This is a genomic window from Mycobacterium sp. GA-1199 (assembly GCF_001500045.1).
GTDB lineage: Bacteria > Actinomycetota > Actinomycetes > Mycobacteriales > Mycobacteriaceae > Mycobacterium.
Map to the genome: position 1 here is coordinate 169963 of NZ_LQIX01000012.1, position 55667 is coordinate 225629.

Annotated in this window: 59 protein-coding genes (2 of these 59 only partly in view); 25 read left to right on the forward strand and 34 right to left on the reverse strand. The window is 66.3% G+C overall.

Annotated elements, in window-relative coordinates; translation table 11 throughout:
* The 8 genes in view from AU198_RS09825 to fadD3 are tightly spaced (at most 45 nt apart) and all read right to left on the reverse strand, a layout consistent with a single transcriptional unit that may run on beyond the window.
* On the reverse strand, positions 1-429 hold the start of the coding sequence (locus AU198_RS09825) for an HNH endonuclease (protein ID WP_064347916.1). It extends 852 nt beyond the left edge of the window; the window shows 429 of its 1281 coding nt (coding positions 1-429); the start codon lies at positions 427-429; the stop codon falls past the left edge of the window.
* Between the two features lie 45 nt (positions 430-474).
* Positions 475-1641, reverse strand: a complete 1167-nt coding sequence (locus tag AU198_RS09830; RefSeq protein ID WP_064347917.1) for an MFS transporter — start codon at positions 1639-1641, stop codon at positions 475-477.
* A gap of 13 nt (positions 1642-1654) precedes the next feature.
* On the reverse strand, positions 1655-2809 hold the full coding sequence (locus AU198_RS09835) for a pyridoxal phosphate-dependent aminotransferase (protein ID WP_064347918.1): 1155 nt from the start codon (positions 2807-2809) through the stop codon (positions 1655-1657).
* Positions 2806-3471 carry a PhnD/SsuA/transferrin family substrate-binding protein gene (locus tag AU198_RS09840; RefSeq protein WP_231744623.1) on the reverse strand — a complete coding sequence of 222 codons (666 nt, stop codon included), beginning with the start codon at positions 3469-3471 and terminating at the stop codon, positions 2806-2808. Before AU198_RS09840 ends, AU198_RS09835 begins: the two co-directional genes overlap by 4 nt.
* A 9-nt stretch (positions 3472-3480) precedes the next feature.
* A complete protein-coding gene (ipdE2, locus tag AU198_RS09845; RefSeq protein WP_064347920.1) occupies positions 3481-4422 on the reverse strand; it encodes an acyl-CoA dehydrogenase IpdE2 in 942 nt (313 codons plus the stop codon).
* Positions 4419-5375: an acyl-CoA dehydrogenase family protein gene (locus AU198_RS09850; RefSeq protein WP_064347921.1), complete on the reverse strand. Its 957-nt coding sequence runs from the start codon at positions 5373-5375 to the stop codon at positions 4419-4421. The genes ipdE2 and AU198_RS09850 overlap by 4 nt, the downstream gene beginning before the upstream one ends.
* A gap of 4 nt (positions 5376-5379) precedes the next feature.
* Positions 5380-6504 carry an acyl-CoA dehydrogenase family protein gene (locus AU198_RS09855; protein ID WP_064347922.1) on the reverse strand — a complete coding sequence of 375 codons (1125 nt, stop codon included), beginning with the start codon at positions 6502-6504 and terminating at the stop codon, positions 5380-5382.
* On the reverse strand, positions 6504-8048 hold the full coding sequence (fadD3, locus tag AU198_RS09860; RefSeq protein WP_064347923.1) for a 3-((3aS,4S,7aS)-7a-methyl-1,5-dioxo-octahydro-1H-inden-4-yl)propanoate--CoA ligase FadD3: 1545 nt from the start codon (positions 8046-8048) through the stop codon (positions 6504-6506). The genes AU198_RS09855 and fadD3 overlap by 1 nt, the downstream gene beginning before the upstream one ends.
* 47 nt (positions 8049-8095) lie before the next feature.
* On the opposite strand from fadD3, the gene ipdE1 reads away from it, so the two are divergent.
* Entirely contained in the window at positions 8096-9247 is a 1152-nt protein-coding gene (ipdE1, locus tag AU198_RS09865; protein WP_064347924.1) for an acyl-CoA dehydrogenase IpdE1, read from the forward strand.
* The gene (gene ipdF / locus AU198_RS09870) at positions 9244-10032 is read left to right on the forward strand and encodes a (5R,7aS)-5-hydroxy-7a-methyl-1-oxo-2,3,5,6,7,7a-hexahydro-1H-indene-carboxyl-CoA reductase (RefSeq protein ID WP_064347925.1); all 789 of its coding nucleotides are present in this window, start codon (positions 9244-9246) and stop codon (positions 10030-10032) included. Before ipdE1 ends, ipdF begins: the two co-directional genes overlap by 4 nt.
* Here the strand turns inward: ipdF and AU198_RS09875 are convergent.
* The 4 genes from AU198_RS09875 to AU198_RS09890 are packed head-to-tail and all read right to left on the reverse strand — an operon-like array spanning position 10029 to position 13037.
* Positions 10029-10610, reverse strand: a complete 582-nt coding sequence (locus tag AU198_RS09875; protein ID WP_156431543.1) for a hypothetical protein — start codon at positions 10608-10610, stop codon at positions 10029-10031. The two genes, ipdF and AU198_RS09875, sit on opposite strands and share 4 nt — an antisense overlap.
* Before the next feature lie 14 nt (positions 10611-10624).
* Positions 10625-12157, reverse strand: a complete 1533-nt coding sequence (locus AU198_RS09880; RefSeq protein ID WP_064347927.1) for a putative alpha/beta hydrolase — start codon at positions 12155-12157, stop codon at positions 10625-10627.
* A gap of 6 nt (positions 12158-12163) precedes the next feature.
* A complete protein-coding gene (locus tag AU198_RS09885) occupies positions 12164-12475 on the reverse strand; it encodes a DUF2563 family protein (protein WP_064347928.1) in 312 nt (103 codons plus the stop codon).
* 49 nt (positions 12476-12524) lie between these two features.
* Complete coding sequence (locus AU198_RS09890) at positions 12525-13037, reverse strand: hypothetical protein (RefSeq protein ID WP_064347929.1); 513 nt, start codon at positions 13035-13037, stop codon at positions 12525-12527.
* A 105-nt stretch (positions 13038-13142) separates the two neighbouring features.
* On the opposite strand from AU198_RS09890, the gene kstR2 reads away from it, so the two are divergent.
* Both kstR2 and fadA6 read left to right on the forward strand, forming a co-directional pair.
* A complete protein-coding gene (gene kstR2 / locus AU198_RS09895; protein ID WP_064348195.1) occupies positions 13143-13727 on the forward strand; it encodes a TetR family transcriptional regulator KstR2 in 585 nt (194 codons plus the stop codon).
* A gap of 7 nt (positions 13728-13734) precedes the next feature.
* Positions 13735-14892: a steroid 3-ketoacyl-CoA thiolase FadA6 gene (fadA6, locus tag AU198_RS09900; protein ID WP_064347930.1), complete on the forward strand. Its 1158-nt coding sequence runs from the start codon at positions 13735-13737 to the stop codon at positions 14890-14892.
* Here the strand turns inward: fadA6 and AU198_RS09905 are convergent.
* Genes AU198_RS09905 through echA20 form a run of 8 tightly spaced genes read right to left on the reverse strand, consistent with a single transcriptional unit; the run spans position 14889 to position 21831 of the window.
* Positions 14889-15776, reverse strand: coding sequence for a hypothetical protein (locus AU198_RS09905; protein ID WP_064347931.1), 888 nt, complete (start codon positions 15774-15776; stop codon positions 14889-14891). The two genes, fadA6 and AU198_RS09905, sit on opposite strands and share 4 nt — an antisense overlap.
* Positions 15777-15795: 19 nt before the next feature.
* Positions 15796-16911, reverse strand: a complete 1116-nt coding sequence (locus tag AU198_RS09910; protein WP_064347932.1) for an NDMA-dependent alcohol dehydrogenase — start codon at positions 16909-16911, stop codon at positions 15796-15798.
* A gap of 57 nt (positions 16912-16968) precedes the next feature.
* Complete coding sequence (locus tag AU198_RS09915; protein WP_064347933.1) at positions 16969-17694, reverse strand: hypothetical protein; 726 nt, start codon at positions 17692-17694, stop codon at positions 16969-16971.
* A complete protein-coding gene (locus AU198_RS09920; RefSeq protein ID WP_156431544.1) occupies positions 17691-18344 on the reverse strand; it encodes a SatD family protein in 654 nt (217 codons plus the stop codon). The genes AU198_RS09915 and AU198_RS09920 overlap by 4 nt, the downstream gene beginning before the upstream one ends.
* 43 nt (positions 18345-18387) lie before the next feature.
* A complete protein-coding gene (gene ipdC / locus AU198_RS09925) occupies positions 18388-19464 on the reverse strand; it encodes a (3aS,4S,5R,7aS)-5-hydroxy-7a-methyl-1-oxo-octahydro-1H-indene-4-carboxyl-CoA dehydrogenase (RefSeq protein WP_286141450.1) in 1077 nt (358 codons plus the stop codon).
* Positions 19461-20207 carry a cholesterol ring-cleaving hydrolase subunit IpdB gene (gene ipdB / locus AU198_RS09930; protein WP_064347934.1) on the reverse strand — a complete coding sequence of 249 codons (747 nt, stop codon included), beginning with the start codon at positions 20205-20207 and terminating at the stop codon, positions 19461-19463. Before ipdB ends, ipdC begins: the two co-directional genes overlap by 4 nt.
* On the reverse strand, positions 20204-21079 hold the full coding sequence (gene ipdA, locus AU198_RS09935; RefSeq protein ID WP_064347935.1) for a cholesterol ring-cleaving hydrolase subunit IpdA: 876 nt from the start codon (positions 21077-21079) through the stop codon (positions 20204-20206). Before ipdA ends, ipdB begins: the two co-directional genes overlap by 4 nt.
* Positions 21076-21831, reverse strand: a complete 756-nt coding sequence (gene echA20 / locus AU198_RS09940) for a (7aS)-7a-methyl-1,5-dioxo-2,3,5,6,7,7a-hexahydro-1H-indene-carboxyl-CoA hydrolase (protein WP_064347936.1) — start codon at positions 21829-21831, stop codon at positions 21076-21078. Before echA20 ends, ipdA begins: the two co-directional genes overlap by 4 nt.
* Before the next feature lie 82 nt (positions 21832-21913).
* Here echA20 and AU198_RS09945 point away from each other — a divergent pair, with 82 nt between their 5' ends.
* Together AU198_RS09945 and AU198_RS09950 are read left to right on the forward strand one after the other, a co-directional pair.
* On the forward strand, positions 21914-22669 hold the full coding sequence (locus AU198_RS09945; protein ID WP_064348198.1) for an SDR family oxidoreductase: 756 nt from the start codon (positions 21914-21916) through the stop codon (positions 22667-22669).
* A 30-nt stretch (positions 22670-22699) separates the two neighbouring features.
* Positions 22700-23605: an SDR family oxidoreductase gene (locus tag AU198_RS09950; protein ID WP_064347937.1), complete on the forward strand. Its 906-nt coding sequence runs from the start codon at positions 22700-22702 to the stop codon at positions 23603-23605.
* Between the two features lie 16 nt (positions 23606-23621).
* Here AU198_RS09950 and AU198_RS09955 read toward each other — a convergent pair whose 3' ends face one another.
* Positions 23622-24077, reverse strand: a complete 456-nt coding sequence (locus AU198_RS09955; RefSeq protein WP_064348199.1) for a nitroreductase family deazaflavin-dependent oxidoreductase — start codon at positions 24075-24077, stop codon at positions 23622-23624.
* A gap of 23 nt (positions 24078-24100) precedes the next feature.
* Here AU198_RS09955 and AU198_RS09960 point away from each other — a divergent pair, with 23 nt between their 5' ends.
* Positions 24101-24481 carry a DUF8021 domain-containing protein gene (locus AU198_RS09960; RefSeq protein WP_064347938.1) on the forward strand — a complete coding sequence of 127 codons (381 nt, stop codon included), beginning with the start codon at positions 24101-24103 and terminating at the stop codon, positions 24479-24481.
* A gap of 42 nt (positions 24482-24523) precedes the next feature.
* Here AU198_RS09960 and AU198_RS09965 read toward each other — a convergent pair whose 3' ends face one another.
* Positions 24524-25687 carry a steroid 3-ketoacyl-CoA thiolase gene (locus AU198_RS09965; RefSeq protein WP_064347939.1) on the reverse strand — a complete coding sequence of 388 codons (1164 nt, stop codon included), beginning with the start codon at positions 25685-25687 and terminating at the stop codon, positions 24524-24526.
* Between the two features lie 129 nt (positions 25688-25816).
* On the opposite strand from AU198_RS09965, the gene AU198_RS09970 reads away from it, so the two are divergent.
* The 7 genes from AU198_RS09970 (at position 25817) to AU198_RS10000 (ending at position 32676) form a co-directional block, all read left to right on the forward strand.
* A complete protein-coding gene (locus AU198_RS09970) occupies positions 25817-27070 on the forward strand; it encodes a cytochrome P450 (RefSeq protein WP_064347940.1) in 1254 nt (417 codons plus the stop codon).
* A 51-nt stretch (positions 27071-27121) separates the two neighbouring features.
* The gene (locus AU198_RS09975; protein WP_064347941.1) at positions 27122-28147 is read left to right on the forward strand and encodes an acyl-CoA dehydrogenase family protein; all 1026 of its coding nucleotides are present in this window, start codon (positions 27122-27124) and stop codon (positions 28145-28147) included.
* A gap of 2 nt (positions 28148-28149) precedes the next feature.
* Positions 28150-29313 (forward strand): acyl-CoA dehydrogenase FadE29, encoded by a 1164-nt coding sequence (fadE29, locus tag AU198_RS09980; protein WP_064347942.1) that lies wholly within the window; start codon positions 28150-28152, stop codon positions 29311-29313.
* A complete protein-coding gene (locus AU198_RS09985) occupies positions 29310-30290 on the forward strand; it encodes a bifunctional MaoC family dehydratase N-terminal/OB-fold nucleic acid binding domain-containing protein (RefSeq protein WP_064347943.1) in 981 nt (326 codons plus the stop codon). The genes fadE29 and AU198_RS09985 overlap by 4 nt, the downstream gene beginning before the upstream one ends.
* Positions 30287-30691, forward strand: coding sequence for a MaoC family dehydratase (locus AU198_RS09990; RefSeq protein ID WP_064347944.1), 405 nt, complete (start codon positions 30287-30289; stop codon positions 30689-30691). Before AU198_RS09985 ends, AU198_RS09990 begins: the two co-directional genes overlap by 4 nt.
* Before the next feature lie 73 nt (positions 30692-30764).
* Positions 30765-31934: a 17-hydroxy-3-oxo-4-pregnene-20-carboxyl-CoA lyase gene (ltp2, locus tag AU198_RS09995; RefSeq protein ID WP_064347945.1), complete on the forward strand. Its 1170-nt coding sequence runs from the start codon at positions 30765-30767 to the stop codon at positions 31932-31934.
* Positions 31935-31977: 43 nt separating this feature from the next.
* Entirely contained in the window at positions 31978-32676 is a 699-nt protein-coding gene (locus AU198_RS10000) for a hypothetical protein (RefSeq protein WP_133147262.1), read from the forward strand.
* Between the two features lie 34 nt (positions 32677-32710).
* Here AU198_RS10000 and AU198_RS10005 read toward each other — a convergent pair whose 3' ends face one another.
* Entirely contained in the window at positions 32711-33622 is a 912-nt protein-coding gene (locus tag AU198_RS10005; RefSeq protein WP_064347947.1) for an MPT63 family protein, read from the reverse strand.
* A 383-nt stretch (positions 33623-34005) separates the two neighbouring features.
* Here AU198_RS10005 and AU198_RS26140 point away from each other — a divergent pair, with 383 nt between their 5' ends.
* Entirely contained in the window at positions 34006-35703 is a 1698-nt protein-coding gene (locus AU198_RS26140; RefSeq protein WP_067393900.1) for a hypothetical protein, read from the forward strand.
* On the opposite strand, the gene chsH3 is transcribed toward AU198_RS26140, so the two are convergent.
* The gene (chsH3, locus tag AU198_RS10015; RefSeq protein WP_064347949.1) at positions 35700-36560 is read right to left on the reverse strand and encodes an enoyl-CoA hydratase ChsH3; all 861 of its coding nucleotides are present in this window, start codon (positions 36558-36560) and stop codon (positions 35700-35702) included. The genes AU198_RS26140 and chsH3 overlap by 4 nt on opposite strands.
* Positions 36561-36563: 3 nt before the next feature.
* A complete protein-coding gene (kstD, locus tag AU198_RS10020; RefSeq protein ID WP_064348200.1) occupies positions 36564-38246 on the reverse strand; it encodes a 3-oxosteroid 1-dehydrogenase in 1683 nt (560 codons plus the stop codon).
* A 73-nt stretch (positions 38247-38319) separates the two neighbouring features.
* Here kstD and AU198_RS10025 point away from each other — a divergent pair, with 73 nt between their 5' ends.
* From AU198_RS10025 to dmpG, 3 genes are read left to right on the forward strand one after another with little or no spacing between them, the layout of a single operon-like run.
* Positions 38320-39105, forward strand: a complete 786-nt coding sequence (locus AU198_RS10025) for a 2-keto-4-pentenoate hydratase (protein WP_064347950.1) — start codon at positions 38320-38322, stop codon at positions 39103-39105.
* A gap of 7 nt (positions 39106-39112) precedes the next feature.
* On the forward strand, positions 39113-40030 hold the full coding sequence (locus AU198_RS10030) for an acetaldehyde dehydrogenase (acetylating) (RefSeq protein ID WP_064347951.1): 918 nt from the start codon (positions 39113-39115) through the stop codon (positions 40028-40030).
* Entirely contained in the window at positions 40027-41085 is a 1059-nt protein-coding gene (dmpG, locus tag AU198_RS10035; protein WP_064347952.1) for a 4-hydroxy-2-oxovalerate aldolase, read from the forward strand. Before AU198_RS10030 ends, dmpG begins: the two co-directional genes overlap by 4 nt.
* Positions 41086-41097: 12 nt before the next feature.
* Here dmpG and AU198_RS10040 read toward each other — a convergent pair whose 3' ends face one another.
* The 3 genes from AU198_RS10040 to AU198_RS26145 all read right to left on the reverse strand — a co-directional run bounded on the left by AU198_RS10040 (position 41098) and on the right by AU198_RS26145 (position 43371).
* Positions 41098-41739 carry a DedA family protein gene (locus AU198_RS10040; protein WP_064347953.1) on the reverse strand — a complete coding sequence of 214 codons (642 nt, stop codon included), beginning with the start codon at positions 41737-41739 and terminating at the stop codon, positions 41098-41100.
* 86 nt (positions 41740-41825) lie between these two features.
* Positions 41826-43079, reverse strand: a complete 1254-nt coding sequence (gene fmdA / locus AU198_RS10045) for a formamidase (protein WP_064347954.1) — start codon at positions 43077-43079, stop codon at positions 41826-41828.
* A 10-nt stretch (positions 43080-43089) separates the two neighbouring features.
* Positions 43090-43371 (reverse strand): zinc ribbon domain-containing protein, encoded by a 282-nt coding sequence (locus AU198_RS26145; protein WP_156431546.1) that lies wholly within the window; start codon positions 43369-43371, stop codon positions 43090-43092.
* Positions 43372-43477: 106 nt separating this feature from the next.
* Here AU198_RS26145 and AU198_RS10050 point away from each other — a divergent pair, with 106 nt between their 5' ends.
* Positions 43478-45556 (forward strand): RecQ family ATP-dependent DNA helicase, encoded by a 2079-nt coding sequence (locus tag AU198_RS10050; RefSeq protein WP_064347955.1) that lies wholly within the window; start codon positions 43478-43480, stop codon positions 45554-45556.
* A gap of 213 nt (positions 45557-45769) precedes the next feature.
* Positions 45770-46180, forward strand: coding sequence for a hemophore-related protein (locus AU198_RS10055; RefSeq protein ID WP_064347956.1), 411 nt, complete (start codon positions 45770-45772; stop codon positions 46178-46180).
* A gap of 141 nt (positions 46181-46321) precedes the next feature.
* Here the strand turns inward: AU198_RS10055 and AU198_RS10060 are convergent, their stop codons facing one another.
* Positions 46322-46735, reverse strand: coding sequence for a hypothetical protein (locus tag AU198_RS10060; RefSeq protein ID WP_064347957.1), 414 nt, complete (start codon positions 46733-46735; stop codon positions 46322-46324).
* A 172-nt stretch (positions 46736-46907) separates the two neighbouring features.
* Positions 46908-47819, reverse strand: coding sequence for an IclR family transcriptional regulator (locus AU198_RS10065; protein WP_064347958.1), 912 nt, complete (start codon positions 47817-47819; stop codon positions 46908-46910).
* An 84-nt stretch (positions 47820-47903) separates the two neighbouring features.
* On the opposite strand from AU198_RS10065, the gene AU198_RS10070 reads away from it, so the two are divergent.
* From AU198_RS10070 to AU198_RS10080, 3 genes are read left to right on the forward strand one after another with little or no spacing between them, the layout of a single operon-like run.
* Positions 47904-49031, forward strand: coding sequence for a hypothetical protein (locus AU198_RS10070; RefSeq protein ID WP_064347959.1), 1128 nt, complete (start codon positions 47904-47906; stop codon positions 49029-49031).
* Positions 49032-49033: 2 nt separating this feature from the next.
* Positions 49034-49816, forward strand: a complete 783-nt coding sequence (locus tag AU198_RS10075) for an SDR family oxidoreductase (RefSeq protein ID WP_064347960.1) — start codon at positions 49034-49036, stop codon at positions 49814-49816.
* A complete protein-coding gene (locus AU198_RS10080; protein ID WP_064347961.1) occupies positions 49813-50955 on the forward strand; it encodes a sulfotransferase family protein in 1143 nt (380 codons plus the stop codon). Before AU198_RS10075 ends, AU198_RS10080 begins: the two co-directional genes overlap by 4 nt.
* Here the strand turns inward: AU198_RS10080 and AU198_RS10085 are convergent, their stop codons facing one another.
* Genes AU198_RS10085 through AU198_RS10095 form a run of 3 tightly spaced genes read right to left on the reverse strand, consistent with a single transcriptional unit; the run spans position 50956 to position 53255 of the window.
* The gene (locus AU198_RS10085) at positions 50956-51600 is read right to left on the reverse strand and encodes a sensor domain-containing protein (protein WP_064347962.1); all 645 of its coding nucleotides are present in this window, start codon (positions 51598-51600) and stop codon (positions 50956-50958) included.
* A 36-nt stretch (positions 51601-51636) separates the two neighbouring features.
* A complete protein-coding gene (locus AU198_RS10090) occupies positions 51637-52047 on the reverse strand; it encodes a hypothetical protein (protein WP_064348201.1) in 411 nt (136 codons plus the stop codon).
* A 44-nt stretch (positions 52048-52091) separates the two neighbouring features.
* Complete coding sequence (locus tag AU198_RS10095) at positions 52092-53255, reverse strand: 3-ketosteroid-9-alpha-monooxygenase, oxygenase component (RefSeq protein WP_064347963.1); 1164 nt, start codon at positions 53253-53255, stop codon at positions 52092-52094.
* 131 nt (positions 53256-53386) lie between these two features.
* On the opposite strand from AU198_RS10095, the gene AU198_RS10100 reads away from it, so the two are divergent.
* Positions 53387-53917: a gamma carbonic anhydrase family protein gene (locus tag AU198_RS10100; protein WP_064347964.1), complete on the forward strand. Its 531-nt coding sequence runs from the start codon at positions 53387-53389 to the stop codon at positions 53915-53917.
* Positions 53918-53920: 3 nt separating this feature from the next.
* Here the strand turns inward: AU198_RS10100 and AU198_RS10105 are convergent, their stop codons facing one another.
* A complete protein-coding gene (locus AU198_RS10105; protein ID WP_064347965.1) occupies positions 53921-54577 on the reverse strand; it encodes a hypothetical protein in 657 nt (218 codons plus the stop codon).
* A 112-nt stretch (positions 54578-54689) separates the two neighbouring features.
* Here AU198_RS10105 and AU198_RS10110 point away from each other — a divergent pair, with 112 nt between their 5' ends.
* A protein-coding gene (locus AU198_RS10110; protein WP_197416076.1) for an MOSC domain-containing protein crosses the window boundary here: on the forward strand, positions 54690-55667 show its 5' portion. It continues 9 nt past the right edge of the window; 978 of the gene's 987 nt are visible here — the first part of the coding sequence; the start codon lies at positions 54690-54692; its stop codon lies off the right edge, out of view.

Consider the following 55667-nt stretch of genomic DNA (forward strand, 5'->3'; position numbering starts at 1 on the left):
ACCCCACCCCTCAAGACGCGCGGTGTCGCCGCACATCTCCGCATCCAGTCGGCGACGATGCTCGACACTCAAGCAAGCTGACTCGCGCACGATCAGGGTGGCGCGCCATTCCGAGAGCACTCCGGACTCCAAAGCCGCCAAGGTGTAGGGCATCTCGTCAACCAGAGCCGTCGCAAAGCCCAGGTGACGGCCGCCCTGCACCGGCGCATCGCGTCGTGCGAGTGCGACCTCTGTCGCCAAGCCGCGGCCCCGGCGGTTCGCGGGCACACCAGCGGCCTCTTCGGCGGCGCGGCGTTTCTCTTTCCACAGCACGGTCGCGCGGGCTTGTGCCGCGGCGGCGCAGGACTTCAACCGCTCGAATCGCTCGACTGCGTCTCGTAAGTCCGCCTCGGAAGCGCCCGGGTCCACATCGAACTGATATTCGAACATGCCCGAGACGCTACACACTGGCACCGACAAGTGACTGCGGCCTGGTCAGCGCGGCGCCGTGCGTCCCCGACGCCGCTCAGAACCGGCCGCGGCCGCGCCTGCCGCGGTCACGATAACGGCCAGCCCAACGAATCCGAGTGGTACGGAGGAAGCCGCCGCGATCGACGCGACGATGAGGGGACCCGCGGCGTCACCGCTCTCCCGCCCGATCTCCGCGGCGCCCATCGTCTGGCCGAGCCGCTCCGCGGGCGTCGTCTGCGCCAGCATCGTGAAGGCCAGTGGTGTGATGACGCCGCAGCCCACACCGATCACAACGGCGGCACACAGCAGCCCGGTGAGGCCGGGCGATATCGCGCTGGCCGCACCGGCAGTGGTGAGCACGAATCCGCACGCGATGCCGGCCCCCAGGGTGATCCTTCCGGCGTCGAACAAGCGCCCGGCCACGGGCTGTGCAACGGCGGTGGCCAGCGCGAGCACAGAGACGACGGCGCCGGTCACGACCGGGCTCAGGCCGGCCTGCGTACCGAGAACCGGAAGGAAACCGACACCAGCCGACAGGGCCGCGGTGGCTGCGGCCAGCGCGAGTGTCGGAGTGACGAAGGAGCTTTCGGTGAATCTGCGCAGGGTATCGAGCAGTGCCTGACGTCGCCGCGGCTGCGGAGTGACGGCGGGTACCGCGGCGGCGGCCCACAGTGCGACGCCGGCCCCGAGGACGGTCAGCACCGCGAAAAGCAGTTGCAAACCGCCGAGTGTCACGAGCAGCCCGCCCAGTAGCGGCCCGAGCGTGTAGCCGACGGACTTGTAGGACCCGTACGTGCCGAAGGCGCGGCCATGGGAGCCCGCCGGAGTCAGCAGCGCGACGAGGGCGGAGGCGGCAGGGGAGAAGGCGGCCGCGCCGATGCCTTGGCCGAATCGCGCCACCCACAGCCACGCCGGATCGTCGGCCACCACGTACGTCGCCGACGCTGCGGCGAAGATGAGCAACCCGGCGATGAGCACGGTGCGCGCGCCGATGCGGTCGGCCAGTGTCCCGAAAACCGGCTTCAGCACCACCTCCGCCCCGTCGTAGATCGCGAGCAGCGCACCGAGGGTCAGCAGTGAGGCGGCGGTGCCGGTGGTGGTCGTGCCGAGCATGCCGGCCACAGCATGTGCCCCGAAGGCCGTGGTGAAGCCGGCGGCCAACAGCGGTGCGCGCGCAGCGGCACCGCTCATACCGCGCGCAACCTCAAGCCAACCATGCGCCGATGCGTCGCACGGCCTCGTCAATGTCCGACGAGGGACCCGCGAACGACAGCCGGACGAAGGATCCGCCGCGGGTCGGGTCGAAGTCGATACCCGGTGCGATCGCAACTCCGGTGTCGGCGAGCAACTTCGAACAGAACGACAGCGAATCCGAGGTCAGATGCGAGACGTCGGCGTAGACATAGAACGCCCCATCGGTCGGTGCCAGGCGGTCGATGCCGAGGCTCCGGAGCCCGTCGAGCAGCATCCCGCGGTTGGCGGCGTAGTGGTGCAGCAGCGCGTCGGACTCCGAGATGGACTCCCGGGTGAACGCCGCGACGGCGGCGTACTGCGGCAGAGTCGGCGGGCAGATGGTGAAGTTTCCGGTGAGACGGTCGACCGCCCGCTGCAGTTCCTTCGGCACCAACAGCCAGCCGAGCCGCCAGCCGGTCATCGCGAAGTACTTCGAGAAGCTGTTCACCACAATCGAATCCCGCGATGTCGCCCAGGCGCAGCTGACGGCGGGAGCGCCCTCGTAGACCAGACCGTGGTACACCTCGTCGCTGATCAGGCGCACCCCGCGCGATGCGCACCAGGAAGCGATCGCGGAGAGCTCGTCCGGCGGGATCACCGTGCCGGTCGGGTTGGCGGGACTGGCGACGATGACGCCGTGTACGGGCGGATCGAGTTCCTCGAGCATCTGCACCGTCGGCTGAAAGCGGGTTGCGGCGCCGCAGGGTATCTCCACGACCTCACAACCCAGCGCGGAGAGGATGTTTCGGTAACAGGGGTAGCCCGGGCTGGCGATCGCCACCCGGTCGCCGACGTCGAAGCTGGCAAGGAACGCCAGCAGGAAGCCACCCGACGAGCCCGTGGTGATGACCACGTCATCCGGATCCACCTGCAGCCCATGGCGATCCAGGTAGGAATGCGCGATGGCCGCGCGCAGTTCCGGGATCCCGAGCGCGACGGTATAGCCCAGGACGGTGGTCTCCAGCGCCTCCTTGGCTGCAGCCCGCACGGCTGCAGGAGCGCCCGCGCTGGGTTGGCCCGCGGACAGGTTGACGAGGTCGCCGTGGGTGCGCTGCCGTTCGGCGGCGGCCAGCCATACGTCCATGACGTAGAACGGGGGGATCCCCGCGCGCATCGCGACGCTCATCGGGAGCACTCCGTCAGCTGGTCGAGATCATGGAAGAACCCGTGCACGTCGGCGTAGTAGAACGGTTTGAGGGCGCCGTACACGCCCTTCCAATCAGGAATCCAGGTGATCAGAGCGTCGAGAAGCGTTGCACAGGAGGCTTTGTCGAGAGATTCGCTGACGAGGATGACCGGCGGCCTGACCCGGCCGGCGACAACGGCATCGACCTGTCCCTGCCACGGGGGAACCGCAACGAATTCCATCGGCGGCTGCCTGGTGAACAGGATGGCGGGAGCGAAGTAGCTCGATGTGCACGAAGCGTTGATGTAACCGCATTGCGCGCCGGCCAGGTCGTCCAGTCCGGTAGCCGGGTCGTCGCGTCGGACCACGAGCACGCTGGTCTGGCGGGGCTCGCCGGTGAACTTCGACGTTGCGATCGCCAGGCCGCGGTAATGGTGATCACCGCTTCGTAGCAAGCGGTGCAAGCTGGGTGCCGGGACATACGCGATGTCCGGCTGATGTTGCGCAAGCGCCCGGTCGATCCCCGCGAGGTCGGTGCTCTCGGTCGCGGTGATCCCGGCTGTCGCGAGAAGTGTCGTCCACGGCTGGTCGCAGGCGGGCAAGCCGAGGTTCTGATCCACGACGAAGCTCAACATTGCCGCGAGCCTACGTCGCAAGCTCACCGGCCAACGCTAGAACACCTCGGATTCGAGGCGGCGCAGGTGCTCGCGCGGAGGCCCGAGCAACTGTGCGCTGCCGTGTGCGCGCTTGAAATAGAGCTGGATGTCGTGCTCCCAGGTGATCGCGATACCGCCGTGCATCTGAACGGCTTCGGCGGCGACCTTGGTCAATGCCTCGCTCGCCGAGAACCGGGCGAGGGCGGCCGAGGTCGGTGACGGTGCGGCGATCGCCTCGTCGACCACCGCACGCGCGGACTGAACCGCGACGTACAGGTCGGCCATCCGGTGCTTGAGTGCTTGGAAACTGCCGATGGGCCTGCCGAACTGCACCCGGTCCTTGGTGTACTGCACCGTGAGATCGAGGCAACGCGATGCGGCACCGATCTGCTCGGCGGCCAGCAGCAGCGCGGCGGCATCGGCCAGCCCCGGGTCCGCGGCGATATCGGTGCTCTGTTGAACCTCGAGACTGGCCAGCCGGCGAGTCAGGTCCATCGCGTCCAGGCGCGTCGCGATGAACTCGGTCCACCGGGTCAACCGGTCACCGTCCGCCCCGACCACCACGTCGGCGATGTCCCCGTTGATCACATGGTCGGGGTCGAAGACCACCGTGCCGACCCGGGTCCCCTCGGCCATACCCTCGAGCGCTTCGGTGTCCGGCTCGTCTGCGGCCAGCAATGCCAACTCCGCGAGAATTGTTCCCAACAACGGAGTCGGAACCAGTGCCTTGCCGAGCTCCTCGAGCACGACCGCCGCGTCCGCGAGCTCACCGCCCGCACCACCCAGCTCCTCGGGCACCACCAGCGCCGCCGCGCCGACCTGCTCGCACAGCAGTGTCCACAACGATTCGTCGTATCCCCGTTCGGATTCCATCGCCGCACGCACCGCGGCGGGTGAGGCGTGTTTGTCGACCAGGGCAGCGACGGTCTCACGCAGCAGTTGGCGTTCTTCACTCATGAGAGGGCCTCCAGTACGCGCCGACGGTGGACAGCGGGATCTCCCCACGCCGAGCGCAGCGCCTGCGCACGTAGCAGCCACAACGAGAGGTCATGCTCCTGGGTGAATCCGATCGCGCCATGTGTCTGCAGCGCGGAGCGAGCCGCCAGCAGCGCCGCGTCGCCGGCTGCGGCCTTGGCGGCGCTCACGTCACGCGCCGTGTCGGCCGAGTTGTCGGCGAGCGACAGGGCCGCGCCGTACACCAGCGGCCGGGCCAGCTCGACCGCGATGTGCACGTCGGCGAGTTTGTGCTTGATCGCCTGATAGGCGCCGATGACCTTGCCGAACTGGCTGCGCTGCTTGGCGTATTCGACCGACATGTCCAGCATCGCCTGGCCGGCGCCCACCAGCTGGGCCGCCGTGGCAAGCACACCGAACTCATAGGCACGCGCCACGTCGGCCGCTCTGCCGTCACCTGAAGGGTTGACGTCGAACAGCTTTCGGCTCGGGTCGACCGACTCCCGCTGGGTTACTGCGGTGCCGTCACGTACCTCACCGTCCGCCGCCACCAAGATCAGGCCCGCGGTGTCGGCGTCGACGGCCCTGGGTACCTGCGGCGTCAGGGCGACGGTCGCGATCAGCTCACCGGACGCCAAGCGGGCGCAACGCTCGTCGTCGGCGAGCAGAATCGGCGCGACCGCAATGGATTCGGCCACCGGGCCTGGAACACACCACCGGCCGAGCCGTTCGGCGGCGACCACCAGGTCGACCGGATGGGCGTCGATGCCGTCGTACTTCTCCGGCACGAGGAGCGCCGTGACGCCGAGATCGGTCAGCTGCGCCCACACCTTGCGGCCCGGCGACGCATCCCCGGCGCCCCAGGCCCGAACCGCACCGGGCAGGTCTGCCGCGCCGAGCGCTGCGTCGATGCTGGCGGCGAAATCGCGCTGCTGTTCGTCCAATTCGAAGTTCATGTGGTTACTTTCGCGGCAGGCCCAGCAGGCGCTCGGCGATGATGTTGCGCTGAATCTCGTTGGTTCCCGCGTAGATCGGTCCGCCGAGCGAGAACAACAACCCCTCGGTCCAGTTGTCGGCAAGTTCGGCGTCGGGACCACGCATATCCAGGGCGGTTTGGTGGATGGCAACGTCGAGGTCCGACCAGAACACCTTGGTCACACTGGACTCGGCACCGAGTTCACCGCCCGCGGCAACGCGTGTCACCGTGCCGAACGTGTGCAGCCGGTAGGCCTGGGCCTTGATCCACGCGTCGGCCACCCGCTCGGCATAGGCCGGGTCCGGGTTTTCTTTCCACTGCGCCACAAGCCGTTCGGCGGGGGCCAGGAAGCGGGCCGGGCTTCGCAGTGACATGCCGCGCTCATTGCTCGATGTGCTCATCGCTGCGCGCCAGCCCTCGTGAACGTCGCCGATGACGTCCTTGTCGGGCACGAACACGTCGTCGAGGAAGATCTCACCGAAACCGGTGTCACCGCCGAGTTGCGCGATGGGTCGGACGGTGACGCCGTCGGCCTTGAGGTCGAACATGAAGTACGTCAGGCCGCGATGGCGTTCGGCTTCGGGGTCGGAACGGAACAACCCGAAGGCGCGTTCCCCGAACGGCGCGCGGGAACTCCAGATCTTCTGCCCGTTGAGCAGCCAGCCGCCGTCCGTCCTGGTAGCCGTCGACCGAAGCGACGCCAGGTCACTGCCCGACTCGGGCTCCGACCAGGCTTGTGCCCAAATTTCCTCGCCGCTGGCCATTTTCGGCAGGACGCGGTCGAGTTGCTCCTCGGTTCCGTGGGCGAACAGAGTCGGCGCCAGCATCGACGTGCCGTTGGCGCTGGCGCGGCCGGGGGCGCCGGCACGGAAGTACTCCTCCTCGTACACCACCCACTGCAGCAGGCTCGCGTCGCGGCCGCCGTACTTCTCCGGCCACGTGATTACCGACAGCCCGGCGTCGTATAGCACCTTGTCCCAACGCCTGTGCTGTTCGAAACCCTCTGCGGTGTCGTACGACTTCGTCGGGAAACTGTCCCTGTTCTTGGCCAGGAACTCGCGCACCTCGGACTGGAACTCGAGGGTCGCGTCGTCGAATTTCAGGTCCATCAGGAAGATCCAGCCCTCTCACGCAGCAGCGGTTTGACTACCTTGCCCCCGGGGTTTCGCGGCAGCGCATCGAGAAACTCGACCGAGCGGGGAGTTTTGAAGTTCGCCAGATGCTGCCGGGTGTAGGCGATCACGGTGCCCTCGTCGAGTTGGGCGCCGGGCTTGGCCACGACGTAGGCCTTGCCGACCTCACCGAGTCGGTCGTCGGGCACTCCGATCACCGCGGCTTCGGCGACCCCGTCGAGCCGCGCCAGCACCTGCTCGACCTCAGCGGGGTAGACGTTGAACCCGCCGCAGATGTACATGTCCTTGAGGCGGTCGGTGATGCGCAGGTTGCCGTTCGCGTCGACGGTGCCGACATCGCCTGTGTGCAGCCAACCATCGGAATCGATGGCCGCCGCGGTGGCTTCGGGGTCGTCGAGGTAGCCCAGCATCACATTCGGTCCCCGCAGCAGCACCTCGCCGGCGTCGTCCTTGCCGGGGTTGTCAATGCGCAGTTCGAAATCCGCGATCGGCCGGCCCGACGTGGTGGCCACGGTGACAGCGTCGTCGTCGGGACGGCACATGGTCCCGAAACCGCTCGCCTCGGTGAGGCCGTAGGCGGTCAGCACGATGTCGATGTCGAGTTCGGTTTGCATCCGCTCGATCAGCACGACCGGGATGGTCGCCGCGCCGGTGACGGCGAACCGCAGCGACGTCAGGTCGTAATCGGCGCGCTTGGGATGGTCGAGCAGCGTCTGGTAGATCGTCGGCGGCCCCGGCAGCACGGTGATTCGGTGTTCCTGCACGGCCGACATCGTCTTCTCGGGGTCGAACGTCAACTGGGGAATCAGCGTGGCGCCGGTCTGCAGGCAGGCAAGGATTCCCGCTTTGTAGCCGAAGTTGTGGAAGAACGGGTTGATGCACAGGTAACGGTCATCGCTCGTCAGCCGGCCGCACTCGGCCCACGCCGCCGGTGCGTCGAGCGATTGGCGGTGTGCACACAGCACGCCCTTGCTCCGGCCGGTGGTTCCGGAGGTGAACAGGATGTCGGACACGTCGTCGGATTGCACCGCGTCGGCGCGCGCATCCACGGCGTCCAGGTCGGTGCCCCGCGCGACGAACTCGTCCCAGGTGCCGTCGTCCTTGTCGACCGGCACCCGGACCACGTGGCGTAGCTGCGGCAGGGCGGAGCGGTCGATGGAGGCGGCCTTGTCGGCGCCGAGGAATTCACCCGATGCGAACAGCAACGGGGCGCCCGTGCGCGAGAGGATGTCGGTGGCCTCGCTGGCGGTGTAGCGGGTGTTGAGGGGGACGACGACGCCTCCCGCGTAGTGGGTGGCCAGGCAGGCGACCACCCAGTGCCAGGTGTTGGGGGACCAGATTGCGACGCGGTCACCGGCGGTGATGCCGTGGTCGATCATGGCCGCGGCCGCTCTGCGGACCTCGTCCCGCAGCTGGGCGAACGTGACGGTGCGATGTTCCGTGACCAGTGCATTGTGGTCGGAGAACCGGTCGGCAATACGGTCCAAGACCTGGGGAATGGTCCTTGGATCCGAACTCATCGCTGCTCCTCTAACAAAGCAAGTGCTTGGTAGGTTAGCCTACAAGGGTGATTGAGGTCGAGGAGTTCCGGGCCGAGGTCCGCGACTGGCTCGCCGACAACCTGGTCGGGGAGTACGCCGCACTCAAAGGCCTCGGCGGGCCGGGTCGAGAGCACGAAGCTTTCGAGGAACGCCGAGCGTGGAACCAGCACCTGGCGGCGGCCGGATTGACGTGTCTGGGGTGGCCCGAGGAGCACGGCGGTCGTGGGCTGTCGGTTGCGCACCGGGTGGCGTTCTACGAGGAGTACGCGATCGCGAACGCTCCTGCGAAGGTCAACCACTTCGGTGAGGAGTTGCTCGGGCCGACGTTGATCGCGTACGGCACTCCCGAACAGCAGAAGCGATTCCTGCCGAAGATCCTCGACGTCACCGAGCTGTGGTGCCAGGGCTATTCCGAGCCCGGTGCCGGCAGCGACCTCGCCAACGTGTCGACCACCGCCGAACTCGACGGCGACCAGTGGGTGGTCAACGGGCAGAAGGTGTGGACCTCGCTTGCGCACTGGGCGCAATGGTGCTTTGTCGTCGCCCGCACCGAGAAGGGCTCCAAACGCCACACGGGCCTGTCGTATCTGCTGGTGCCGTTGGATCAGCCGGGTGTGGAGATCCGTCCCATCGTCCAGCTGACCGGGGATTCGGAGTTCAACGAGGTCTTCTTCGACGACGCCCGCACGGACGCGTCCTTGGTGGTCGGTGAACCAGGCGACGGCTGGCGGGTGGCGATGGGCACGCTGACCTTCGAGCGCGGCGTGTCGACGCTGGGCCAGCAGATCGAATACGCACGTGAGCTGTCCGGTGTCGCCGAGTTGGCGAAACGCACTGGCGCGGCCGACGATCCATTGATCCGCGAGAGGTTGACCCGGTCCTGGGTGGGACTACGGACGATGCGCTCGTATGCGCTGGCGACGATGGACGTGGAACAAGCGGGTCAAGATAATGTGTCGAAGTTGTTGTGGGCCAATTGGCATCGCGAACTCGGTGAGATCGCGATGGATGTGCTCGGCCGCGAAGGTCTGACGCTGACCGACGGCGACTTCGACGAATGGCAGCGGCTGTATCTGTTCTCGCGCGCCGACACGATCTACGGCGGGTCCAACGAGGTGCAGCGCAACATCATCGCCGAGCGGGTGCTCGGCCTACCCCGAGAGGTCAGGCCTTCGTGAACCTGTCAGAAGCCCCGAAAGAGATTGAGGGACACGGCCTGCTGACCGGCAAGGTCGTCGTCGTGACGGCCGCCGCGGGCACCGGAATCGGGTCCGCGGTGGCGCGCCGGGCGCTGCTCGAGGGTGCCGACGTCGTCGTATCCGACCATCATGAGCGGCGACTCGGCGAGGCTCGCGATCAGTTGCTCGAACTCGGGTTGGGGCGGGTCGAAAGTGTCGTCTGCGACGTCACCTCCACCGCGCAGGTGGATGCGCTGGTCGCTTCGACGACGGCGCGGATGGGTCGGCTCGACGTGTTGGTCAACAATGCCGGCCTCGGCGGGCAGACGCCCGTCGTCGACATGACGGACGAAGAATGGGATCGCGTCCTCAATGTCACGCTGACGTCGGTGATGCGCGCGACGCGGGCGGCGCTGCGGTACTTCCGCGAAGCCGACCACGGCGGCGTGATCGTCAACAACGCCAGCGTATTGGGTTGGCGCGCACAGCATTCACAATCGCATTACGCCGCGGCCAAGGCCGGGGTGATGGCGCTGACCCGGTGCAGTGCGATCGAGGCCGTCGAGTACGGCGTGCGCATCAATGCTGTCTCGCCAAGTATCGCGCGGCACAAGTTCTTGGAGAAGACCAGCTCGGCAGACCTGCTCGATCGGTTGTCGGAGGGGGAGGCGTTCGGCCGCGCAGCCGAACCGTGGGAGGTCGCCGCCACCATCGCGTTCCTGGCCAGCGACTACTCCAGTTACCTGACTGGAGAAGTGATTTCGGTGTCGAGCCAGCGGGCCTAGCCGGTGATCCGCCTATCGGCGGTCCGCCGTGTACCAGCCTTGTAGGCGATCAGATAAAGGATTGGGAAGGCGCCGAGGGTCAGCACCGTCAAGAGCCCGAGTTGTATCTTCTGTCCAGCGGCGATGACCCTGCGGGCCAACGCATCGCGGTATCCGAGCGAGACGGCGATGAACACGGCGATGGCGCCCATGCCAACCGGGAGCCAGGCCGCAGCGCCGTCGGCGACATAAGACACACCGCTTGTAACGAGTATCGCCACCCCCAACACTGTCAGCCACCACGTCTTCGTGGGGGTCAATCCGAGTCCGTAGTCGTCGATCGTGTTCGGGTCGGCGAACAGCGAGAAGGTTTTGCCGCGAATAGAGATGAACTCGGTGTGGACGTATGCCACGCCGGTGATAGCACATGCGGCGAAGAGCGACATCATCAGTCCCGACCCCCAGTCGTGGGGATAGGCCATGAAGAACACCGACACAGTCGTTATGACGGCGCCGGACCAGTAGACGATGCGCCCGATATGCAGGGGCAGCCATCCCGCGACAATCGCGATGGCGAGTCCGCCGAAAGCGACAAACATGAAGAAGTCGTTCATCAATTACCAGCCATTTTCTGATAAATCGTTTCGCCGATCTGCTCGCCGCCGAGGGACCCGATGGAACCCAAAATGAACGCGCCCGCGAAAACACCTACTGGACCTGCAGGGGCCCCGAGCCATGCGCCGACGGCAGCCATTCCTGAGGCACCCACCATGCCACCACCGGTCTTGGCAGCAACCTCGCCGAATGGTGTTCCCGTTCGCCATTCGTAGATTCCGACGCCGAAGTCGACGAGGTTCCCTGCCACCCCTAGGTTGCCTCCGACCTTCTTAAGCACTTCGACATCGCTTGGCGAGAAAGTCGTCACATCGGGCTTCCAGTGCTCGCCGGTGGGCAGCGATTGAGCGAGATAGTCAAAAGCCTTCGCCCCACCCGCGATTGGTTTGTTTGCAGCAGATGCCGCGTCCGCGAGATCTTGCGGGACGATGCCCCGCGCCATGCTGTCGGTTGCAGCGGCGGCACCTTCGGACGACATACCGGCCCGCATCAACTGCTCTTGTACGCGGGATATCACCAACTCCCGTGCCAGAGCTTCAGTTTGATTGACCATCGCCGTGGCCTTATCCGGCGGCATCGGTGCCTCCCCGACCAGGCCTTGCTCGAGCTGGGCTTGCATCGCCAACCTCGTCCGTGCCTGAGAGCGGGCGTCACCTCCAAGGATCGGGTCGGTCGGCAGCGGACCTTGCGTGATCGAAGTGTGGTAGTCGTCCAGGCGCTGCCCGGCATAACGCACTTGATCCGAACTCGCGGTCGGATCGTTGATGATGTCGTAGTCCCGCAATCGCGCTGCCGCAGCCTGCTTCTCCGGAGTCCATTCGCCACGAGAGTTCACCAACGACTGATCGGCTTCGCGCTGGCTGCTCCCGTACTGATCGGCCTCGGCCTTCGCCTGCTGTGCAGCCGGTGAATCCTGCTGACCTTCAGCGTCCTTCATTGCATCCGGCGAGTAACCCTCGGCCGCCATCTCCAGCCGCGACTTGTCCAGCTGCTCCGAATAGGTATCACGCACCGCCTGAACCGACGCCAGTGCTTCTCGCGTGCGATCGACGGCCGCTTGTCGCAAGCCCTCGACGTCGGCCTGTTCACCGTTCGCGGCAGCGACGGCCAGTTCGTGCTCGATCTGGTTGTCGATCCACTTCAGCGTCGCGTCGAGGTTGGAGATGACGACGTCACCACTGCGCTGCGCTTCGGCCAGTGACGCCGAGACGTTCTGCAGATCGACGGCTACCCGACGGATTTGTTCGTCGCTGAGCTTCAAAGACTCGGTCGCGCGCTGTACCTCCGCCGAGTCGTTGATCGGGTGGTCGCCACCGTCCTGACGGTCCCACGCGGCGGCAAAACGTTGTCGAGCGACAGCGAATTCATTGCTCGATTCCGTCGTACACGCGGCGGCGTTGTAGAACGCCGTCGCCAGTTCGCTGATCTCACCTGGCGATCCGCTCTGCACCGTGCGGTTGACCTGCCACGGATCGCCCCCGGCTGCACCGGTGAGCGTTCCGTGATCCAGGTTCTTGAGGTGGACCGTCATGCTCGGTCAGGTGATGGCTTCGCCGGCCGAACGCACCGCCGCCGCGCCGGACTCGTCTCGTTGATCGAAAGTGGTGGCTCCGTCGCTGGCCTTGGTGGCGAAACCGTCGAAGGTGGCGTGGTGCCAACGCATGGTCGCGGCTTGAGCTTCGTGCGCTCGGCCCAAGGCGTTGTGGAACTCGTGCGCGGCGTCGAAGTCACCGAAGATCCCAGCGGGCAGCGACGTGGCCGCGAACTCCTCTGCACCCCGTTTCACGATCTCACCGGCGCTTTCGGCGAAGTCGGCTCCCATCCGCAGCATCTCGGTATCGACGAACATGATTCGAGCCTAAGCGGATGCCACGAGGGTTCCGCGCACAGATTCTGGGTCAACCAATGCGGAAGCCGTAGCGTCTCAGGGGCTCCAGGGGCACGTCGCTGTCGCCCTCGACGACCACGAGCCAATGCTTGCCGTTGTCGTCTACATGAGTGGCATGGCGGTCCGCTGTGCGCATCCCGGCGAGGTCACCGTCGAGGGTGTCCTCGTCGTCGTACGCCCCGATGACGATCGTGTCGATGGTTCCGGGCGCAATGCACGCGACGTAATCGATCGCTTGGGGTAGCGGCGACTGAGGCGGATCCTCCAACACCATACGACTGCCGCAGGCTGCCGTGATCCAAGCAAGGCCGTAGCGAGTGCGCAACGGCGATTGAGGCGCGGCTGTGGTGGTGTCCGACGTGGCGATGGTTTCCGATGAAGAATCGGACCATGGATCCGTGACGTACAGCACGGCCGCTACCAGCAATGTCGCCAATACGATGACGTCGACGAGGACGAGGATCTTCGTGCGCCGGGTCAGTCGGTTCCAGAATCCAGAGGGCTGGCGGGGCGCGTCGGTCACCGCTCATGTGTACCGAACCTCGGGTTGAGAACGCACACGGAAGTAGCCGAGCAAGCGCTTGGTTGATACGCTGTGTCGGTGGATCAGGTGCCACAGAAGCAGCCGGTGAGCCAGCCCCCGACGCGTCGGGACGAGCTACTCGAACTCGCCGCGACGATGTTCGCCGAGCGGGGCCTGCGCGCGACCACGGTGCGCGACATCGCCGACTCCGCAGGCATCCTCTCGGGCAGCCTGTATCACCACTTCTCGTCGAAGGAGGAGATGGTCGACGAGGTCCTGCGCGGCTTCCTCGACTGGCTGTTCACGCGCTACCAGGAGATCGTCGACACCGAACCCAACCCGCTGGAGCGACTCAAGGGCCTGTTCATGACCTCGTTCGAGGCGATCGAGCACCGGCACGCGCAGGTCGTCATCTATCAGGACGAGGCCAAGCGGTTGTCCGGGCAGGAGCGGTTCTCCTACGTGGACCAGCGCAACAAAGAGCAACGCAAGATGTGGCTGGACCTGCTCAACCAGGGCGTCGAAGAGGGTTACTTCCGGCCCGACATCGACGTCGATCTGGTGTACCGGTTCATCCGCGACACCACCTGGGTTTCAGTCCGCTGGTATCAGCCGGGCGGACCGCTCACGGCCGAAGAGGTCGGCCGTCAGTATCTCGCTATCGTTCTTGGTGGCATCACGAAAAAATGAGGAAACAATGACCCCAACATCGCAGGCTTACGTCATCGACGCCGTTCGCACCGCAGTCGGCAAGCGCAACGGATCGCTGGCCGGTGTGCATCCCGTGGATCTGGGCGCTGCCGCATGGCGCGGCCTGTTCGACCGTGTCGACGTGGATCCCGGCGCGGTCGACGACGTCATCGCCGGTTGTGTCGATGCGATCGGTCCGCAGGCCGGCAACATCGCCCGGCTCTCGTGGCTGGCGGCGGGCTACCCGGAAGAGGTTCCGGGCGTCACCGTCGACCGCCAGTGTGGGTCCAGTCAGCAAGCAGTTTCCTTTGGCGCACAAGCGATCATGTCCGGTACGGCCGAACTCATTGTCGCCGGCGGTATGCAGAACATGAGTCAGATCCCGATCTCGTCGGCGATGACCGTCGCCGAGCAGTTCGGCTTCACCTCGCCGACCAACGAATCCAAGAGCTGGCTCCACCGCTACGGCGATCAGGAGATCTCACAGTTCCGCGGCGCCGAGCTGATCGCGGAGAAGTGGGAGATCTCCCGCGAGGAGATGGAGCAGTACTCGCTGACCAGCCACCAGCGTGCACAGGAGGCGATTCGCTCCGGTCACTTCGAGAACGAGATCATTCCGGTCGACGGGTTCGCCACCGACGAGGGCCCGCGCGACACCTCGCTGGAGAAGATGGCCGGGCTCAAGACCCTGGTCGACGGCGGCCGGCTGACCGCCGCGATGGCCAGCCAGATCTCCGACGGCGCCAGCGCCGTGCTGCTGGCCTCCGAGCAGGCCGTCAAGGACCACGGACTCAAGCCCCGCGCCCGCATCCACCACATCAGCGCCCGCGGCGCCGACCCGGTGTTCATGTTGACCGGGCCGATCCCGGCGACGGAGTACGCGTTGAAGAAGACCGGCCTGTCGATCGACGATATCGACACCGTCGAGATCAACGAAGCCTTCGCGCCGGTCGTGATGGCCTGGCTCAAAGAGACCGGCGCCGACCCCGCGAAGGTCAACCCCAGCGGCGGCGCCATCGCGCTCGGTCATCCGCTGGGCGCGACGGGCGCGAAGTTGTTCGCGACGATGCTGAACACGTTGGAGCGCACCGGCGGTCGCTACGGTCTGCAGACGATGTGCGAAGGCGGTGGCACCGCCAACGTCACGATCATCGAGCGCCTCTAGGCCCGCCGCGGCCTGTCACGCTCGCCCGCGAGGAGCTCTCGCATCGCCGCGAATCCGTCGTGGCGGTGCGCACCGAGCGTCCACACCATGGTGATCACGGGCAGCAGCGCGAAGGCCGCCCACCAGTTCGCACCCGCTGGTAGCAGATCGGCGATCACTTCCGTTCGCGGAGTCCCGTTCACGGCGGCAGGCAGCCACTCGTTGAGCAGGACCACCAGCATGCGGGAGGTCTGGAACGGCCCGACGCTGGTCGCGATAATCCAACTGGCACAGGAGATCCCAAGCGACCACGGCCACGCCAGCAGCAGTGATTGCCTGTCCACCAGCTCGGCGGCGCAGCGCACGGTCTCGGCGAGGTAGGCGACGCCGAGCGCGGCCAAAAGAACCCCGATCTGCGCGGTGAGCAGGTCGTTGACCACCGGATGCGCCAACTCGTCGTCGGGCCGGGTCGGCAGCCCGATGGCTAGGGCGACGAGGCCGGCAACAAGCGCGAGGGTCGCCAGTCGCGCGGCCGTGTCGCTGACGCGGTCGAACGAGTCGACGACGGTGCGAATCACCAGCCGTGACGCCGTAGCCGGCGCCGTCCGATAGACGACCACCAGCACCAGACCGGACACCACGATGGCGATCAACCACGTCATCACCGCCGTGCCCACGGCGGTCAAGGCCAGCGATCCCAGCAGCGGGACCAGCACGTCATCGGTGCTGACGCTGCTGCGGATGACGATCAGTGGCACGGCGCCGAACGCCACGACACCAACCAGTCCCAACACCAACGGAAACGTGAACCGGGTGAGATCGGCGGGATTGAGGTCCAGCTTGCGATCGCGGACGGCGTGGATCTCGGTGCTCAGCACCGACCGCACGTGCGACAGCCAGCGCACTTATGCCTCCGGTATCGCGTCAGTGGTCGTGGATGATCACGCCGCGGATGTTTCGCCCTGCCAGCATGTCGTCGTAGGCGTCGTTGATGTCGGCCAGCTTGTACTCGGTGGTGACGGTCTCATCGAGCAGGAGCTTGCCGTCGCGGTAGAGGTTGAGAAGCCGCGGGATGTCCGCGCGCGGGTTCGCCTCGCCGTAGAGGCTGCCGAGCAGTCGCTTCTGGAACAGCGTCACCATCGCCATCGGCAGGGTCGGCGTCACGTCGGCCATCGAGGCGATCGCCGTCATCACCACCGCCCCGCCCTTGCGGACGATGTCCATCGCCTCGTTGATCATCGGCCCCTTCAGCAGGCCGACTGTCAGCAGCGCCGAATCTGCCATCACACCGCGGGTCAAGTCGCCCACCAGTTCCATGGCCTCGGGCATGGAAGTCACGAAGTGGGTAGCGCCGAACTGAAATGCCTTGTCCCGCTTGGATTCAACGATGTCGACGACAACGATGTGCTCGGCGCCCGCCAGCCGCGCACCCTGAATCGCACCGCTGCCGATGCCGCCGCACCCGATGACGACGACCGTGTCGCCGGGGCTGACGTCGGCGGTGTTGACGGCCGAACCCCAGCCCGTCATCACCCCGCAGCCCAACAAGCACGCGCGCGAAAGCGGAAGGTCATCGTCGACCTTGACCAACGAGGTCTCCGACACCGTACTCAGTTCGGAGAAACTGCCCACACCTACCATGACGCCGACATCCTGGCCCTGGACCCGGCGCCGATAGGTACCGTCGGGCTGGATGCCGAGCAGGATGATCGCGCCCATGTCGCACAGGTTCTGATGTCCGCTCGCGCACCAGCGGCAACGACCGCAGGCAGGCAGGAAGGACGCCACCACGTGGTCCCCCGGCTTCAGATCCTTCACCCCCGGTCCGACTTCCTGCACGACGCCGGCGCCCTCGTGCCCGCCGATGATCGGCAGTGTGACACCCGCGAGATCACCGGTCTGGACGTGATGATCGGAGTGGCACAGCCCGGTCGCCTCGAAGGAGACGAGCACCTCGCCTTCTTTCGGACCATCGAGGTCGATCTCTTCGATGCTCCACGGCTCGTTGAGTCCCCACAGAACGGCGGCATTGGTCTTCATGGGCGCGAGTGTAGGAAAACCGCGTCCGGATTACGGGCGAATCGAAGGGCTTACCGTTCAGTGTGCGAGAGCCAGCCCGCCGAGTGCGACGATCCAGCTCGCGAAGCTTCCGACAAGGAAGTACTCGGTGATCTCGTCGATTCCGATGCCCCCGTTCTCGCGTGCCTTCTGGGCGTTGATCTCCGGGAACCGGATGATGCTCTTGGCGGCGACGACGGCCGTGGCGGCGGTGAGCTGGCCGGCCAGGCCGAGCCCGAGGATGAGCACGCGCTCCATCGGACCGAGCAGCCTGCCGCCCTTCAACCGGTCCGAGGCCTGGGGCTGCCCCTCCGGTTTGACCGCGCCGACCGACCCAAGCACCAAGCGCACCAACTGATTCCCGGTCACCAGTTGCATGAACATCACGCCGACGATCATCAAGAGCCGGTCGGGGGATACCTCGATGCCGACCCAGGCCGGCCACCGGGCCGCCATTCCCGCCACCTCCGAGCTGAGGCCCGAGAGCATGATCAGCACCCCGAGCGCACCGCCGAAGACGACCAGCGGCGTCACCTGGTGCCGACCGGTGCGTTCGGCTCGCGCACTCAGCACCACCCAGCCGACGCCGCTTAGCGCCGCCACAACGAGCAGCGCGATGTCGCCCCACCGCCACAGCCCCGCCATCGCCGCGCATCCGATCACGACAAGCGGTGCCGCCGCGGCGGGCAGCCACACACGATCGACGAGTCGTCGAAGGACATCGGCGGTACCGATCGCGATCAGCAGCACCGCGACCGCGCTCATGGCACGTCCCGCAGATACTGCGCCGCGAGCAGGATCAGGTCCAACCCGTCGCGACCCGCGCGTTGGGACACCGCCGACGCGCTGATGCCCTCGTCGGCGGCGATGTCCTTCTTGGTCTTGCCGGTCAACAGTCCCTTCACAATCCTCAATGAGCGGTCATCGAGCGATCCAATCAGATGGTCCCGACACAACAGTGCGGCGTTGATCGCGTCGAGGTCGCGGCGGCTCTCGCCCTCGGCCCGAAACGACGTGCGTACCAAGGCCAGACCCGGTTGGCGTTGCGCGGAGGCGGTCCACTCGATCGCCTCGCGGGCGGCCCACCAGCCCGGTCCGTCCTGGATTCCGGAGTCGGAGTCCAATACGGTCACGGCGCCCCATCCGATGCCGAATCGGACGTCGATGCCGGGCGCAACGGCCAGACGAATGGCGAACGCCGCTTCGATCGCGGCGCCGACCGTCCGATAGCTGCCCTGAAACTCGTCACCGACCGTGAACGCGGGTGCGTCGATCGCGTCGCCGGCGGCGTCGACAAGCGCTTTGTTGAGTGCGCGGTGCGTGGCGGTGCGATCGGCCACCCGGCGTGAGCCGATCACGTCGCCGATCAACGTGGCGCGGGCGTGCGGTGAAGGCGACCGCTTCAGTCCAGACACATGAAGATTATAGCTTCACTACCTCAAAATTAAGCAATAGCCTTCACTCGATGTATCCGCTGGCCTGTCGCAGGTGCGTAACCGCGTCGGCCACGATCGTCTCGATCAGCTCCGCGCAGGACGGCAGATCGTCCAAAATGCCCGCGACCTGGCCGGATGCCAGCACACCCGCATCCGTATTGCCCTCGACCAGACCGGCTTTCAGGAGCATCGGGGTGTTGGCGGCCATCACCACCTGCGACCACGTCAACTCCTTGCCGTGCCGCATCTCCAAGCCGTCGCGGATCATCGACCGCCACGTCATACCCGACATCTTCTTGAACTTCTGCGCGTTGCGGACGGCCGCCGAGAAACCCCGCAGTCGCGATCCGCTCTCCAGCTTCTCGACCAGGCCGGTGCGCAGCACCCGGTGCGGCATTCCGTCGACACGGGTCGACACGACGGTGCCGTCCAGTGCCGATTCGAGGTACCGACGCTTGACCGCTTCGGGAACCGTGGAGTCCGACGTCAGCAGAAATCGAGTCCCCATGGCGACGCCCGCCGCGCCGTAAGACAATGCCGCCGCGAGCCCGCGGCCGTCGAAGAAACCACCCGCCGCAACGACCGGGATGTCGACAGCGTCGAGCACGGACGGCAACAGCAGCGTCGTCGCGATCGGCCCGGTGTGGCCGCCGCCTTCACCGCCTTGCACGATCACCGCATCGGCGCCCCAGCCGGCCACCTTCTTGGCGTGCTTGGCCAGACCGACCGACGGAATCACCACGACGCCGGCGTCTTTGAGCTTGGCGATCAGATCGGGTTTGGGCGCCAGTGCAAACGAGGCGACCTTGACGCCCTCGCGGATCAGCAGGTCGATCCGTTCGCCGGCGTCTCCCGCGTCGGCGCGGATGTTGATGCCGAAGGGTTTGTCCGTGGCGCTTTTGACCTTGGTGACCGCCGTCTGCAGTTCCTCGAGCGTCATGGTCGCCGACGCGAGGATTCCGAGGCCGCCGGCGTTCGACGTCGCCGAGACCAGCCGCGCGCCCGCCACCCAGCCCATGCCGGTCTGGACCACCGGGTGCTCGATACCGACGAGCTCGGTCAGCGGTGTGCGCAACGTGGGCTTACCCGGAGTGCTCACCGGATTTCCTTGTCTCGCAGTCCTTTGGGGTCGATCACCTCGCGGATCAGTTTCTGCTCGGCATCGGTGGGGAGCCGGGTCTGCTCGGCGGAGTCCAGCCCGTGCACCTCGAACGAGGTGTTCTCGGCGACCTGTTCGGGTTCGATACCGGGATGCAGTGACACCCCCCGCATCTGATGGTCGGGGCCGTTGAAGTCGAATACGCCCAGGTTCGTGATCACCCGGTACACGTTGACGAACCGGTATGCGGGGTTGTCGGGATCGACTTTGTCCCAACCGATTCCGGAGACGATGTCCACGGACTCACCGAACACGCGCTTCGAGTGGTTGCCCACCCAGTAGCTGGTCGCGTGGTTGATGGTGTTGCCCGGGGCTCCGCGTACGCCGAACATCTGGCGGGTCGGTTGCTGCAGTGGTCCGAACGCCGACAGGTTCTGGTTGCCGTAGCGGTCGATCTGGTTGGCGCCCATGACCACATGGCGTCGGCCCCAGGCCAGAGTCTCGAAGACCCGGCCGAACGGCATCCAACCTTCGATCGCCCCTGCGGCCCCGAGCGCGGGCGTATCGGCCAGCAGTCGCGCTTCGCCGTCGGTGAGCAGGATGTCGGGGGAGAAGGTCAGGCGGGCCAGTCGGGCGCCGATCGAGACCATGGTCGTCATCGGGCTGACCATGATCTCACCGGCGTCGCGGAACAACTCGGCGCACGCGACGGCGCACACTTCGGCACGGGACACCGACATCATTGCTGCTCCTTGAATTCTCGCACCGCGGCCTGGTAGTCGGCTTCGGTGCCGGACAGATAGGTCTGCACGAACTCCTGCCAAGAGTCGTCGGATTTGGCCGCTTCGGCGTAGTGCCGCTGAAACTTCTCGTCACGACGGTAGTCGGGTTCGGCCGTGGTGAAGTGGGCGCCGTTGGGCGTCTCGACGACGGTGTCGACCATCATCCGGTTGATCAGAAGCGATTGTGGCGGAACCGCTTTGACCAGCTCGTCGGTCGGCACCACCCGCTCGACCGACAGGAAGCGGCGCTCGGCCGCCATCAGGTACAGGTCGTCGAAGTAGGGGTCGATCCCGGTGTAAGCCGCATTGCCCGCAGCATCACCGAGATTCATGTGGACGAAGGCGGCGTCCAAGGTGAGCGCGGGCATCGCGACGAGTTCTTCGTGGGCCTCGCCGGTGGGGTAGGGGGACCGCACGGTCTTCAGTTCGTCTCCCCAGAACGCACGGACGTCGCTGCCGAGCCCGGCCCGGATCGGCAGGAACGGCAGCCGCTGCGCCGCGGCCTGCAGCCCGCACCGAAGCATGCCCTCGTCCATCTCGCGGGCCTCGATCGCGCCGGTGGTGCGCGCCTTGGCGAACCACGGGTCGTAGAACGGCGGCGAGTCGAGCGAGACGAAGCCGTAGTAGACGCGTTTCACCTTGCCCGCCGAGCACAGCAGCCCGAGGTCGGGTCCGCCGTAGGTGACGACGGTGAGGTCGGTGACGTCGGTGCGCAGCAGCGCCCGCACGAACGCCATCGGCTTGCGCCGAGAACCCCAGCCGCCGATGCCGATGGTCATCCCACTGCGGATCTGCGAGACGGCGTCGTCGAGAGTTGTTCTCTTATCGCTCATTTGGCCCCCTTGTCGGTGCCCGCGAACGCGTCGCGGTGTTCGTCGGACACGCCCGCGAGGTTCAGCTCGAACGTGAAGCCCTGCTCCATGCGATAGCTGGAGTTGACCCTCTGCACATCGATAAAGTTCAGCGCCTCCTTGGCCGCGCGGATCACGCGGGTGTCCTTGGCGGCGATATCGCGCGCGACACGGAGCGCGGCCTCGTCGAGTTGATCGCGCGGGACCACTTCGTGCACCGAGCCGAAGTGGTGCAGCGTGGCCGCATCGACGGTGGCGGCGGTGAAGAACAACCGGCGCATCATGTGTTGCGGCACCAAGCGCGACAGGTGGGTCGCCGCGCCGAGCGCGCCGCGCTCGACCTCGGGCAGCCCGAACGTCGCGTCGTCCGATGCGACGATGACGTCGGCGTTGCCGACCAGGCCGATGCCGCCTCCGACGCAGAAACCGTTGACCGCGGCGACCACCGGGACCGCGCACTCGTAGACCGCCTTGAACGCCGCATAACAGCCGCGGTTGGCGTCGATCAGCGCGGTGAAGCCCTCCGTGCGCTGCATCTCCTTGATGTCGACGCCGGCGTTGAACCCACGGCCCTCCGCGCGCAGGATCACGACGTGCGTCTCGGGATCGGCACCGGCATCGGTGATCTCGTCGGCGAGTTCGAACCAGCCGCGCGACGGAATCGCGTTGACCGGGGGGTAGTCGACGGTGACCGAGACGATTCCCGGTTCGGTGATGGTACGAGTGATGGTCATCTGAGCTCCCGAAGACTTCCTGGGTCCGGTAGGAAAGCAAGCACTTGCTTGGTACGCTAGCACAGTGACCGACCTGCAAGACATGAACTTGGGCCTCGAAGGCAGGGTGGTGCTGGTGACCGGCGGCGTGCGGGGGGTCGGTGCCGGCATCAGCGCCGTGTTCGCCGAGCAGGGCGCCACGGTCGTCACCTGCGCCCGCCGGCCTGTCGAGGGTTCGCCATACGAGTTCCATGCGTGCGATGTGCGTGACGACGACGCGGTCGCCTCTCTGGTCGACACCGTCGCCGAACGTCACGGTCGTCTCGATGTGGTGGTCAACAACGCGGGCGGATCACCGTATGTGCTCGCCGCCGAGTCGTCGGCCAAGTTCAGCCGCAAGATCGTCGAACTGAATCTGCTGGGGCCGCTATCGGTGTCCACCCACGCGAATGCGGTGATGCAGAAGCAGGACCGCGGCGGATCGATCATCAACATCGCCAGCGTGAGCGGCCGTCGGCCCACGCCGGGCACCGCACCCTACGGGGCGGCCAAGGCCGGCATGGAAAGCCTGACCTCCACGCTGGCGGTCGAGTGGGCGCCGAAGGTGCGCGTCAACTCGGTGGTCGTCGGGATGGTCGAGACCGAACAGTCCGAACTCTTCTACGGCGACGCGGATTCTATCGCGGCGATCTCGCGCAACGTTCCGCTGGGCCGGCTCGCCAAACCGGCCGACGTGGGCTGGGCCGCGGCGTTCCTGGCCTGCGACGCGGCGTCCTACATCAGCGGCGCATCGCTCGAGGTTCACGGTGGCGGTGAACCACCGCATTACCTCGCAACCACCACTGCTGATATCAAGTAGCGCGCTCAAACAACCAAGGAGACAACAGATATGGGATTGCTCGACGGTCGAGTGGTCATCGTGACGGGATCCGGCGGCGGCATCGGCCGCGCACACGCGCTTGCGTTCGCCGCCGAGGGCGCCCGCGTGGTGGTCAACGACATCGGGGTCGGCCTCGACGGATCACCCGCGGGTGGTGGCAGCGCCGCACAAAGCGTTGTCGACGAAATCACCGCCGCCGGTGGGGAAGCCGTCGCCAACGGCGCCAACGTCGCCGACTGGGCGCAGGCCGAGGGTCTGATCCAGACCGCGGTCGACACATTCGGTGGGCTCGACGTGCTGGTGAACAACGCCGGGATCGTGCGCGACCGGATGTTCGCCAACACCAGTGAAGAGGAATTCGACGCCGTGGTCGCCGTGCACCTCAAGGGACACTTCGCCACCATGCGCCACGCCGCGGCGTACTGGCGGGCCCAGTCCAAGGCCGGCAATCCAGTGGACGCGCGGATCATCAACACGAGCTCGGGGGCCGGCCTGCAAGGCAGTGTGGGACAGGCGAATTACAGTGCCGCCAAGGCGGGCATCGCGGCCCTGACCCTGGTGGCCTCCGCCGAGATGGGGCGCTACAGCGTCACCGTCAACGCGATCGCCCCGTCGGCGCGGACCCGTATGACCGAGACCGTGTTCGCCGACATGATGGCCACCCAGGATCAGGACTTCGACGCAATGGCGCCCGAGAACATCTCCCCCCTGGTGGTCTGGCTGGGAAGCGTCGAATCCAAGGATGTCACCGGCCGCATGTTCGAGGTCGAAGGCGGCATCGTGCGGGTCGCCGAGGGCTGGGCACACGGGCCACAGGTCGACAAGGGCGCGCGGTGGGATCCCGCCGAACTCGGCCCGGTGGTCACCGATCTGCTCGCCAAGGCGCGTCCACCCGTGCCGGTCTACGGCGCCTGAGCGGCCGGGTCATCGGTCAGGGTTCGCAGACCACCAACGGGATCACGCGATCGGTCCAGGACTGGTAGTCCTCGTACGTCGGATACATCTGGACCAGTAGCGGCCAGTACTTCGCACGCTCCTCCTCGGTGGCGTCGCGCGCGGTCAGGTCCAGCACTTCGCTCTTGATCTGCACCTGGACGCGGGGGTCGGCCTTGAGGTTCAGGTACCACATCGGATGTTTGTCGCTGCCGCCCTTGGACGCGGCGACGATCACCTTGTCGCCGTCGCGGTGAAAGTACAACGGGCTGACCCGAGGTTCGCCGGTCTTGCGTCCGGTCGTCGTCAGCAGCGCCACCGGGATGCCCTGGAACTCGCCGCCGAGCCCTTCGCCGTTGTTGCGGCGATACAGGAGCGTGTTGAGCCTCGACATCTGCTTGACGAAGAAGTCCGAGGCCTTCGTATCCATGAACCGTGGCCGCGACTTTGGCATGGCCGTCATCCTATGCTCGGTCGATGGCCACAGTCTCTGACACCGATCGCATCGCCGCCGCGGAGTCCTATATCGATGCGCTGGTCAGCCATCGGGGCGACGACGTTCCCTTCGCGCCGGACTGCACCAGGATCGAAAACGGCCTCAAGACCGGCTTCTCGGGTGCACACCTGCGCCGCAGCCTGAATCGCGGACCGCAGTTCCGGATCATTTCGGCGATCGTCGACCGCGAATTCCGCGTCGACGGCGACGACGTGCACGCAACGTTCACCGTCGTCACCAAGCCGACAATCGCCGGGCGGCGCGTGGGCGCCCGCACCGAGGAGACCTTCCGCATTCCGGCCGCCGACGGGAAGATCCACCACATCCACGCGCGTGTGCGGCCGGTATTGCTGCGCGGCTGAGCCCGTCGACGTAAAGCGCTTCGGCGCCCGACGATTTCGCGACTAGATCCGCTCGATGATCGTGCCGGTGGACAGCGCGCCGCCTGCGCACATCGTGATCAGCGCCGTGCTCTTGTCGGTGCGCTCCAACTCGTGCAGAGCGGTGGTGATCAGTCGGCTGCCGGTGCTACCGACGGGGTGGCCGAGCGCGATCGCGCCGCCGTTGACGTTGACCCGGTCCATGTCGGGTTCGTGCACCCGCGCCCACGACAGGACGACCGAGGCGAAGGCCTCGTTGATCTCGACGATGTCGATGTCGCCCATCTTCATACCGGCCTTCTCGAGCACCTTCGCCGTCGACTGAACCGGCCCGTCGAGGTGGTAGTACGGCTCGGCACCGACCAGCGCCTGACTCACGATGCGGGCGCGTGGCTTCAATCCGAGCGCACGGGCCTTATCCTCGTCCATCCACAGCACCGCCGCCGCGCCGTCGGAGATCTGCGACGAGGTACCCGCGGTGTGAATACCGTCCTCGAGCACCGGCTTCAGCGATGCCAAGCCCTCGAGGGTGGTGTCGCGCAGGCCCTGGTCGCGCGTCACGACGTGGCGCTCGCTGGTGGGCTGCTTCTGCTCGTCGAGCACGGGGGCCTCGATGCCGCTGATCTCGCGGTCGAACCGGCCCTCGGCCCACGCCTGCTTGGCCTTGAGCTGGGACTCGAAACCGAACTGGTCGATATCCTCGCGGGTGATCCCGCGCCGTTTGGCGATCCGCTCGGCGGCGGTGAACTGGTCGGGCAGGTCGATGTCCCACGACGACGGCCGCAGGATGCTGCGGTCGGGGCCGGCGTTGGCGCCGAGGCCCACGCGGCTCATCGCCTCGATGCCGCAGGCGATGCCGATGTCGATGGCACCTGCTGCGATCAATCCCGCGACGAGCCCGTTGGCCTGCTGACCGCTGCCGCACTGGCAGTCGACGGTCATCGCGCCGACGTGCTCGGGCAGGCCGGCCACCAACCAGCTCACCCGGGTGATGTTGTTGGACTGTTCGCCGTACTGTGTGACGCAGCCACCGATCACCTGCTCGACGTCGCCGGGGTCGATCCCGGCCCTCTCGACGACAGCTTTCTGGGTGGCACCGAGCAACTCGGTGGCGTGCAGGCCGGACAGCCAGCCGTTGCGCTTACCGATGGGGCTGCGGGTGGCTTCAACGATGACAGGGTTACCCATTCCGTCAGGCTAGAACACGTTTCATTACTCTGACAAGCGACGTTGATGACCTGCCTTTTATCTGCGCAGAAGGCATGTTTTACTGAGACTAGAACATGTTGCAATAACTGTTGCGGAGGAGCTTTCCCCATGCCTTGCCCGAATATCCCAGCCGACTTCGACTTCCTCGACGCGAGCCTGAACCTCGAGCGCCTGCCCGTCGAAGAGCTGGCCGAGTTGCGTAGGTCCGAGCCGATCCACTGGGTCGACGTGCCAGGCGGCACCGGCGGCTTCGGCGACAAGGGCTACTGGCTGGTGACCAAGCACGCCGACGTCAAAGAGGTCTCGAAGCGCAACGATGTCTTCGGCAGCTCACCGGACGGCGCGATCCCGGTCTGGCCGCAGGACATGACGCGCGATGCCATCGACCTGCAGAAGGCGGTGCTGCTGAACATGGACGCGCCCCAGCACACCCGTCTTCGCAAGATCATCTCGCGCGGCTTCACGCCCCGCGCTGTGGGGCGGCTCGAAGACGAACTGCGGTCTCGGGCGCAGAAGATCGCCGAGACCGCCGCGGCCGAGGAGTCCGGCGACTTCGTCGAACAGGTTTCGTGCGAACTTCCGCTGCAGGCCATCGCCGAACTGCTCGGCGTGCCGCAGGACGACCGCGACAAGATCTTCCGCTGGTCCAACGAGATGACCGCCGGTGAAGACCCCGAGTATGCCGATGTGGACCCTGCGGTGTCGTCGTTCGAGTTGATCCAGTACGCGATGAAGATGGCCGAGGAGCGGGCCAAGAACCCCACCGAAGACATCGTCACCAAGCTGATCGAGGCCGACATCGACGGCGAGAAGCTCTCCGATGACGAGTTCGGCTTCTTCGTCGTGATGCTCGCGGTTGCCGGTAACGAGACCACCCGCAACTCCATCACCCACGGCATGATCGCGTTCTCGCAGAACCCGGACCAGTGGGAGCTCTACAAGCGCGAACGCCCCGAGACCGCCGCCGATGAGATCGTCCGTTGGGCCACCCCGGTTTCGGCCTTCCAGCGCACCGCGTTGGAGGACGTCGAGTTGGGTGGCGTGCAGATCAAGAAGGGTCAGCGGGTCGTGATGTCCTACCGCTCGGCCAACTTCGACGAAGAGGTCTTCGAGAACCCGCACAAGTTCGACATCCTGCGCGACCCCAATCCGCACGTCGGTTTCGGCGGCACCGGCGCGCACTACTGCATCGGCGCGAACCTGGCGAAGATGACCATCAACCTGATTTTCAACGCGGTCGCCGACCACATGCCCGATCTCAAGCCGATCGGCGAGCCCGAGCGGCTCAAGTCGGGCTGGCTCAACGGCATCAAGCACTGGCAGGTGGATTACACCGGAAAGTGCCCGGTCGCCAACAGCTGACGACGTACGTTGTAGCGACTGCGAAATTTCCCGGTATCAAGGAGGATTCGGGTGGACTTCAGTCCAGACGAAGGGCAGCAGGCTGTCGCCGACGTGGTGACCTCGGTGCTGACCCGGGACAACAGTTGGGACGCACTGGTGTCCGGAGGCGTGACCGCGCTTGCGGTCCCCGAGCGTCTCGGCGGCGACGGTGTCGGCCTGCCCGAGGTGGCGACCGCGCTCACCGAGATCGGCCGACACGGAACGGTCAGCCCCGCGTTGGCCACGCTGGGTCTGGGATTGCTCCCGCTCCTGGAGTCGGCGACCGACGAGCAGCAGGACCGCTATCTGGCCGGGGTCGGCAAAGGCGCCGTGCTCTCGGCCGCGCTCAATGAACCGGGGGCACCGCTGCCGGATCGGCCGGCGGTGACGTTCGCCGACGGCCGGCTCAGCGGTACCAAGGTCGCCGTTCCCTATGCGGAACAGGCGGATTGGCTCGTCGTCACGACCAACAGCGCCGTGGTGGTGGTGTCGCCGAAGGCCGACGGCGTGGTGGTGACCAAGTCGCCGACGTCCAACCACGGCGACGAGTACTCGGTGACGTTCACCGACGCCGCAGTCGACGGCACGCTGGACGGGCTGCAGGCCCGCCGAGTCAACCAGCTTGCCCTGGCAGCCATCGGTGCGTTCGCAGCGGGACTGGTCGCCGGCGCACTGCGGCTCACCGCCGACTACGTGGCCACTCGCGAGCAGTTCGGCAAACCGCTGTCGACATTCCAGACCGTCGCCGCGCAGCTGGCCGAGGTGTACATCGCCTCGCGCACACTGACATTGGCGTCGAACTCGGTGACCTGGCGGCTGTCAGAGGGCCGCGACGCCGACGACGATATCGACATCCTCGCGTACTGGCTGGCATCGCAGGCGCCTCCGGTGATGCAGCTCTGTCATCACCTGCACGGCGGTATGGGTATGGACATCACCTATCCGATGGACCGCTACTACTCCTCGATCAAGGACCTGGCCCGCCTCGTGGGTGGTCCGTCACACCGGCTCGATTTGGTGGGAGCCGCACTGGGCGAGCGAAACGACGGGAGCTAGCAATGTTCATCGAACTGACGCCCGAACAGAAGCAGCTGCAGGCCGAACTGCGCGAGTACTTCTCCAATCTCATCTCGCCCGAAGAGGCCAAGGAGATGGAAAAGGACCGCCACGGCAAGGCGTACCGCGCGGTCATCAAGCGGATGGGCTCGGACGGCAAGCTCGGCGTCGGCTGGCCGAAGGAATTCGGCGGCCTCGGCTTCGGGCCCATCGAACAGTCGATCTTCGTCAACGAGGCGCAGCGGGCCGACGTGCCGCTGCCCGCCGTCACACTGCAGACCGTCGGGCCCACGCTGCAGCAGTACGGCACCGAAGAACAGAAGAAGAAGTTCCTGCCCGCCATCCTCGCCGGCGAGGTGCACTTCGCGATCGGCTACACCGAACCGGAAGCCGGCACCGATCTGGCGTCGCTACGCACCACCGCGGTACGGCAGGGCGACGAGTACATCGTCAACGGGCAGAAGGTGTTCACCACCGGCGGGCATGACGCGGACTACATCTGGCTGGCGTGTCGCACCGACCCGGAGGCGGTGAAGCACAAGGGGATATCGATCCTCATCGTCGACACCAAGGACCCGGGGTACTCGTGGACGCCGATGATCCTGTCCGATGGCGCTCACCACACCAACGCGACGTACTACAACGACGTTCGGGTGCCGGCCGACATGCTGGTCGGTGAGGAGAACGGCGGGTGGAAGCTGATCACCACCCAGCTGAACAATGAGCGCGTGATGCTGGGGCCCGCCGGCCGATTCGCCAGCCTCTATGACCACGTGCACGCGTGGGCCTCGAAACCCGGTGGCAACGGCGACATTCCGATCAACCACGGTGACGTCAAGCGCGCTCTCGGTGAGCTCAAGGCGATGTGGCGGATCAACGAACTACTCAACTGGCAGGTCGCTGCGGCCGGCGAGACCATCGACATCGCCGACGCCGCAGCAACCAAGGTGTTCGGCACCGAGCGGATTCAGTACGCCGGACGCCTCGCCGAGGAGATCGTCGGCAAGTACGGCGACCCGGCTGAGCCGGAGACCGCCGAACTGCTGGAATGGCTTGACTCGCAGACCAAACGAAACCTGGTGATCACGTTCGGTGGAGGTGTCAACGAGGTGATGCGGGAGATGATCGCGGCCGCGGGCCTGAAGGTGCCGAGGGTTCCGCGGTGAGCGCCGACCTGAGGGCAGACATCGAGAAGATCAAGGCGGACGGCAGAAGCGAGCCGCGCACCGGTCGAGATCCGGTCAATCAGCCCATGATTCACCACTGGGTCGACGCCATCGGGGACCGGAACCCGATCTACGTGGACGAGACGGCTGCCAAGGCCGCCGGTCACCCCGGCATCGTGGCGCCGCCGGCGATGATCCAGGTGTGGACGATGGGCGGGCTCGGACAGGGCCGCTCGGACGACGACCCCCTGACCAAGATGATGCAGTTGTTCGACGATGCCGGCTACGTCGGCGTGGTCGCCACCAACTGTGAGCAGACCTACCACCGGTATCTGCGCCCGGGTGAGGAAGTCAGCATCCACGCCGAGATCACTGACGTCGTCGGTCCCAAGCGCACAGCGCTGGGTGAGGGGTACTTCATCAACCAGCTCATCACCTGGACCGTGGCCAACGGTACCGACGGTGACGAAGCTGTCGCTGAAATGCTGTGGCGCATCATGAAGTTCAAGCCGGCAGAGAAGGACGCCGGCGCGGCGGTGCCCGACGATCTGGACGCGGACATGATGATGCGGCCGGCTTCGTCGCGCGACACGAAGTTCTTCTGGGACGGCGTCAACGCACATGAGTTGCGCATCCAGAAGCGTGACGACGGCACATTGGTGCACCCTCCGATACCCGCCATCTGGCAGGACAAGGACCAGCCGACCGATTACGTCGTCGCCAGCGGCAAGGGCACCGTGTTCAGTTTCGTCGTGCACCATGCGCCGAAGGTGCCCGGGCGGACGTTGCCGTTTGTGATCGCCCTCGTCGAGCTCGAGGAGGGTGTGCGGATGCTCGGACAGCTCCGTAACGTCGACCCGGCCACGGTGCAGATCGGAATGCCCGTCCGCGCAACATATATCGACTTCCCGGAAGGCGAATCCGGTCCCGCGTGGACGCTCTACGCGTGGGAGCCCGATGAGGAGGCCGCAGCGTGAGCGCACCCGCAGTCGACGTGGGAACGAAGCTTCCCGAACTCGCCCTCTACGGCGACCCGACCTTCATCGTGTCGACGGCCATCGCCACCCGCGATTATCAGGACGTCCATCACGACAGGGACAAGGCGCAGGCCAAGGGCAGCAAGGACATCTTCGTCAACATCCTCACCGACACCGGCCTGGTGCAGCGGTACATCACCGACTGGGCCGGTCCGACCGCGATCATCAAATCGATATCGCTGCGATTGGGTGTGCCGTGGTACGCCTATGACACCGTGACGTTCTCCGGTGAGGTGACCGCCATCGAGGACGGCCTGATCACGTTGAAGATCGTCGGCGCCAACAGCCTCGGCAACCACGTGATCGCCACCGCGACTTTGACGATCGGAGGAAAGGGCTGATGCCGCGAAGGCGACCGCGAGTGAGGATCGCAGCGAGGAACGAGCGAGGACCGGAACGAGCGGAGAGCCGAGCATGAGTGCGGGTGGACTGTCCGGGAAGGCGGCGATCGTCGGGATCGGCGCCACCGACTTCTCCAAGAACTCCGGTCGCAGCGAATTGCGACTCGCGTCCGAAGCGGTGCTCGACGCGTTGGACGACGCGGGCCTGACACCTGCCGATGTCGACGGCATGGTCACCTTCACGATGGACTCCAACACCGAGGTCGCGATCGCGCGGGCGACGGGCATCGGCGAGTTGAAGTTCTTCTCGAAGATCCACCACGGAGGCGGCGCTGCCTGCGCGACCATCCAGCAGGCGGCGATCGCGGTGGCAACCGGTGTGGCGGATTGCGTTGTGGCTTACCGGGCGTTCAACGAGAGATCGGGTGTCCGATTCGGCCAGGTGCAGATGCGTCTGGTCGAGAACGCCGACTCGACCGGCGTCGACAACTCCTTCTCCTACCCGCACGGCTTGTCGACCCCCGCTGCGCAGGTCGCGATGATCGCCCGGCGCTACATGCACCAATCCGGCGCGACCAGCAGGGACTTCGGCATGATTTCGGTCGCGGACCGCAAACACGCCGCCAAGAACCCCAAGGCGTACTTCTACGAGAAGCCGATCACCATCGAGGATCACCAGAATTCGCGGTGGATCGCCGAACCCCTGCGGCTTCTGGACTGCTGCCAGGAAACCGACGGCGGCGTCGCGTTGGTCGTGACATCCGCCGAGCGGGCCAAAGACCTCAAGCACCGCCCGGCGGTCATCGAGGCGGCCTCGCAGGGTTCCAGCCCGGACCAGTATTCGATGACGAGCTACTACCGGCCGGAGCTGGGGCTGCCAGAGATGGGGCTCGTCGGCAGGCAGTTGTGGTCGCAGTCGGGGCTGAAACCGCAGGACATTCAGACCGCCATTCTCTACGACCACTTCACCCCGTTCACCCTGATCCAGTTGGAAGAGCTCGGATTCTGCGACAAGGGTGACGCCAAGGACTTCATCTCCGACGGGGCGATCGAGGTCGGCGGGCGGCTTCCGATCAACACCCACGGCGGCCAGTTGGGCGAGGCTTACATCCACGGCATGAACGGAATCGCCGAGGGTGTTCGCCAGCTGCGGGGGACTTCGGTCAACCCGGTGCCCAATGTCGAGCACGTCCTCGTCACCGCGGGCACCGGCGTGCCCACATCGGGACTGATCCTGGGCTGATCGGTGTGCCGCTGAGCTCGAGGCGCCTACTACCCTCTGAGGGGTGAACTCGCCGAGGCCGCCCGGGTGGGACGACCCTGATCCGGAATTCTCTGCCGGTCAGGGAAATTGGGCGCGCAGGTTCGATGCACCGCTGACGGTGACTCCGCGCCAGGTGCAGCCGAGGTCCAGAGGCAAGGCCCTGGCCATCGGCGCCGTCTTCGTCGTCGCGGTCGGCGGAGTGGTCTTCTGGTTGACGCGGCCGTCTGAGGACAACGCCCAACCCGCCGAAGCCGAGGCACCCGCGGCGACCGGGCCGTCTCAGCCGACGACCACGTCCGAGGACGACGGGCGTCTGCTGCGGTTGCTGCCGAAGGGCTACCGTGTCGGCGCGTGCGAGCCGACGCAAGCGCCCGAAGGTGTTCTGTCGCAGGTGAAGTGCGCCCAGAACGACGATCCTGACGGCCCGGTGTCGGCGACGTTCAGCCTCGTCGGTGACAGCATCTCACTCGAAAGGGTCTTCAACGAGACGATCGGGGCCGCGAAGAGGGTCGACTGCCCGGGCAATATCCAGTCGCCGGGGCCGTGGCGGCGCAACGCCACGCCGGACAGCATCAGCGGGCAGCTGTACTGCGGCCTCACAGACGGTCAACCGACCGTGGTCTGGACCGACGAGGAGAGAAAGACGGTCAGCGCCGTCCGAGCGGGGCCGAATGGCCCGACCTTTCCACGGTTGTACGCGTGGTGGTCCTCGCACTCGTGACGACGCTGACCGTATGACCTGTTAGGCGATCCGCTTACGGAGTCGGGGCCGGGGTGTAGGTGGTCGGGGTCTGCACCTGGTCACCCGCGGGCAACGGCGTGCCCTGGCTTCCGGCGGGCTGCGGAACGCCCTCGGTGCCGGCCGGAGCCGGCGTGCCCTGTGCGGGCTGTGCCGGGGTGCCCTGCGCGGCAGGAGCGGGCGCACCCTCGGGCTGAGCCGGCGCGATCGGGGTGCCCTGGCTGCCTTCCGGAAGCGGTGTGCCCTGGCTGCCCTCGGCGATCGGCGTGCCCTGGCTGCCCTCGGGTGCCTCGGCGCCCGTTGCGGCCGGAGCGGCGGTCGTGCCTTCCGGAGCCGCGGTCGTGCCCTCGGGAGCCTCGGCAGCCGGAGCCTCCGCGGGTGCGGTGCTACCGGTGCCGTACGAGGTCGACGGCGAGGACGTGCTCGTGCTCGAGCTCGTGGCAGGCTTGGTCCACACCAGCAGATCCTGTCCGCCTGCGTTGTAGACCACCCGGTCCGGGGTTGCGCCGGTGACGTCGAAGTAGACCTTGCCGGACGTCTCCTGTCCCTGAGCCAGCGTCGAGGGGTTCACACCCTGCGGCGTGGCCACCTCGAACAGCGAGCGGTACGTCTGGCCGTCGGCGGTCCGCGCGACCAGGTTCGCCACGATCGGCGTCGCCGATCCCTGGATCGCCTGGTCTGTCGCCGTTGCCTCCCACAGCGTGCCGGTCACCGGGTAGGGGATGACGTCGCTGCTGGGCATGAGGTTGGTGATCGTCCAGCCCTGGATCACGGCCCCATCGACCAACTTGCCCTGGGTTCCGAGTGTCTGGGTCTGGACCGTCGGCCCGGGTGGCGTGGCTTCGGGCTCGGCGGAGGCGAACGGTGCTGCGATGAATCCCGCGGTCGCGGTCGCTGCCAAGACGCTGGTGATCCTGGTGATCTTCAAGATGTGCTCCTGACTCGTCCGAGAATTGGAATGGTCACCGAAGGAAAAACTATCAGGTTGCTCGGTAATGGCGGATTCTGTCCGTTGACCGCCCATTCTCGGTAGAACGCGAAGGCATCGTCTGCGTAGGCCAGTTTTCTGAACACGTCCATCGGTGACTTTTCGTGCCTGCTGATACGTCGCAAATTCGGCTGTGATTTCGGAGTGCCGTTCAAGACACGGTGGTAAAAGCTGGGCCACAGGGCAAATGCCCGCGCCGATTGATGACTTTGTACCCTCATGTATCTTTTCAGCAAACCGTACGGTCGTATCGGCCAACCGGCTGAAACAGAGGCAAGCGACCGAGGCGCCCGACGTCTCACCACCTACAGAGGAGTCACGTCATGGCCAAACATCGAAGAGACGCTCGACGGGTGGTACGGATTCGGCAGTATCTCGGGGTCGGAATCGGCGCGGCGGCGGTGGCGGGCGGTGGTGCCCTGCTGATCGCACCGCCGAGCGGTCCGGCTCCAGCGGAGACCTCTCCGGTCGTCCAGTTGGCGTCGGTGGAATCGGTGTTGGTGCCATTGGCTCCGCCTCCCGATGACTTCTGGTTGCTGTATGAAAACAGCCTGACCGGATCTGGCGGGGGCGCCCCCGCAGCCGCCAGTTTCAGCACTTTCGGGGGACGTCCGATGATCGGGCCGGGCGGCTGGCTCATCGGTAATGGTTTGAACGCTGCTGCCGATTGCGTCGGCTCGGCGTGCAACGGCGGCAATGGCGGCATCTTGTTCGGCAACGGTGGTAATGGAGCCAACGGTGGCAACGGTGGCCACGCCGGGTTGTTCGGCGGGAACGGCGGCAACGGCGGCACCGGTGTGCTCGGCGTTCGCGCCGGCGCGGGCGGCAACGGCGGCAACGTGGGCGCGTTCGCGTTGATCGGCAACGCCGGAAACGGCGGCAACGGCGCGGCGGGTGATGCCACCCGCAATGGCGGCAACGGGGGGAACGGCGGCAGCGTCGGGCTGTTCACCCTGATCGGCAACGGCGGTAGTGGCGGTCATGGCGGCTTGGGCTGGGACGGTGCAGACGGCGTCAACCCGACATGGGATGGCACTCGTGCGGCCACCGGCACGAGTTATCCGACGTCCTTGACCGGGACGGGCACGGTGATCGGAGCCAGCGGAGGGCCCGGCGCACCGGGTCAGGAAGGGGCTACCGGCGGCGGCAACGGCGGGCAGGGTCAGCTCACCACCTCTAGCGGACCCAACAACAACACCTCGATCGCGGTGAGTGGCGATGGCGGAAACGGCGGCGATACCGACATCGCGGGAGCCCCCGGGGGTAATGGCGGCAGGGGCTCCGGCGGATCGGCCCGTTATAACGGAACCGGCGGTGCCGGTGGCAATGGTGGTGACGGTGGTCCGGGTGGCGGCGCGGGTGGCAACGGTGGCAGCGGTGGGAACGAGACAGTGGTGTTGTTCTCGTCCAATCCGGAAACTTCGGGCATCGTCCAAGGCGGAATAGGCGGAGACGGCGGCGACGGCGGTGTCGGCACCGCGGGTTCCAACGGAACCAGCGGCGGTTCCGGCGGCAAAGGTGGCCGCGGAGGGCTTCTGGTCGGCAATGGCGGAGCCGGCGGGAACGGCGCCGACGGTGGTGACGGCGGTGACGGGGCGGCCGGGGGCAATGGCGGCAACGGTGGCCTCGGTGGCGCCGGTGCGGTGCAAAATCTCCAATCCAGCCCCAGCACGTCGACCTATCCAGGGAATGCGTCGGGCGGTAAAGGGGGCACCGGGGGCACCGGCGGCAAGGGCGGTGACGCCGGCACCGGCGGCAGCGGAGCCAAGGGCGGCGCCGGTGGGATCTTCGGTAAGCGCGGCAGCACTGGCAGCAACGGTGTCAACGGCACCGGCGGCACCGGCGGCACCGGCGGCAAGGGCGGCAATGGTGGCAGGGCGTACACGTCGGACGGAAATATCGGCGCGTCCGGTAATGCAGGCAACGCCGGTAATTCCGGCAATCAGGGGTCCGGCACCACGGGTGGTTCCGGCGGCGAGGGTGGCACCGGCGGAAACGGCGCGTCCGGGTCTAACCCCTAGGCGGGGGTCAACTCCACGCCGGCGAGCGCCACCGCGTCGTCGCGGTCGGGTGCGGTCACGGTGGCGACGAAGCCGTCGCCCTCCTTCCACACGCTGGCCTTGAGCGTCTCGCCGGGGAACACCACCCCGGCGAAGCGCGCGCCATAGCTTGCGACCCGCGCGGTGTCGCCGTCGAGCAGGGTGTCGACCAGCGCCTTGCACGTCATGCCGTAGGTACACAACCCGTGCAGGATCGGACGCGGAAATCCCGCCGCCGCCGCGAAGTCGGGATCGGAGTGCAGCGGGTTGCGATCGCCGCACATCCGGTACAGCAGCGCCTGCTGCGGGGAAGTGGGGATCGCGATCTCGAAATCCGGTGCGCGCTGCGGAGGCTCCGAAGCTCCCGACGGTCCACGATCGCCACCGAACCCACCTTCGCCGCGCGCGAAGATCGATCGCTTCTGGGTCCACAACGGGGTGCCGTCGGGCGCCGTCACCGTGGTCTCCGACCAGATGACCGCGGCCTTGCCCTTGTCCCAGATGTCGGTGAAGCGCGTGACGGCGATCCCGGTGCCCGACGGCGGAATCGGGCCCGGAACCGACACGGCCTCGCTGGCGTGCAGCACCTTGGAAAGCTCGATGTTGATACCCGGGAACTTCACCGTCGGCGGTTCCGTCATGTGGAAGCTCTGCGCAACATTGCCGAACGTCGGTAGCACCTGCGGCGTTTCGTCGGTCAGGTAGCGCAACTCGCGCTTGTCCATCGGGTCGGCGCCTGCGCCGAGCCCGAGGTGGTAGAGCTGAATGTCGCTGCTGGTCCAGGAGAACTCGGCGGCGGGGAGTTCGGCGCCGAGCGCCTCGTCGAGATTGATGGGCATGCGTTAACTCTTTCCGGCGATGTGTAGTGCTGCAAGGTATCCGAACGTCATCGCCGGGCCGATGGTGCCGCCCGGGCCGGGGTAGGTGTGGCCCATCACCGGGGCGCTGACATTGCCCGCAGCATAGAGTCCCTCGATCACCGACCCGTCGTCGCGCAGAGCGCGCCCGTACACGTCGGTGACCACGCCGCCCTTGGTGCCCAGGTCACCGGGCACCAACTTGGCCGCGTAGTACGGCGGATGGGTGAGCTCGCCCAGGTTGGGATTGGGCTTGTTGGTCGGATCGCCGTAGTAGCGGTCGTAGGCGCTCTCGCCGCGCTTGAAGTCTTCGTCGACGCCGGAGCGCGCGAATCCGTTGAACCGCTCGACGGTGGCCTTGAAGGCCTCCACCGGCAACCCCGTCTTCTCGGCCAGTTCCTCGAGCGTGTCGGCCGTGACGATCACGCCCGATTCCAGCCACTTCTTCGGAATCCGCTGGCCCGGTTGAAGGCCGGCAAAGATGTAGCGGTCCCGGTACCGCTGGTCGAACACCAGCCAGGCCGGGATGTTCTCCCCGGGCCCCGGCCCCTGGCCGTACTGCCCGCCGTACATGTGGTGGCACGCCTCGACATAGGGCATCGACTCGTTCATGAACCGTTTGCCCGCCATGTTGACGATGATCGAGCCCGGCGAGTTGCGTTCCGACAGCGCAAACCACGGGGCGCCGACCAGCGGCACCGTCGGCCCCCACCAGGCGTCTTCCATGACGTCGAGTGCCGCGCCCAGCTTCTCGGCGGCGATGATGCCGTCACCGGTGTTGGCCTTGGCGCCGACCGTCCATTCGGTGGTGATCGGGGCACGCTGGTACTTGACCCGCATCTGCTCGTTGTGTTCGAAGCCGCCGGAGCCGAGGATGACGCCACGACGGGCCCGGATCAGTTCGGGCTCACCGGATTCCGGTGCGGTGCTGTCGCGTACGTAGATGCCGCGCACGACACCGTCCTCGACATAGAGGTCGGTCAGCGCGGTGTTCAGTCGAACTGGCACACCCGCCTCGCGCAGGCCGATGCGCAGCGGCGCGATCAACGCGCGGCCCATGCCGACCAGGTTCTTGCCGGTGACCTTGGCCCACGTGGCGCGCACGCCCACCTTGAGGCTGCGCAGCACACCGCGCGGATGGCGCTTGAGCTGGTTGAGCCGGACGTAGTCCTGCTGCATGACAACCATGTTCATCGGAACCTTGCCGTATGGCGGTTCCAGGCCCGGCAGGTCCGGGCCGAGTTTCTTGGCGTTGAACGGCTTGGGTTCGACGGACCGCCCCGACGGCTTGCCGCCCGGTGTCTCGGGGTAGTAGTCGGAGTAGCCCGGCACCCAGCACAGCCGCAGGGGTGAGTGCTTGAGCACGAAGGACAACATCTCCGGTCCGCGATCGAGATAGGTGTCGATCTTCTCGGCGGGCACGACGTCGCCGATGATGCTGTGCAGGTAGGTGCGGGCGGCGTCGGGAGTGTCCTTGACGCCGTCGCGCTTGAGGACCTCGTTGTTCGGGATCCAGACGCCACCACCTGACCGCGCAGTGGAACCACCGTAGTGCGGAGCCTTCTCGACGACTACTGTGGAAAGTCCCTGGTGGGCTGCGGTGAGCGCGGCGACCATACCGGCGGCGCCGCTCCCCACCACGACGACGTCGTACTCCTGACCAGTCATGTAGAACACGTTATAGAATTGCGCGGCCGACCCACAACCGCGCCGGTCAACAGAACAAGGGGACTTCATAAGAATGCTCAGTGATCAGGTGCGGCAGAAGCTGGCCGCCGATCTCGCCCAGGCCGAGCGCAGCAAGGTTCCCATCTCGCCGTTGACCGACGCCCATCCGGACATCGACGTCGTTGACGCCTACGAGATCCAGCTCATCAATATCCGCCAGCGCGTCGCCGAGGGTGCCAAGGTCATCGGCCACAAGGTCGGCCTGTCGTCGAAGGCCATGCAGCAGATGATGAACGTCGACGAACCCGACTACGGGCATCTGCTCGACGAGATGGCCGTCCACGAGGACACGCCCGTCAAGTCCGCCGACTACCTCTATCCCCGCGTCGAGGTGGAGGTGGGATTCGTCCTGGCCGACGACCTGCCCGGTGAAGGCTGCACCGAGGACGACGTGCTGGCTGCGACGGCCGCGTTCGCGCCCGCCATCGAGTTGATCGACACCCGCATCACGGACTGGAAGATCAAACTCTGCGACACGATCGCCGACAACGCGTCCTCGGCGGGCTGGGTGCTCGGTGAGAACCGGGTGTCGCCGAAGGACATCGACATCACCGCTATCGACGCGGTGCTGACCCGCAACGGCGAGGTGGTGGCGAAGGGCCGCAGCGATGCGGTGCTGGGTAACCCGGTGACCGCAGTGGCGTGGTTGGCCCGCAAGGTGGACAGCTTCGGCGTCCGCCTCAAGGCCGGTGACATCGTGTTACCCGGCTCGTGCACCAAGGCGTTCGACGCCACCCCGGGCGCCGAGTACGTCGCCGACTTCACCGGGCTGGGTTCGGTCCACCTGAGTTTCGAATAGGAGCGTTATGCCTAAAGCAAGCGTCGCGATCGTCGGATCCGGCAACATCAGCACCGACCTGCTGTACAAACTGCTGCGCTCGGAGTGGTTGGAACCACGCTGGATGATCGGCATCGACCCGGAGAGCGAGGGCCTGGCGCGCGCCCGCAAGCTCGGCTTGGAAACCTCGCACGAGGGCGTGGATTGGCTTCTGGCGCAGAGCGAGAAGCCCGACATGGTCTTCGAGGCCACCAGCGCCTACGTGCACCGCGACGCCGCGCCGAAGTATGCCGAGGCCGGTATCCGCGCGATCGACCTGACGCCCGCGGCCATCGGGCCGGGCGTGATCCCGCCCGCCAATCTGCGCGACCATCTCGACGCGCCCAACGTCAACATGGTCACCTGCGGCGGGCAGGCGACCATCCCGATCGTGTACGCGGTTTCTCGTGCGGTGGAGGTGCCCTACGCCGAGATCGTGGCCTCGGTCTCGTCGGCCTCGGCCGGTCCTGGCACGCGCGCCAACATCGACGAATTCACCAAGACCACCAGCGCCGGTGTGCAGAACATCGGTGGCGCCCAGCGCGGCAAGGCGATCATCATCCTCAATCCCGCCGAGCCGCCGATGATCATGCGCGACACCATCTTCTGCGCGATCCCCGAGGACGCCGACCACGATGCGGTCACCCAGTCGATCCGCGACGTCGTTGCCGAGGTGCAGACCTATGTGCCCGGCTACCGGTTGCTCAACGATCCGCAGTTCGACGAACCGTCGGTGGTCAACGGCGGCAACCACGTCGTCACCACATTCATCGAAGTGGAGGGTGCGGGCGATTACCTGCCGCCTTACGCTGGAAACCTGGACATCATGACCGCCGCGGCCACGAAGGTGGGCGAGGAGATCGCGAAGGAGTCCATGGCCACGAGCAGTGCAGGAGGCCAAGCATGAGCGGCACCGACAGCATCTATTTCAATCCGATCTGGGATGTCCGGATGACGGACACGTCGCTGCGCGACGGCAGTCACCACAAACGGCACCAGTTCACCAAGGAGGAAGTGCACGCGATCGTCGCGGCGCTGGACGCCGCCGGTGTGCCGGTCATCGAGGTGACCCACGGCGACGGCCTCGGTGGGTCGAGTTTCAACTACGGCTTCTCCAAGACCCCTGAGCAGGAGCTGATCAAGCTGGCCGCCGAGACGGCCACCGAATCCAAGATCGCCTTCCTGATGCTGCCCGGGGTGGGCACCAAGGAGGACATCAAGGAGGCGCAGAACAACGGCGGCTCGATCTGCCGGATCGCCACCCACTGCACCGAGGCCGACGTGTCCATCCAGCACTTCGGGCTGGCGCGTGAACTCGGCCTGGAGACCGTCGGCTTTTTGATGATGAGCCACACGATCCCGCCGGAGAAGCTGGCCGCCCAGGCGCGGATCATGGCCGACGCCGGCTGCCAGTGCGTGTACGTCGTCGACTCGGCGGGCGCGTTGGTGCTCGAGGGTGTTCGTGACCGGGTCGCGGCCCTGGTGGCGGAGTTGGGCGACGACGCGCAGGTCGGCTTCCACGGCCACGAGAACCTCGGCCTGGGCGTCGCGAACTCGATCGAGGCCGTGCGTGCGGGTGCCAAGCAGATCGACGGTTCGTGCCGCCGGTTCGGCGCGGGTGCGGGCAACGCACCGGTCGAGGCGCTGATCGGGGTGTTCGACAAGATCGGCGTCAAGACCGGTATCGACTTCTTCGACATCGCCGACGCGGCAGAAGAGGTCGTGGCACCCGCGATGCCGGCCGAGTGCCTGTTGGACCGCAACGCGCTGATCATGGGCTATTCGGGCGTGTACTCGAGCTTCCTCAAGCACGCGATCCGCCAATCCGAGCGTTACGGCGTGCCGGCGCACCAGCTGCTGCACCGCGCCGGCCAGCGCAAGCTCATCGGCGGCCAGGAGGACCAGTTGATCGACATCGCGCTGGAGATCAAGCGCGAGCAAGACAGCGCCAAGGCCGGCTAGCGGCGGCTTGATCTAGCCGGCTCGGCTACGCACCTTCCGTGCCAGCCACACCGCGAGCAGGACGGCCGCTACGGCCAGGACCGCGTACTGGTAGCGCGATGTCCACGTCGACACGGCTTCCCAGTTGTTGCCCAACTTGAAGCCGGCCACCACCAGCAGGCTGTTCCATACCGCGCTGCCCGCCGTCGTGAGTGCGATGAAACGGACGAATGGCATGCGGTAGATCCCGGCGGGAACCGAGACCAGGCTGCGGACGACAGGGATCATCCGCCCGATCAACACCGCCGCGGATCCGTAGCGACGAAACCATGCCTCGCTCTTCGCAAGGTCGTCGGCGGAGAAGAACGGTAGTCGCGCGACCATCCGGTGCACGCGGTCGCGTCCGAGGCGGGCACCCACCAGATACAGCACGATCGCGCCCACCACGGAACCCACCGTCGTCCCCACGATGGCTTCTGCCAGCGACATCTCACCGCGCGCCGCAGATAGACCTGCCAGCGGCAGGATGATCTCGCTGGGCAGTGGGGGGAAGATGTTCTCCGCTGCGATGACTGCGCCTGCGCCGACGCCACCGAGGCGGTCCATCAACGACACCGCCCACCCCGCCACGCCTCCGACGCTTGGTGCTGCGTCGGCGGCCACGGTCGCGGTCAATTTGCCGCCCCCCGGTTGGCGCGAACGCGGGTTACCCGCACGTCTGATCGCGATTTGGCGTGCGGGTAACCCACTTTCGGCGAGTCCTACGCCGCCGCGCGCGGGGCGCCGATTCCAGCGTCGATCTGCGCCGGCTTGCCCGCAGTCGGGGCGATCGGAATGTCGAAGATCGCCGTCGGGAGGTACACCGTCGCACAGGAATTCGGGATGTCCACGACACCCGAGAACCTGCCTTCGATGGGAGCGGCACCGAGCAGCAGGTACGCCTGCTCCGGGCTGTAGCCGAACTTCGTCAGGTAGTTGATCGCGTGCAGGCAGGCCCGTTGATAAGCGAGCTGCGAATCCAGATAGCGCTGTTCGCCGTCGAGGGTGACCGAGGTGCCCGAGAACGTCAGCCATTCGGAGTACTGCGGCTGGGTGTTTCCGGGGATGAAGATCGGATGCTCGCTGACCCCGTAGGTCTCCATCCCGCCGGAGATCACGTCGACGTGCAGGTCGATGAAACCGCCCATCTCGATGCCGCCGCAGAAGGTGATTTCGCCGTCGCCCTGGGAGAAGTGCAGGTCGCCCACCGACAGGTTGGCGCCGTCGACGAACACCGGATAGAAGACCCGGCTGCCTCTGGTCAGGTTCTTGATGTCCATGTTGCCGCCGTTCTCGCGAGGCGGCGCGGTGCGAGCCCCCTCGGCGGCGACCTTGTCGAACGTGTCACCGGTGAGGGTGCCGAGGATCGCGTCGTTGGGCTCCGGCGGCAGCGCGAGCGGCGGTTCGCGATCCGGGTCGGTCGCGATCAATGCCGCTTCACGAGAGTTCCAGTTGCCGAGCAGCTCGGTCGACGGTGCGGTCCCCATCAGCCCCGGGTGGGTGATGCCGGTGAACTCGACCCCGGGTACGTGCCGTGAGGTGGCCTTCTCTCCGGAGAAGTCCCAGACCGCCTTGTAGGCGTCCGGGAACTGGTCGACCAGGAAGCTGCCGCCGTTGCTCTTGGCGAAGATTCCGGTGTATCCCCAGCCTTGCCCGGCCAGCGGTCCGGAGTCCTCTTGTGGGAGAGGTCCGACGTCGAGGATGTCCACGATGAGCAGGTCGCCGGGACGGACGCCCTCCACCGCGATCGGTCCCGACAGCGCGTGCACCTTGGACATCGGAGCGTTGAGGATGTCTTCGGCGGAGTCGTCGTTGTGGATGTCGCCGTCGAACCATTCCCGACAGTGGACCCGGAACGAGTCGCCCGGCTTGACCGTGACCGCCGCGGGGATGTCGGGATGCCAGCGGTTGTGTCCGACTATCTGCTGGTCGGGGAACGGCTTGGTGGAGTCGAGCGGAAAGATCAGTTCGGGCATGGGATCACCTTCAGGGTTGGGGCAACGTGCGGTGTAGCGAGTTGGTGCTCGTAGGTCGGCGACGAGCCGTGGGCGGTGGTGCGGTGACGACCCCGGGACGATCAGCGCTGGCGCGGGTGGCGTCCTGGAGTTTCATCGCGATGTCGGTGCGGCCCAAATGTGGCATCGACATCATCTTCAGCGCGTGCCCCGCGCACTGCGGGCAGTCGACGACATCCGGGCAGCTGTGCATGGAGAACGTCTGCTCGGTTATGCCGCAGCCGGATTCGCATCGAAATCGGTAGAGCACCATGATCAGCTCCGTACAACTCGAGATCGCGGGGACACGTCAGCCGCATACCCCGCCGATTGCGCGGTAACCCTGTCCGGTCGTCGGTCCGGACCGGCACGATGGGGCCATGGCGACGCGCGAACAAGCTCAGTCGATCCTTTCGCAGTTGGCCGGGCCGACGGCGATGCTGCGCGACGATCAGTGGGCCGCCATCGAGGCGCTGGTCGTGCACCGTCGTCGGGCACTGGTCGTGCAGCGCACGGGGTGGGGGAAGTCGGCGGTCTACTTCATCGCGGCCAAGCTCTTGCGCGCCGAAGGGCAGGGACCGACGGTGATCGTGTCGCCGTTGTTGGCGCTGATGCGAAACCAGGTGGCCGCAGCAGAACGGGCGGGTGTGCACGCCGCGACCATCAACTCCAGCAATGTCGCCGATTGGGACGACATCCACCGCCGGGTGCGTGGCGGTGAGCTCGATGTGCTGCTGGTCAGCCCGGAACGCCTCAACAATCCCGATTTCCGCGACGCTGTGTTGCCCGCGCTGGCACGTGATGCCGGGCTGGTCGTGGTCGACGAGGCGCACTGCGTGTCGGACTGGGGCCATGACTTCCGGCCCGACTACCGGCGCATCCGCACGCTGATCGCTGAACTCGGCGACGGTATCCCGGTGCTGGCGACCACCGCGACCGCCAACGACAGGGTGGTCGACGACGTCGCGGCGCAGTTGGGTGTCGGAGGCGGCGACACCTTGGTGCTCCGCGGCGGATTGGACCGTGAATCGCTGCGGCTCTCGGTGGTCAAGGCGGGCAACCCGGCCCAACGCGCGGCTTGGCTTGCCGCGCATATCGATTCGTTGCCCGGGTCGGGCATCGTCTACACGTTGACCGTCGCGCAGGCTCACGACATCGCCGCGTTGCTGCGCGAGCAAGGGCATACGGTGGCGGCGTACACCGGCGCGACCGAGGGCGCCGAGCGCGAACAACTCGAGGCCGATCTGCTGGCCAACCGCGTCAAGGCGTTGATCGCGACGTCGGCGCTCGGTATGGGATTCGACAAACCCGACCTCGGATTCGTCGTGCATCTCGGCGCACCGTCCTCACCGATCGCGTACTACCAGCAGGTCGGCCGTGCCGGCCGCTCGACGACCAGCGCGGAGGTGATCCTGTTGCCGGGCCGTGAGGATCAGGACGTCTGGCGGTACTTCTCGTCGGTGGTGTTTCCGTCGGAAGCCATGGTGCGCAATGTGATTCGTGCCCTGGAGCCGGACCGTCCGCAGTCGACGGCGGCGTTGGAACCGATGGTCGACCTCAACCGGACGCGGCTGGAGATGGTGCTCAAGGTGCTCGACGTCGACGGTGCGGTCCGGCGGGTGAAGGGCGGCTGGGTCGGCACCGGCATGGAGTGGACCTACGACGAGGCGCGCTATCGCAAGCTCGACGAGGCGCGTAAACGTGAGCAGCAGGCGATGCTCGACTACCAGGCGACCGACCGCTGCCGGATGGCATTCTTGCGGGCTCAGCTCGACGATCCGGAACTCGGCGAAGGCGAGCGATGCGGTCGCTGCGACAACTGCACGGGTTCGCACTACGACGCTGTCGTCGACGCCGGTGCCGTCGAGCACACGCATGCGCACCTCATGCGGCCGGGCGTCGAACTGACACCACGCAAACAGTGGCCGTCCGGGCTCGAGAAGCTCGGGCTGGAGCTCAAGGGCAAGATCAGCGACGGGCCCGAGCCCGGCCGCGCCATCGGCAGGTTGACCGATCTCGGCTGGGGCGCCCGGCTGCGGCGCCTGCTCGACGAACCGGACGCGGAGGTGTCCGATGCCGTGGTGCAGGCGGCCGTGCAGGTGCTGGCCGCATGGGACTGGGAGACCCGCCCGGCCGCGGTGATGGCCCTGGACTCGGGCACCCATCCGTTGCTGATCACCTCGCTGGCGCGTGAATTGTCCCGGCTGGGTCGACTCACAGATCTGGGTGTGCTGCGATACGTGCCCGGACGCAGACCGGTGACCGCGGCGAACTCGGCGTACCGCGTCGCGGCGCTGGACGGGGCGTGGCAGACCCCGGAGTTGTCTGTTGTGGACGGACCGGTGCTGTTGGTCGACGACGTCACCGACACGGGGTGGACGCTGACGATGGCGTCGCGGCTGGTCAGGGCGGCGGGCGCGCCGGCCGTGCTGCCGTTTGCGCTGGCCAGCGTGAGCTGACGGCTCCTTTGCGCACGACCATCGGCTCGCTTGGCGGCTCCGGGTGCTTAAGGGGTTGATATCACGCACCACGTGCGTGCGATCAACCGGTTAGCGCGCTGGGGTTGCTGACACCCGAAAAACGCCGTCTGTACTGGGGCTGTTTAGCCCGCCCCCCGGGCCGGTTACGCCTTACGGAGCGGCCACCGGGTCGCAGACCGAAGGAGTGATTTGATGAACCTGTCCGCAACGACCGTTCGACGCGGCCTGTACGGCATGTTCGCCGGCGGCCTGCTTGCTTTCGGTTCCGCCGCGATCGTGGCACCGGTTGCCAACGCGCAGCCGGCTCCTGCTCCGACGCAGGACAATACCTGCAGCGTGAGCGCGATCGCCAACACCTCGAGCACGGTGTCGGCTTCGACGAGCACCTATCTCGCCTCGAACCCCGAGGCCAACGAGGCGCTGACGGAGATCGCCACGAAGCCGCAGGACCAGGCCACGCAGGACTTCCGCGCCTACTTCGCGCAGAACCCGCAGGTCGAATCCGAGTTGAAGGCGATCAACCAGCCGGTCGCGGAGATCTCGAGCCAGTGTGGTGTCGAGGTGACTCCGACACCGATCTCGGCCGCGTTGACTGACGCGTAACCCGTGAACGACCTTGTGGCGCCGGCTCCCAGCCGGCGCCACACGCGTTTTCGGGTCGGACGTCACCGCCTCAACTCCCCCGAAATTGGAACAGCCGCCCTGCCGTGCGGCAGGGCGGCTGCTGTGTGAAGGTTCAACGCGTCATCGGTAAGCGATGAACACGCCGTTTTCCAGCGTCACACCGAATGCGTTCGCCTCAGCGTTCCATTCCACCTTTAGCGGTTGAAGGTCGGGGAAATCCGGACGCAATTCGACGGGCGGCAGCCACACGTCCGGGATCCCTAAGCGTGCCGGGTTATCCCAGTGTCCTGGGGGAACGCCATAGAGCGGGTTGGGCACACCATCGACGATCTCCGGCGCCTTCTTCACCTGTCCGGGCGGGCCGAACGGGTTGTGCCCCGGAGGATCGCCCGGTCCCCAGTGCGAGATGCCCGGATGCGGACCCGGGTCCGGACGAGGCGGATCTGCCTGCGCGAGCCCGCTACCCAGTGCGAATGCCGACAAACCGAGCGCACCCGCCATTGCGGTAGTAGCTGCAAGTTTCTTGATCTCCACGGTTGAACTCCTTGTTCGGTGATGGCGCCGAAGTCACGGCGCTACATCGACTTGTTGTTCGTAACCGCCCCGACCGGTGCGACCGGTGCGGCTTGAAGACCCCCAGACGGAATCTGGTTACCCCCGGCTCGCGTGGCAAAACACGTGAACTCAAAAAAGTATGTTTGCTGGTCTAAGTGGTACCGCGACGCTTCACGCCGCCCAGCTGCCTCGTCACCACGTCCGCGGTCGCGACCAACGCCCGCGCCCGTTCGGTGATCTCGTTGTCGGTCAATGCCTTTCCGATATGCATCGAGGCGACCATGATCTGTCGCTGGTAGTGGTCGTACACCGGTGCCGAGATCACGCTGATGTCATGACGTTTGCGGCCACCGTCGTTCTCGTCGCGCAGGTAGACCCGTTCGCCGATGTCGGAGACCAGTTCCCCGAGCAGCGCACGCAACTCGTCAGGCAATTGTGTCGACATCCCCGCCATCAACGAATACAGCCGTCGCCCGCCGGGTGTCAGCCGCTCAACCAGGTACCCATCGGCCCGGCACTCGGCGATCACCCGGTGCAACCGCTCGGTGTCGGTGCGCAGTGGAAGCGTCGGCTCCTTGGCCAACCATTCGCGTTCGGCTTCGTCGTCCCAGAGCACGAACATCAGGCCCACCGGAGGGGCGAACGGATAGCTCTGACCGACCTCGACGCCGGGCCGCGCGCCGGCGGGCGCCACGAGGTCCAGCACCGTGATCCGGTCGTCGACCACGCCCGAGAGCGCCGCTGTGACACCGAACCGCGCCGAGAGCCGACGCAGTTCCTCCCTGGCGGCTGGGTTGACTCGCATCGACTCCTGGGCTCGGTGGCCGAGGGTGATCAGCGATGGGCCCAGCCGGTAGGTCTTGTCGGTCGGATCGCGCACGAGATACCCCGCCTCGCACAACGAGGAGAGGATGCCCAGGCAGGTCGGCTTGCTCAGCCCCACCCGGCGGGCCAGCTCCGATACACCGAAACGCTCGGCGGGGCGGTCCGCGAGATAGTCCAGGACGCGCACCACCCGATCGGTCGGGGGTGATGCGCGGCCGGACGGCTCGGTGCTGGGCACCTCAGCAGCGTACTCGGCGTTCCATATATGTACCGTAGCGGTCGATATGTTGACTCTTGCTAGAACGCGTTCTAGTTTCGCAGTGTGTACTCACAGCCGCTGATCGATGCGATCGCCGAAGCCGAGCGCCTCGTGTCCACCGCGCCGTTCATCGAGTCCGAGGGCGATCTGCTCGAGGGTCTGCAGTACTTGGCCGGATGCGTCGCAGCATGCACTCACCTGGCGTTCGATTACGACCGCGACCATCCGTTCATGCAGTCCGGGACCGGGCCGTTCACGAAGATGGGCCTCGACAATCCGGACGCGCTCTACTTCGGCACCCGTGTTCAGGCCGGTCACGAGTACGTCGTCACCGGTAAGCGAGGGACCACGACCGACCTGGCTTTCCAGATGCTCGGCGGCGAGTACACCGACGACAACGTCCCGCCGAGCCAGGCCGCGTTCGACGACCGCGAACTCGACATCGCCGAAGACGGCACCTACGAGTGGCGCTTCACCCCGGACAGCCCGTCGCAGTTGGTGGTTCGCGAGGTCTACAACGACTGGTCGGCACAGCGCGGCTACATCAGCATCGCGCGCACCGACACCGCGGGCACCGCACCGCCGCCGCTGACCAAGGAACTCATCGAGAAGCGCTATGCGGTGGCCGGTAAGCAACTGGTCCAGCGGGTCAAGACGTGGCTGCAGTTCCCGCAGTGGTTCTACAACACCCTGCCGGTCAACACGCTCACCGCGCCGAGGCTCACACCGGGCGGACTGGCAACCCAGTACTCGTCGGTCGGCCACTTCGACCTGGCACCGGACCAGGCCATGCTCATCACACTGCCGGTCGGCGACGCGCCGTATCTCGGGTTCCAGCTCGGCAGCCTCTGGTACATCTCGCTGGACTACATCAACCACCAGACGTCGCTGAACGGCACTCAGGCACAGGCCGATCCGGACAACAAGATTCGCATCGTCGTCTCCGATGCCAACCCCGGTGTTACCAATTGGTGCGAGACGCTCGGCCACCGCAAGGGATACCTCCAGTTCCGCTGGCAGCGATTGTCGCGGGCGTTGACCGAGGCCGACGGTCCGACGGTCGAGGTCCTCGATCTGGACAAGGTCGCCGACGCGCTGCCGTACTACGACAGCAACAAGATCTCCGACGACGAATGGCGTGCCAGAATCGCACTGCGGCAACGGCAGATCCAGAACAGGATGGTGGGCTGACCATGGCTGGGATGCTCGATGGAAAGGTCGTCGTCATCAGCGGCGTCGGGCCCGCGCTGGGCACCACGCTTGCGCGCCGGTGTGCCCAGGAGGGCGCGGACCTCGTGCTGGCGGCCCGCACCGTGGAACGGCTGGAGGACGTCGCCAAGCAGGTCACCGATCTGGGCAGGCGGGCGCTGTCGGTGGGCACCGACATCACCGACGAGGCGCAGGTGAACAACCTCGTCGACGAGACGATGAAGGCGTACGGCAAAGTCGACGTGCTCATCAACAACGCGTTTCGGGTGCCGTCGATGAAGCCGTTGGCCAACACCACTTTCGAGCACATGCGCGATGCGATCGAGTTGACCGTCTTCGGCGCGTTGCGGCTGATTCAGGGATTCACGCCTGCGCTGGCCGAGGCCAACGGATCCGTTGTGAACGTGAATTCGATGGTGGTGCGTCACTCGCAGGCCAAGTACGGCGCCTACAAGATGGCGAAGTCGGCGCTGCTGGCGATGTCGCAGTCGTTGGCCACCGAACTGGGTGAACAGGGTATCCGGGTGAATTCGATTCTGCCGGGCTATATCTGGGGTGGAACACTGGAGAGCTACTTCAACCATCAGGCCGGCAAGTACGGCACCACCGTCGACGAGATCTACAAGGCGACCGCCGCCGCGTCCGATCTCAAACGGCTGCCCACCGAGGGCGAGGTGGCCTCGGCGATCCTGTTCATGGCCAGCGATCTGTCGAGCGGAATCACCGGCCAGGCACTGGATGTCAACTGTGGGGAGTACAAGGCGTGACGCGCACCGACGTCGGCACCGTCGAGGATCTGCACGCGTCGGCGACCAAGGCCTGCGGCCTCGACGACTTCGGCAGCGACGACGACAACTACCGCGAAGCACTCGGAGTACTGCTCGAGTCCTACCGCCGCGACGCCGATCTCACCGAGTTCGGCAGCAAGATGCAACGGTTCTTCGTGCGCAACGCGCTGGTCGCGCGGCTGGTGTCCGAAGCGGCTTTCAAGCAGCACCCGCAGCATGCCGACATCGCGATCGAAAAGCCGATCTTCGTGACAGGTCTGCCTCGCACCGGCACCACCGCCATCCACCGGCTCCTGGCCGCCGACCCTCGCCACCAAGGGCTCGAGTTGTGGCTCGCCGAGTTTCCTCAGCCTCGACCACCGCGCGAAACCTGGTCCCACAACCCGGTTTTCGCGCAACTCGATGCCCAGTTCAGCAAGGCGCACGCGGAGAATCCCGACTACACCGGGTTGCATTACATGACCGCAGACGAGGTCGAGGAATGCTGGCAGCTGCTCCGCCAGTCGCTGCATTCGGTGTCCTACGAGACGTTGGCCCACATCCCGACGTATTCGCAGTGGCTGGCGAAGCAGGACTGGACGAAGCCCTACCAGCGACATCGCAAAAACCTTCAGTTGATCGGCCTCAACGAGCCCGAGAAGCGGTGGGTCCTGAAGAATCCGAGCCACCTGTTCGCGCTCGACGCGCTGTTCAAGACCTATCCGGATGCGCTGGTCATCCAGTGTCACCGGCCACCGGAGACGATCATGGCGTCGATGTGCTCGCTGGCCCAGCACACCACCGAGGGCTGGTCCAACACGTTCGTCGGGGAGACCATCGGACGCGATTCGCTGGAGACCTGGTCGCGGGGACTGCAACTGTTCAACGCCGAACGGGCCGAACACGATCCGGCCCAATTCTACGATCTCGACTACTTCGATCTGGTCAAGGATCCCGTCGGCGCCGTCGCCGACATCTACCGCGCGTTCGGGATCGAGTTCACCGACGCCGCGCGTGAAGCGGCGACCGCGACCCACGAAGAGAGCAAGAAGGGTCCGCGGGCACCGAAGCACACCTACTCGCTGGCCGACTACGGCCTCACCGACGACGAGGTCAAGGAGCGCTTCAAGGAACTGTAGTCAGGCGGTGGTGTTGGCCAACTTCTCGATGCGTTCGAGCGCGTCCTCGGCCAGCGACCGCACGTCGTATCCGTTGGCGGGACCACACGTCGAAATCTCGATCGCGGCGTTGTGCGCGGCCACGAAAGCGCTGTCGCAAGCCCAGGTGTCACCTTTGAACGACCACAGCAGGATCTCGGCGGAACCGGAATCGACTTGCGGCAGAAGCCCGAAGACATACTCGCGGTCGGCCATGCTGGTGACCCGAAAGCGCGTGTCCCGACAGGAGTCGATCGTGCGTTTGGCTTGTGCAAGCGCATCTTTGGCGTCGAAATCGGCGCGGTAGACGCCGACCATCTCCTCGACGTACACGTCGAGAGCGCCGTTGACGGTCATCCAGTGCCCGCCGTCGTACGCCGCGGGATCGTGATCGACGATGAACGGCGGGTCCACCTCACGCGCCACACCCGCGCATTCGGCGGGGTCGACGGTCACGAACAGGTTGCCGTCGCCCTTCGTCACGTCGGGGCTCAGCAGGTCGCCGACCTGTCCGGCCGTGATCGGGGCGACCGGCGGTTCGGGCGCCGGTTGCGGGCTGTCCACCACCCGTGTGCAGGCCGCAGCGGTCACCGCGAACAGACAGAAAGTGACCGCAACGCAGCGCATATCAGAGCACTTTACGACGGCCTCGCGTTGAGATATCTAGCCGTCGCCGGGGGAGGGGGCCGAGGAGATCTCTTCCAGGCATCCCTCGGCCACGGCGTGCTTGATGCTGTCGGCCAGCCGGGGGCAGGCCTTGGCGCGCGCGGGGTCGCGGCCGGATTCCCGGATCTCGGCGAAGTACGCGCACCGACGCGAGGCCTCGGTGTTCCACTGCACCGAGGTGTGAGCCGGTCCCAGCTTCTTGACGTCCACCGAGACATGGCAGAAGCGGCAGTCGACGGACACCAGGCCCGACCTCAGATACCGCTCGCGGTCACGCTGGGTGGCCTCCCGCAGTGCCGCCGCGCGCTCACCACCGAAAGAGGGGGCCTTGGAGGTGATTTCGGGCCCCAACCCGCCGTGACCGTGACCGTGGCCGTCGTCGTCATGCGCACCGTGCAGCAGGAGCATCGCCCGGGCCAGCCGGTCGACGTCGGGTGCCTTACGGTCTTCGGTCACGACTTCTGCTCGGCTCTTTCCTTCTGATCCTTCTCTTCCGCCTGACGCTTGAGGTTCTCCTCGACCTCGACATGCCACTTCTCGTTGGCCGCCGTGGTGTCGACCTCGATCTCGAAGCGGTCGGTCATGTCCGGGGTGATGTCGGCGACGTCGACGTAGAACTGCTGATACCACCGGCGCATCTGGTACACCGCGCCGTCCTCCTCGACGAGCAGCGGGTTGTCGATGCGGGTCTTGTGCTTCCAGATCTCCACATCCTGCAGGAAGCCCTTGCTGACACCCTCGGTGAACGTGTTGGCGAGCTTCTCTGTCATCTTCTCGTCGAGGCCCTTGGGCTTTTCGACGATGACGCCCCACTGCAACATGAACGAGTTCTGCGTGACGGGGTAGTGGCAGTTGATCAGGATCGACTCGGCCTTGTAGCCGCCATAGTTGTTGTGCAGCCAGTTGATCATGAACGACGGGCCGAAATAGGACGCCTCCGAGTCGAGGTGCGCCTCACCGTAGGTGGTGCCCATGTCGTTGATGTCGGGCCGGCCCACGTTGTGCAGATACTGCGATGCGATATGGCCTTCGAAGACGTTCTTGAAGTACGTCGGCAAGCCGTAGTGGATGTAGAAGAAGTGCGCCATGTCGGTGACGTTGTCGATGATCTCCCGGCAGTTCGCGTTCTCGATCAGGATCGAGTTCCACTTCCAGTCGGTCCACTCGTCGCTCTCGAACTCCGGGATGTCGGGAATCCGGACCTCGGGCTGGGGCGGGTTGCCCTCGTGGTCGTGCCAGACGAACAACAGACCGCCGCGAACGTCGGTCTCCCAGGAGCGGGTGCGGGCCAATCGCGGTGTCCGCTTGGCGTAGGGCACCAGCTTGCACTTGCCGTCGCCACCCCAGCGCCAGTCGTGGAACGGGCAGGCGACCTCGTCGCCCTTGATCGTGCCCTGGGCGAGGTTCCCGCCCATGTGCCGGCAGTAGCCGTCGAGCACTTTCAGATCGCCGTGTGAATCGGCGAAGACCACCAGCATGGTGCCGAAGATCTCGATGCCGTGCGGCTTGCCGTCCAGGTAGTTCTTTACCGGGCCCAGGCAGTGCCAACCCCGGGCGTACCGGTCGGGCAGGGCGCCGGTGTCGATCTCACGAATTCCCGCACTGTTGGTAGTCACGGTGGGCCTCCCGCTTCTGTGTCTCTAACTAGAACACGTTACAGTTTTTCCCGCTCTCCACGCAATCTATGCAGGTAATTCGCCTCCCCGTGAAGCGCTCATCGGGGGTCAACTAGGGGTATAACCAAACGATGCCGTTGTACTCGTTCGAGGGGCGCGCACCGACGATCGATCCGGACGCGTTCATCGCGCCGACGGCCACGCTGGTGGGTGACGTGCACGTCGAGGCGGGGGCGTCGGTGTGGTTCAACGCGGTGCTGCGGGCCGACTTCGCCCCGATCGTGGTCCGCGAGGGCGCCAACGTTCAGGACTGTTGCGTTCTGCACGCCCCGCCCGGCATTCCGGTGGACGTCGGACCCGGCGCCACGATCGCCCACGCGTGCGTCGTGCACGGCGCGCACATCGGCGCGGAGGCGGTCCTGGCCAACCACTGCACCGTGCTCGACGGCGCGGTCATCGGCAGGCGCACTCTTATCGCGGCGCACTCGCTCGTCACCGGCGGCACGAAGATCCCCGACGAGGTGCTGGTGACCGGCGCGCCTGCGAAGGTGCGCGGTCCGATCGCGGGCACCGGCGCGGAGATGTGGGTGAACACCAATCCCGGCGCGTACCAGGAATTGGCCCGACGCTACTCGACGGGTCTGCAGCCCGTCGAAGAGTGACTACTACGGCTCCGGGAGGCCGACGCGAAGGGCGATGTCCTGCATCTTGCCGATGTTGATCACGAATCCGTCGGTGGTGGCGTCGCCGAGCGCGCTTTGAAACTCCAGTCGCACCAGCGCGGGACCCTGCGTGAACAGCAGTAACGTGACCGCCTTGCTGCCGTCGACGGACTCGCCGACGGCGATGGTGCCGTCGGTGCCGACCGGGACCGGCCGCGGTGTCGCGTCGGTGACCACCTGGTCGAGCCTGGGTATGGACTCGCGCAGCGTTTTGGTCGCGGTTTCGGCGTCCGGGTAGACGACGACCGTGTTGGAGATGGCACGGGTGTCGTCCTGGTTGACGAACAGCGCGCTGGCTCCGGGCAATCCTCCCGGCGCCGGGTTCGTCGACGCAACGGTGAAGGTGTCCTCGGCGTCGCTGAGATCGGACGCCTGCAGTAGTGGGCGGCTGTAATCCACGTTCGCGTCCGACTGGCCGGTGCCGGTGGTCGTGGTGTTAGGTGCCGGAGAGGCGGTAGGCGACGTGGTCGGGCTTGTGGTGCCCGTGTTCGGGACGGGGCCGGACGTGGCGTCACAACCGACAGTGGCGGCGCAGACGGCAGCCACCACCGCCGCGGCGGACATCGACTTCGTGACTGTGAGTCGGCGGACTTCAAACATGGGACCCGGTTTCGTGTCTATGGACGGACTTCGATTCCGACGGTACTGAAAACGCCTTCCGCGCAGGCTGCGAGGCAGCGACCCGCGCGGGGTCGGCGGTAACCTGGCGCCCATGATGCTCGGCGAGGTTGCCGAACTGTGGCGCTACCCGGTGAAGTCGCTGGGCGGCGAACGCGTCGACAGTGTCGGTATCGGACCGCGTGGAGTTTTCGGCGATCGGCTCTGGGCGGTTCGCGACCTGGAGCGCGACGTGACCGCCTCGGCGCGCCGCATCCCCGCGCTGCTGAACGCCACCGCACGCTATGCCGCGCCGCTGCCGCCGGATGCGGGTCCGGGCAAGGTGCCTGATGTGGTGATCACCTTCCCGGACGGAAGTGAGCTGTCCAGCAGCGACGACGCGGTGAACGCGAAGCTGTCGGAGTTGGCCGGCCGTGACATGCGGCTGACCGCACTGCCGCCGGTCGAGGACACCAGCCTGCACCGATTGAGCAAGCACGAGCGCGACAACGCGTCGATCGCCTCGCTGCGCACCGATTTCGGGGTCGGTGACGGAGAGAGGTTTCCCGATGTCTCGATGTTCCGGATGGCCGACCTGGCGACTCTCGCCCGGTACTCGACTCCACCGGGGATGTTCGTCGACCTGGCGCCGGTCCACGTGCTGAGCATCACGAGTCTGGCGACAGTCGGTGCAGAGGTCGAGGGGGATGCGCTCGACGTGCGCCGGTTTCGGCCGAATGTGCTTCTCGCATTACATGAACCGGACGACGGCTTACCCGAAGCGCAGTGGACCGGCGGCCATCTCACCGTGGGCGGCGCGGTGCTCGAGGTGACGATGCCGACCATCCGCTGCGTCGTCCCGAGCCGTGCACAACCGGGCCTCGAGGTCGACCGCCGCATCACCAAGGCCGTCGCCGAACGGGCGCAGCGATGCCTGGGCAGCTACTGCTGGGTGGATACCCCGGGCACCGTGCGCGTGGGTGACGTGGTGGATCTCCGTGCCGCGGCAGCACCCAAACGCGCCCTCACCGACGCGGTCAGGCGAGCGAAGCGGTTCACCTTCAGCCTGGCCACCTCGGCTGCGGACCGCTTC

Excerpts from the sequence above, each read along its gene's own strand:
- echA20 (WP_064347936.1), bottom strand. The coding sequence starts at position 21,831 with ATGACCATCACTCGTACCATCACCGAACCGGGAATCGTCTCGGTCACC.
- AU198_RS10055 (WP_064347956.1), top strand. The coding sequence starts at position 45,770 with ATGAACCTGTCCGCAACGACCGTTCGACGCGGCCTGTACGGCATGTTC.
- fadE29 (WP_064347942.1), top strand. The coding sequence starts at position 28,150 with ATGTTCATCGAACTGACGCCCGAACAGAAGCAGCTGCAGGCCGAACTG.
- AU198_RS09835 (WP_064347918.1), bottom strand. The coding sequence starts at position 2,809 with ATGAGCGTCGCGATGCGCGCGGGGATCCCCCCGTTCTACGTCATGGAC.
- AU198_RS10075 (WP_064347960.1), top strand. The coding sequence starts at position 49,034 with ATGGCTGGGATGCTCGATGGAAAGGTCGTCGTCATCAGCGGCGTCGGG.
- AU198_RS09875 (WP_156431543.1), bottom strand. The coding sequence starts at position 10,610 with ATGTTTGTCGCTTTCGGCGGACTCGCCATCGCGATTGTCGCGGGATGG.
- chsH3 (WP_064347949.1), bottom strand. The coding sequence starts at position 36,560 with ATGCCCATCAATCTCGACGAGGCGCTCGGCGCCGAACTCCCCGCCGCC.
- AU198_RS09880 (WP_064347927.1), bottom strand. The coding sequence starts at position 12,157 with ATGACGGTCCACCTCAAGAACCTGGATCACGGAACGCTCACCGGTGCA.
- AU198_RS09885 (WP_064347928.1), bottom strand. The coding sequence starts at position 12,475 with ATGTTCGTCGATACCGAGATGCTGCGGATGGGAGCCGACTTCGCCGAA.
- AU198_RS09915 (WP_064347933.1), bottom strand. The coding sequence starts at position 17,694 with ATGAGCGCGGTCGCGGTGCTGCTGATCGCGATCGGTACCGCCGATGTC.
- kstD (WP_064348200.1), bottom strand. The coding sequence starts at position 38,246 with ATGACTGGTCAGGAGTACGACGTCGTCGTGGTGGGGAGCGGCGCCGCC.
- AU198_RS09960 (WP_064347938.1), top strand. The coding sequence starts at position 24,101 with ATGGCCACAGTCTCTGACACCGATCGCATCGCCGCCGCGGAGTCCTAT.
- fmdA (WP_064347954.1), bottom strand. The coding sequence starts at position 43,079 with ATGCCCGAACTGATCTTTCCGCTCGACTCCACCAAGCCGTTCCCCGAC.
- AU198_RS09910 (WP_064347932.1), bottom strand. The coding sequence starts at position 16,911 with ATGAAGACCAATGCCGCCGTTCTGTGGGGACTCAACGAGCCGTGGAGC.
- AU198_RS09965 (WP_064347939.1), bottom strand. The coding sequence starts at position 25,687 with ATGGGTAACCCTGTCATCGTTGAAGCCACCCGCAGCCCCATCGGTAAG.
- fadA6 (WP_064347930.1), top strand. The coding sequence starts at position 13,735 with ATGACCCCAACATCGCAGGCTTACGTCATCGACGCCGTTCGCACCGCA.
- AU198_RS10100 (WP_064347964.1), top strand. The coding sequence starts at position 53,387 with ATGCCGTTGTACTCGTTCGAGGGGCGCGCACCGACGATCGATCCGGAC.
- ltp2 (WP_064347945.1), top strand. The coding sequence starts at position 30,765 with ATGAGTGCGGGTGGACTGTCCGGGAAGGCGGCGATCGTCGGGATCGGC.
- AU198_RS09855 (WP_064347922.1), bottom strand. The coding sequence starts at position 6,504 with ATGGACCTGAAATTCGACGACGCGACCCTCGAGTTCCAGTCCGAGGTG.
- ipdB (WP_064347934.1), bottom strand. The coding sequence starts at position 20,207 with ATGATGTCGGTGTCCCGTGCCGAAGTGTGCGCCGTCGCGTGCGCCGAG.
- AU198_RS10085 (WP_064347962.1), bottom strand. The coding sequence starts at position 51,600 with ATGCGCTGCGTTGCGGTCACTTTCTGTCTGTTCGCGGTGACCGCTGCG.
- dmpG (WP_064347952.1), top strand. The coding sequence starts at position 40,027 with ATGAGCGGCACCGACAGCATCTATTTCAATCCGATCTGGGATGTCCGG.
- AU198_RS10050 (WP_064347955.1), top strand. The coding sequence starts at position 43,478 with ATGGCGACGCGCGAACAAGCTCAGTCGATCCTTTCGCAGTTGGCCGGG.
- AU198_RS26140 (WP_067393900.1), top strand. The coding sequence starts at position 34,006 with ATGGCCAAACATCGAAGAGACGCTCGACGGGTGGTACGGATTCGGCAG.
- AU198_RS09945 (WP_064348198.1), top strand. The coding sequence starts at position 21,914 with ATGAACTTGGGCCTCGAAGGCAGGGTGGTGCTGGTGACCGGCGGCGTG.
- AU198_RS09970 (WP_064347940.1), top strand. The coding sequence starts at position 25,817 with ATGCCTTGCCCGAATATCCCAGCCGACTTCGACTTCCTCGACGCGAGC.
- AU198_RS09950 (WP_064347937.1), top strand. The coding sequence starts at position 22,700 with ATGGGATTGCTCGACGGTCGAGTGGTCATCGTGACGGGATCCGGCGGC.
- AU198_RS10090 (WP_064348201.1), bottom strand. The coding sequence starts at position 52,047 with ATGCTCCTGCTGCACGGTGCGCATGACGACGACGGCCACGGTCACGGT.
- AU198_RS10030 (WP_064347951.1), top strand. The coding sequence starts at position 39,113 with ATGCCTAAAGCAAGCGTCGCGATCGTCGGATCCGGCAACATCAGCACC.
- AU198_RS10025 (WP_064347950.1), top strand. The coding sequence starts at position 38,320 with ATGCTCAGTGATCAGGTGCGGCAGAAGCTGGCCGCCGATCTCGCCCAG.
- AU198_RS09850 (WP_064347921.1), bottom strand. The coding sequence starts at position 5,375 with ATGAACTTCGAATTGGACGAACAGCAGCGCGATTTCGCCGCCAGCATC.
- AU198_RS10105 (WP_064347965.1), bottom strand. The coding sequence starts at position 54,577 with ATGTTTGAAGTCCGCCGACTCACAGTCACGAAGTCGATGTCCGCCGCG.
- ipdA (WP_064347935.1), bottom strand. The coding sequence starts at position 21,079 with ATGAGCGATAAGAGAACAACTCTCGACGACGCCGTCTCGCAGATCCGC.
- AU198_RS09955 (WP_064348199.1), bottom strand. The coding sequence starts at position 24,077 with ATGCCAAAGTCGCGGCCACGGTTCATGGATACGAAGGCCTCGGACTTC.
- fadD3 (WP_064347923.1), bottom strand. The coding sequence starts at position 8,048 with ATGAGTTCGGATCCAAGGACCATTCCCCAGGTCTTGGACCGTATTGCC.
- AU198_RS09830 (WP_064347917.1), bottom strand. The coding sequence starts at position 1,641 with ATGAGCGGTGCCGCTGCGCGCGCACCGCTGTTGGCCGCCGGCTTCACC.
- ipdE2 (WP_064347920.1), bottom strand. The coding sequence starts at position 4,422 with ATGAGTGAAGAACGCCAACTGCTGCGTGAGACCGTCGCTGCCCTGGTC.
- AU198_RS26145 (WP_156431546.1), bottom strand. The coding sequence starts at position 43,371 with ATGGTGCTCTACCGATTTCGATGCGAATCCGGCTGCGGCATAACCGAG.